The sequence below is a fragment of the Amycolatopsis iheyensis genome (assembly GCF_024703995.1).
Lineage (GTDB): Bacteria > Actinomycetota > Actinomycetes > Mycobacteriales > Pseudonocardiaceae > Amycolatopsis > Amycolatopsis iheyensis.
Genome location: NZ_JAMXQV010000012.1, coordinates 112,307 through 166,136, shown reverse-complemented (window position 1 = coordinate 166,136; position 53,830 = coordinate 112,307). Strand labels below are relative to the sequence as shown.

Annotated in this window: 58 protein-coding genes (2 of these 58 cut by a window edge); 26 read left to right on the top strand and 32 right to left on the bottom strand. The window is 72.5% G+C overall.

Annotated features, from left to right (window positions below):
* Positions 1-136, bottom strand: partial view of a class I SAM-dependent methyltransferase gene (locus M8542_RS23160; RefSeq protein ID WP_257922301.1) — the start only. 515 nt of this gene lie to the left of the window's left edge; only the first 136 of its 651 coding nucleotides appear in the window; it begins with the start codon at positions 134-136; its stop codon lies off the left edge, out of view.
* 127 nt (positions 137-263) lie between these two features.
* Here M8542_RS23160 and M8542_RS49995 point away from each other — a divergent pair, with 127 nt between their 5' ends.
* Entirely contained in the window at positions 264-4,277 is a 4,014-nt protein-coding gene (locus M8542_RS49995; protein ID WP_276586882.1) for an alpha-(1->3)-arabinofuranosyltransferase, read from the top strand.
* 19 nt (positions 4,278-4,296) lie between these two features.
* Here the strand turns inward: M8542_RS49995 and M8542_RS23150 are convergent, their stop codons facing one another.
* Complete coding sequence (locus M8542_RS23150; protein WP_257922300.1) at positions 4,297-5,505, bottom strand: lipopolysaccharide biosynthesis protein; 1,209 nt, start codon at positions 5,503-5,505, stop codon at positions 4,297-4,299.
* A gap of 70 nt (positions 5,506-5,575) precedes the next feature.
* On the opposite strand from M8542_RS23150, the gene M8542_RS23145 reads away from it, so the two are divergent.
* From M8542_RS23145 to M8542_RS23135, 3 genes are read left to right on the top strand one after another with little or no spacing between them, the layout of a single operon-like run.
* Positions 5,576-7,258, top strand: a complete 1,683-nt coding sequence (locus M8542_RS23145) for an MmpA family trehalose lipid delivery protein (RefSeq protein ID WP_257922299.1) — start codon at positions 5,576-5,578, stop codon at positions 7,256-7,258.
* 3 nt (positions 7,259-7,261) lie between these two features.
* Positions 7,262-7,444 (top strand): hypothetical protein, encoded by a 183-nt coding sequence (locus M8542_RS23140; protein WP_257922298.1) that lies wholly within the window; start codon positions 7,262-7,264, stop codon positions 7,442-7,444.
* 3 nt (positions 7,445-7,447) lie between these two features.
* Positions 7,448-8,503, top strand: a complete 1,056-nt coding sequence (locus M8542_RS23135) for a hypothetical protein (protein WP_257922297.1) — start codon at positions 7,448-7,450, stop codon at positions 8,501-8,503.
* Here the strand turns inward: M8542_RS23135 and M8542_RS23130 are convergent.
* Positions 8,498-9,649 carry a glycosyltransferase family 4 protein gene (locus M8542_RS23130; protein ID WP_257922296.1) on the bottom strand — a complete coding sequence of 384 codons (1,152 nt, stop codon included), beginning with the start codon at positions 9,647-9,649 and terminating at the stop codon, positions 8,498-8,500. The genes M8542_RS23135 and M8542_RS23130 overlap by 6 nt on opposite strands.
* A gap of 136 nt (positions 9,650-9,785) precedes the next feature.
* Here M8542_RS23130 and M8542_RS23125 point away from each other — a divergent pair, with 136 nt between their 5' ends.
* Entirely contained in the window at positions 9,786-10,481 is a 696-nt protein-coding gene (locus M8542_RS23125; RefSeq protein ID WP_257922295.1) for a class I SAM-dependent methyltransferase, read from the top strand.
* On the opposite strand, the gene pgfA is transcribed toward M8542_RS23125, so the two are convergent.
* Entirely contained in the window at positions 10,482-11,555 is a 1,074-nt protein-coding gene (pgfA, locus tag M8542_RS23120; protein ID WP_257922294.1) for a cell envelope lipid trafficking protein PgfA, read from the bottom strand.
* Between the two features lie 266 nt (positions 11,556-11,821).
* Here pgfA and M8542_RS23115 point away from each other — a divergent pair, with 266 nt between their 5' ends.
* Positions 11,822-12,322 (top strand): hypothetical protein, encoded by a 501-nt coding sequence (locus M8542_RS23115; RefSeq protein ID WP_257922293.1) that lies wholly within the window; start codon positions 11,822-11,824, stop codon positions 12,320-12,322.
* Here the strand turns inward: M8542_RS23115 and M8542_RS23110 are convergent.
* From M8542_RS23110 to M8542_RS23095, 4 genes are all read right to left on the bottom strand, one after another.
* Positions 12,319-12,525, bottom strand: a complete 207-nt coding sequence (locus M8542_RS23110) for a helix-turn-helix domain-containing protein (protein ID WP_247056639.1) — start codon at positions 12,523-12,525, stop codon at positions 12,319-12,321. The two genes, M8542_RS23115 and M8542_RS23110, sit on opposite strands and share 4 nt — an antisense overlap.
* Complete coding sequence (locus M8542_RS23105) at positions 12,525-13,004, bottom strand: DUF2975 domain-containing protein (RefSeq protein WP_257922292.1); 480 nt, start codon at positions 13,002-13,004, stop codon at positions 12,525-12,527. Before M8542_RS23105 ends, M8542_RS23110 begins: the two co-directional genes overlap by 1 nt.
* 50 nt (positions 13,005-13,054) lie before the next feature.
* Entirely contained in the window at positions 13,055-14,233 is a 1,179-nt protein-coding gene (locus tag M8542_RS23100; protein ID WP_257922291.1) for a PucR family transcriptional regulator, read from the bottom strand.
* Positions 14,234-14,337: 104 nt separating this feature from the next.
* On the bottom strand, positions 14,338-14,967 hold the full coding sequence (locus tag M8542_RS23095) for a class I SAM-dependent methyltransferase (protein WP_257922290.1): 630 nt from the start codon (positions 14,965-14,967) through the stop codon (positions 14,338-14,340).
* A 166-nt stretch (positions 14,968-15,133) separates the two neighbouring features.
* Between M8542_RS23095 and M8542_RS23090 the strand changes: the two genes are divergently transcribed.
* Positions 15,134-17,041: a glycosyl hydrolase family 28-related protein gene (locus M8542_RS23090; RefSeq protein WP_257922289.1), complete on the top strand. Its 1,908-nt coding sequence runs from the start codon at positions 15,134-15,136 to the stop codon at positions 17,039-17,041.
* A 25-nt stretch (positions 17,042-17,066) separates the two neighbouring features.
* Complete coding sequence (locus M8542_RS23085) at positions 17,067-17,534, top strand: nitroreductase family deazaflavin-dependent oxidoreductase (protein WP_257922444.1); 468 nt, start codon at positions 17,067-17,069, stop codon at positions 17,532-17,534.
* Here the strand turns inward: M8542_RS23085 and M8542_RS23080 are convergent.
* Positions 17,524-18,057 (bottom strand): GNAT family N-acetyltransferase, encoded by a 534-nt coding sequence (locus tag M8542_RS23080; RefSeq protein WP_257922288.1) that lies wholly within the window; start codon positions 18,055-18,057, stop codon positions 17,524-17,526. The genes M8542_RS23085 and M8542_RS23080 overlap by 11 nt on opposite strands.
* 51 nt (positions 18,058-18,108) lie before the next feature.
* Positions 18,109-19,200 carry an FAD-dependent oxidoreductase gene (locus M8542_RS23075; RefSeq protein ID WP_257922287.1) on the bottom strand — a complete coding sequence of 364 codons (1,092 nt, stop codon included), beginning with the start codon at positions 19,198-19,200 and terminating at the stop codon, positions 18,109-18,111.
* Positions 19,201-19,268: 68 nt separating this feature from the next.
* Here M8542_RS23075 and M8542_RS23070 point away from each other — a divergent pair, with 68 nt between their 5' ends.
* Positions 19,269-19,988 carry a TetR/AcrR family transcriptional regulator gene (locus M8542_RS23070; protein ID WP_257922286.1) on the top strand — a complete coding sequence of 240 codons (720 nt, stop codon included), beginning with the start codon at positions 19,269-19,271 and terminating at the stop codon, positions 19,986-19,988.
* The gene (locus M8542_RS23065) at positions 19,948-21,291 is read left to right on the top strand and encodes a pyridoxal phosphate-dependent decarboxylase family protein (protein ID WP_257922285.1); all 1,344 of its coding nucleotides are present in this window, start codon (positions 19,948-19,950) and stop codon (positions 21,289-21,291) included. Before M8542_RS23070 ends, M8542_RS23065 begins: the two co-directional genes overlap by 41 nt.
* Here the strand turns inward: M8542_RS23065 and M8542_RS23060 are convergent.
* The gene (locus M8542_RS23060) at positions 21,285-21,677 is read right to left on the bottom strand and encodes a hypothetical protein (RefSeq protein ID WP_257922284.1); all 393 of its coding nucleotides are present in this window, start codon (positions 21,675-21,677) and stop codon (positions 21,285-21,287) included. The two genes, M8542_RS23065 and M8542_RS23060, sit on opposite strands and share 7 nt — an antisense overlap.
* 156 nt (positions 21,678-21,833) lie before the next feature.
* On the opposite strand from M8542_RS23060, the gene M8542_RS23055 reads away from it, so the two are divergent.
* Positions 21,834-23,045, top strand: coding sequence for a glycoside hydrolase family 18 protein (locus M8542_RS23055; protein ID WP_276586880.1), 1,212 nt, complete (start codon positions 21,834-21,836; stop codon positions 23,043-23,045).
* A 45-nt stretch (positions 23,046-23,090) separates the two neighbouring features.
* Here M8542_RS23055 and M8542_RS23050 read toward each other — a convergent pair whose 3' ends face one another.
* Entirely contained in the window at positions 23,091-24,227 is a 1,137-nt protein-coding gene (locus M8542_RS23050) for an MFS transporter (RefSeq protein ID WP_257922282.1), read from the bottom strand.
* 54 nt (positions 24,228-24,281) lie between these two features.
* On the opposite strand from M8542_RS23050, the gene M8542_RS23045 reads away from it, so the two are divergent.
* Positions 24,282-24,647 carry a MerR family transcriptional regulator gene (locus M8542_RS23045; protein WP_257922281.1) on the top strand — a complete coding sequence of 122 codons (366 nt, stop codon included), beginning with the start codon at positions 24,282-24,284 and terminating at the stop codon, positions 24,645-24,647.
* Positions 24,648-24,950: 303 nt separating this feature from the next.
* Here the strand turns inward: M8542_RS23045 and M8542_RS23035 are convergent, their stop codons facing one another.
* The gene (locus M8542_RS23035) at positions 24,951-25,091 is read right to left on the bottom strand and encodes a hypothetical protein (RefSeq protein WP_257922280.1); all 141 of its coding nucleotides are present in this window, start codon (positions 25,089-25,091) and stop codon (positions 24,951-24,953) included.
* Between the two features lie 173 nt (positions 25,092-25,264).
* Between M8542_RS23035 and M8542_RS23030 the strand changes: the two genes are divergently transcribed.
* Positions 25,265-25,438 carry a hypothetical protein gene (locus tag M8542_RS23030; protein WP_257922279.1) on the top strand — a complete coding sequence of 58 codons (174 nt, stop codon included), beginning with the start codon at positions 25,265-25,267 and terminating at the stop codon, positions 25,436-25,438.
* A 3-nt stretch (positions 25,439-25,441) separates the two neighbouring features.
* Here the strand turns inward: M8542_RS23030 and M8542_RS23025 are convergent, their stop codons facing one another.
* Both M8542_RS23025 and M8542_RS23020 read right to left on the bottom strand, forming a co-directional pair.
* Positions 25,442-26,401, bottom strand: coding sequence for a LuxR C-terminal-related transcriptional regulator (locus M8542_RS23025; protein WP_257922278.1), 960 nt, complete (start codon positions 26,399-26,401; stop codon positions 25,442-25,444).
* 146 nt (positions 26,402-26,547) lie between these two features.
* Positions 26,548-26,970, bottom strand: coding sequence for a DUF5709 domain-containing protein (locus tag M8542_RS23020; RefSeq protein WP_257922277.1), 423 nt, complete (start codon positions 26,968-26,970; stop codon positions 26,548-26,550).
* 96 nt (positions 26,971-27,066) lie between these two features.
* Between M8542_RS23020 and M8542_RS23015 the strand changes: the two genes are divergently transcribed.
* Positions 27,067-27,897 carry a cyclase family protein gene (locus M8542_RS23015; RefSeq protein WP_308210275.1) on the top strand — a complete coding sequence of 277 codons (831 nt, stop codon included), beginning with the start codon at positions 27,067-27,069 and terminating at the stop codon, positions 27,895-27,897.
* Positions 27,898-27,990: 93 nt separating this feature from the next.
* Here M8542_RS23015 and M8542_RS23010 read toward each other — a convergent pair whose 3' ends face one another.
* The 4 genes from M8542_RS23010 to M8542_RS22995 form a co-directional block, all read right to left on the bottom strand.
* Positions 27,991-30,291, bottom strand: a complete 2,301-nt coding sequence (locus M8542_RS23010) for a putative bifunctional diguanylate cyclase/phosphodiesterase (RefSeq protein WP_257922275.1) — start codon at positions 30,289-30,291, stop codon at positions 27,991-27,993.
* Positions 30,292-30,375: 84 nt separating this feature from the next.
* Positions 30,376-31,191, bottom strand: a complete 816-nt coding sequence (locus M8542_RS23005) for an ABC transporter permease (RefSeq protein ID WP_257922274.1) — start codon at positions 31,189-31,191, stop codon at positions 30,376-30,378.
* Entirely contained in the window at positions 31,181-32,068 is an 888-nt protein-coding gene (locus M8542_RS23000) for an ABC transporter ATP-binding protein (protein ID WP_257922273.1), read from the bottom strand. Before M8542_RS23000 ends, M8542_RS23005 begins: the two co-directional genes overlap by 11 nt.
* A complete protein-coding gene (locus M8542_RS22995) occupies positions 31,977-32,519 on the bottom strand; it encodes a hypothetical protein (RefSeq protein WP_257922272.1) in 543 nt (180 codons plus the stop codon). Before M8542_RS22995 ends, M8542_RS23000 begins: the two co-directional genes overlap by 92 nt.
* Before the next feature lie 112 nt (positions 32,520-32,631).
* Here M8542_RS22995 and M8542_RS22990 point away from each other — a divergent pair, with 112 nt between their 5' ends.
* A complete protein-coding gene (locus M8542_RS22990; RefSeq protein WP_257922271.1) occupies positions 32,632-33,666 on the top strand; it encodes an amidohydrolase family protein in 1,035 nt (344 codons plus the stop codon).
* Here the strand turns inward: M8542_RS22990 and M8542_RS22985 are convergent.
* Entirely contained in the window at positions 33,654-34,136 is a 483-nt protein-coding gene (locus M8542_RS22985; RefSeq protein WP_257922270.1) for a carboxymuconolactone decarboxylase family protein, read from the bottom strand. The two genes, M8542_RS22990 and M8542_RS22985, sit on opposite strands and share 13 nt — an antisense overlap.
* A 116-nt stretch (positions 34,137-34,252) precedes the next feature.
* Here M8542_RS22985 and sigJ point away from each other — a divergent pair, with 116 nt between their 5' ends.
* Positions 34,253-35,089, top strand: a complete 837-nt coding sequence (gene sigJ / locus M8542_RS22980; RefSeq protein WP_257922443.1) for an RNA polymerase sigma factor SigJ — start codon at positions 34,253-34,255, stop codon at positions 35,087-35,089.
* On the opposite strand, the gene M8542_RS22975 is transcribed toward sigJ, so the two are convergent.
* On the bottom strand, positions 35,037-35,894 hold the full coding sequence (locus M8542_RS22975) for an AMP-binding protein (RefSeq protein ID WP_257922269.1): 858 nt from the start codon (positions 35,892-35,894) through the stop codon (positions 35,037-35,039). The genes sigJ and M8542_RS22975 overlap by 53 nt on opposite strands.
* Complete coding sequence (locus M8542_RS22970; RefSeq protein ID WP_257922268.1) at positions 35,891-36,622, bottom strand: SDR family NAD(P)-dependent oxidoreductase; 732 nt, start codon at positions 36,620-36,622, stop codon at positions 35,891-35,893. Before M8542_RS22970 ends, M8542_RS22975 begins: the two co-directional genes overlap by 4 nt.
* 82 nt (positions 36,623-36,704) lie before the next feature.
* On the opposite strand from M8542_RS22970, the gene M8542_RS22965 reads away from it, so the two are divergent.
* Positions 36,705-37,337, top strand: coding sequence for a TetR/AcrR family transcriptional regulator (locus M8542_RS22965; protein ID WP_257922267.1), 633 nt, complete (start codon positions 36,705-36,707; stop codon positions 37,335-37,337).
* On the opposite strand, the gene M8542_RS22960 is transcribed toward M8542_RS22965, so the two are convergent.
* Entirely contained in the window at positions 37,334-37,549 is a 216-nt protein-coding gene (locus tag M8542_RS22960) for a hypothetical protein (protein ID WP_257922266.1), read from the bottom strand. The two genes, M8542_RS22965 and M8542_RS22960, sit on opposite strands and share 4 nt — an antisense overlap.
* 48 nt (positions 37,550-37,597) lie before the next feature.
* Positions 37,598-37,756, bottom strand: a complete 159-nt coding sequence (locus tag M8542_RS22955; protein WP_257922265.1) for a hypothetical protein — start codon at positions 37,754-37,756, stop codon at positions 37,598-37,600.
* A gap of 438 nt (positions 37,757-38,194) precedes the next feature.
* On the opposite strand from M8542_RS22955, the gene M8542_RS22950 reads away from it, so the two are divergent.
* Complete coding sequence (locus tag M8542_RS22950; protein WP_257922264.1) at positions 38,195-38,992, top strand: hypothetical protein; 798 nt, start codon at positions 38,195-38,197, stop codon at positions 38,990-38,992.
* Between the two features lie 3 nt (positions 38,993-38,995).
* On the opposite strand, the gene M8542_RS22945 is transcribed toward M8542_RS22950, so the two are convergent.
* On the bottom strand, positions 38,996-41,545 hold the full coding sequence (locus M8542_RS22945) for a hypothetical protein (RefSeq protein WP_257922263.1): 2,550 nt from the start codon (positions 41,543-41,545) through the stop codon (positions 38,996-38,998).
* A 362-nt stretch (positions 41,546-41,907) separates the two neighbouring features.
* On the opposite strand from M8542_RS22945, the gene shbA reads away from it, so the two are divergent.
* The gene (shbA, locus tag M8542_RS22940) at positions 41,908-42,543 is read left to right on the top strand and encodes an RNA polymerase sigma factor ShbA (RefSeq protein WP_257922442.1); all 636 of its coding nucleotides are present in this window, start codon (positions 41,908-41,910) and stop codon (positions 42,541-42,543) included.
* A 10-nt stretch (positions 42,544-42,553) separates the two neighbouring features.
* Positions 42,554-43,423 (top strand): 1-aminocyclopropane-1-carboxylate deaminase/D-cysteine desulfhydrase, encoded by an 870-nt coding sequence (locus M8542_RS22935; protein ID WP_257922262.1) that lies wholly within the window; start codon positions 42,554-42,556, stop codon positions 43,421-43,423.
* Between the two features lie 4 nt (positions 43,424-43,427).
* Here M8542_RS22935 and M8542_RS22930 read toward each other — a convergent pair whose 3' ends face one another.
* Together M8542_RS22930 and M8542_RS22925 are read right to left on the bottom strand one after the other, a co-directional pair.
* Positions 43,428-43,730 carry a cupin domain-containing protein gene (locus M8542_RS22930; protein ID WP_257922261.1) on the bottom strand — a complete coding sequence of 101 codons (303 nt, stop codon included), beginning with the start codon at positions 43,728-43,730 and terminating at the stop codon, positions 43,428-43,430.
* A gap of 19 nt (positions 43,731-43,749) precedes the next feature.
* Entirely contained in the window at positions 43,750-44,247 is a 498-nt protein-coding gene (locus M8542_RS22925) for a sigma-70 family RNA polymerase sigma factor (protein ID WP_257922260.1), read from the bottom strand.
* A 131-nt stretch (positions 44,248-44,378) separates the two neighbouring features.
* Here M8542_RS22925 and M8542_RS22920 point away from each other — a divergent pair, with 131 nt between their 5' ends.
* Complete coding sequence (locus M8542_RS22920; RefSeq protein WP_257922259.1) at positions 44,379-44,741, top strand: VOC family protein; 363 nt, start codon at positions 44,379-44,381, stop codon at positions 44,739-44,741.
* A 75-nt stretch (positions 44,742-44,816) separates the two neighbouring features.
* A complete protein-coding gene (locus tag M8542_RS22915) occupies positions 44,817-45,356 on the top strand; it encodes a TetR/AcrR family transcriptional regulator (RefSeq protein ID WP_257922441.1) in 540 nt (179 codons plus the stop codon).
* 43 nt (positions 45,357-45,399) lie between these two features.
* On the opposite strand, the gene M8542_RS22910 is transcribed toward M8542_RS22915, so the two are convergent.
* Positions 45,400-45,765, bottom strand: a complete 366-nt coding sequence (locus tag M8542_RS22910; RefSeq protein ID WP_257922258.1) for an RNA-binding S4 domain-containing protein — start codon at positions 45,763-45,765, stop codon at positions 45,400-45,402.
* Between the two features lie 224 nt (positions 45,766-45,989).
* Here M8542_RS22910 and M8542_RS22905 point away from each other — a divergent pair, with 224 nt between their 5' ends.
* Positions 45,990-47,513 carry a GMC oxidoreductase gene (locus tag M8542_RS22905; RefSeq protein ID WP_504970532.1) on the top strand — a complete coding sequence of 508 codons (1,524 nt, stop codon included), beginning with the start codon at positions 45,990-45,992 and terminating at the stop codon, positions 47,511-47,513.
* A gap of 52 nt (positions 47,514-47,565) precedes the next feature.
* Here the strand turns inward: M8542_RS22905 and M8542_RS22900 are convergent, their stop codons facing one another.
* Positions 47,566-48,051, bottom strand: a complete 486-nt coding sequence (locus tag M8542_RS22900) for a carboxymuconolactone decarboxylase family protein (RefSeq protein WP_257922256.1) — start codon at positions 48,049-48,051, stop codon at positions 47,566-47,568.
* Positions 48,048-49,124 (bottom strand): NAD(P)H-dependent amine dehydrogenase family protein, encoded by a 1,077-nt coding sequence (locus tag M8542_RS22895; protein WP_257922255.1) that lies wholly within the window; start codon positions 49,122-49,124, stop codon positions 48,048-48,050. Before M8542_RS22895 ends, M8542_RS22900 begins: the two co-directional genes overlap by 4 nt.
* Before the next feature lie 115 nt (positions 49,125-49,239).
* Here M8542_RS22895 and ilvD point away from each other — a divergent pair, with 115 nt between their 5' ends.
* A complete protein-coding gene (gene ilvD, locus M8542_RS22890; protein WP_257922254.1) occupies positions 49,240-50,931 on the top strand; it encodes a dihydroxy-acid dehydratase in 1,692 nt (563 codons plus the stop codon).
* Here the strand turns inward: ilvD and M8542_RS22885 are convergent.
* Both M8542_RS22885 and M8542_RS22880 read right to left on the bottom strand, forming a co-directional pair.
* The gene (locus M8542_RS22885) at positions 50,921-52,258 is read right to left on the bottom strand and encodes a class I adenylate-forming enzyme family protein (protein ID WP_257922253.1); all 1,338 of its coding nucleotides are present in this window, start codon (positions 52,256-52,258) and stop codon (positions 50,921-50,923) included. The genes ilvD and M8542_RS22885 overlap by 11 nt on opposite strands.
* A gap of 13 nt (positions 52,259-52,271) precedes the next feature.
* Positions 52,272-52,667: an SsgA family sporulation/cell division regulator gene (locus tag M8542_RS22880; protein ID WP_257922440.1), complete on the bottom strand. Its 396-nt coding sequence runs from the start codon at positions 52,665-52,667 to the stop codon at positions 52,272-52,274.
* A 465-nt stretch (positions 52,668-53,132) separates the two neighbouring features.
* Between M8542_RS22880 and sigK the strand changes: the two genes are divergently transcribed.
* Entirely contained in the window at positions 53,133-53,729 is a 597-nt protein-coding gene (gene sigK / locus M8542_RS22875) for an ECF RNA polymerase sigma factor SigK (RefSeq protein WP_257922252.1), read from the top strand.
* On the top strand, positions 53,726-53,830 hold the 5' portion of the coding sequence (locus tag M8542_RS22870; RefSeq protein ID WP_257922251.1) for an anti-sigma factor. The gene runs 591 nt beyond the window's last position; only the first 105 of its 696 coding nucleotides appear in the window; it begins with the start codon at positions 53,726-53,728; its stop codon lies off the right edge, out of view. Before sigK ends, M8542_RS22870 begins: the two co-directional genes overlap by 4 nt.

Here is a 53,830-nt window from a genome sequence, read left to right as displayed (position 1 = left end):
TGGCGCCGGCCGTGCGGGCCGCCGCGCCGAGGACGATCGTGGATCTGCCCTGGTGGCTGCCGATTTCCAGGATCACGTCGCCCTTTTCCAGGCGGCACGCGGCGTTCCACAGCGCTTCGCCCTGCGCGCGGGTCATCCAGCCCTTGACCGGCTCGGCCAGGGCCCAGGCATCTTCGAACGAGATGGCGCACCTGCCAGGAGTTCGGGGAAACCGACAGAATCGTCGGCACATGGTAGCCAGGTTTCCGCCTAGTATCTACCGGATGGTAACCACCACCCGCGAACGGTCCCGGGACGACGCCCCGCCCTCGGGCGGCGCCCGGAAGTTCTCGGTGGGTGCGTTCTTCCGCCGTCCCGGCACCTGGATCGTGCTGGCGCTGACCACGTTGTCGTTCCTGCAGATGCCGGGGAAGACGACGTTCGACACCAAGCTCGACCTCGCCGTCGACCCGCTCGCCTTCCTCGGCCGCGCCCTGCACCTGTGGAACCCCCAAGCCACGGCGGGGGAACTGCAGAACCAGGCCTACGGCTACCTGTTCCCGATGGGCCCGTTCTTCGCGCTGTGCCAGGCCGTGGGCGTGCCGGCCTGGATCGCGCAGCGGCTGTGGGGCGCCATCCTGCTCTCGGCCGCGTTCGCCGGCGCGCTGCTGCTCGCGCGGGCGATGAAGATCGGCACCGAACGAACGCGGCTGATCGGCGCGCTCGGGTACGCGCTCGCGCCGCGCATGCTGACCGAAATCGGCGGTCTGTCCGCGGAAATGCTGCCCGCGGTGCTGCTGCCGTGGGTGCTGGTGCCGCTGGTGAAGGCCGGGACGATCGGCTCGCCGCGGCGCGCCGCCGGGTTGTCCGCGGTGGCCGTGCTCTGCATGGGTGGCGTCAACGGCGCGATGGTCGTGATGGCGCTCGTCCTGCCGGGACTGTGGCTGCTGACGCGCAAGTGGACGCGGGAGCACGTCCGGCTCGTCGTCTGGTGGGTCGTGTTCGTCCTCGGCGCGACGCTGTGGTGGATCCTGCCGCTGCTGCTGCTCGGCGAATACAGCCTGCCGTTCCTGGACTACATCGAGTCCGCGACGAACACGACCGCGCCGATGTCGTTGTTCGAGGTGCTGCGCGGGACGAACCAGTGGGTGGCCTACGTCGTGCAGGGCACGCCGTGGTGGCCCGGTGGCTGGTCGCTGATCGACAACCCGGTGCTGATGCTCGCGACCGGGCTCGTCGCCGGCGTCGGCCTGCTCGGGCTGACCCGGCGCGGCCTGCCGGAGCGGCGGTTCCTGGTGCTCGGCGTGGTCACCGGCCTGACGCTGCTGACCATCGGGTACGTCGGCTCCCTGGACAGCCCGCTGGCCGAGCAGGTGCGGCACCTGCTCGACGGGCCGCTGGCCCCGCTGCGCAACGTCCACAAGTTCGAGCCGGTGCTGCGGCTGCCGCTGATGCTGGCGTTCGTGCGCGGCATCGCGAGCCCGGTGCGGGTGAAGTCCGCGCGCCGGTTCCTGCGGCCCGCGCTGGGCCTGCTGCTGGTGCTGGTGATGGCCGCGCCCGCGTGGCTGCTGAACCTGCGGTCCGGGCCGGGCTGGGACGAGGTGCCCGGCTACTGGTACGACGCGATGGGCTACGTCGCCAAGGCCGACCCGAACGCGCGGACGCTGCTGCTGCCCGCCACCGGGTTCGGCGAGTACGAGTGGGGCCGGACGGTCGACGAGCCCGCGCAGGCCATCGCGAAGAGCCCGTGGGCGGTGCGCAACCAGGTGCCGCTCGGGTCCGAAGGCAACACGCGGCTGATGGACTCCGTCGACGCGGCGCTCGCCGACGGCCGCGGAGACCCCGGCCTGGCCGCGTTGCTCGCCCGGTCCGGATATCGCTTCCTTCTGCTGCGCAACGACATCGAGCGCGAACGGACGTCGGCGCCGTCCATCGCGACGTTGCGCGCCGGGCTCGCGGGGTCACCCGGGATCGGCAAGGTGAAGGAGTTCGGGCCGCTCGAGGTCTACGAGGTCGGGAAGCCGGTGCCGCTGGCCACCGCGACGTCCACAACGGACGTTCCGACGGTGAGCGGCGGCCCGGAGAACCTGCTCCCGCTGATCGACTCCGGCCAGCTCGACCCGTCGACGCCGACGGTGCTCACCGGCGACGGCGGCTCACCCGGCGGCCCGCGGCTGGTGACCGATGGGCTGCGCCGCGCCGAACGCAACGTCGGTGGCGTGCGCGACAACCTCAGCCAGACCCTCACCGCCGGCGAGGCGTACCGCCAGCAGCGCGCCGCGGGTGACGTGCTGCCGTTCCCGGGGCAGGAGCACCAGACCGTCGCCGCCTACCGGGGCATCCGGTCGGTGACGGCGTCGACGGCCGCGTCCTTCGCCGACGCGTTCGGCGGGTCCGACCCCGGGCACCAGCCGTTCGCGGCGATCGACGGCGACCCGCGGACGTCGTGGCGCTCGTCGTCGTTCACCGGGCCGATCGGCCAGTGGCTCGAGGTGGAGCTGGACACCCCGCGGCTGGTGAACTCGGTGGACCTGACGATGGTGGACGACATCCGGGTCGGCTGGCCGGCGACGCGCGTGCGGATCACCACCGACAACGGCTCGGTCGACCAGCAGGTGATCCGCGGCGCCGGGGCGCACAGCTACCCGGTCGCCGCCGGCGTGACGCGCAAGGTGCGGATCACGTTGCTGTCGCTGGTGGTCGGGCGGCAGGACGGGAACGTCGGCATCGCGGAGCTGAAGATCCCGGACACCGAACCGCAGCGCGCCTTGGAGGTCCCGGCGGACCTGCCGGCCGGTCCGGCGCCCGGGTTCGCGTTCACCCGCGGTACGCAGCCGCGGTACGCGTGCCTGCCGGACGGCGGCGCGGTGCGCTGTGACGCGTCCTTTGCCCGGGACGGCGAAGAACCCGACGGCATCCGGCGGCTGTTCAGCACGTCCGCCGAAGACACCTTCCTGGTCGGCGGTTCGGTGCTGCCCGCGGGCGGCGGCCGGAACCCCGTGCAGCTGCCGGGGGTTTCGGTGGCCTCGACGTCGCAGCTCGGCGGCGACCCGGCGGCCGGCGGGTTCGCGGCCGTGGACGGCGACGCGGGCACGACGTGGCGGCCCGACGTCACCGACCTGCGCCCGACGCTCACCCTGGGCTGGCCGGGTTCCCGGCGGATTTCCGGGCTGCACATCGGGGTTTCGCCGTCGAGCGGGGCGCGCGTGCCGAAGCAGGTGGAGCTGGTCGGCGGCGGCGTGACGCGCACGGTGCAGCTCGACGCGGGCGGGTCGGCCTCGTTCGAGCCGCTGGACACCGCGCAGCTGCAGATCGTCCTCCCGGGCGACGACGACGATCCCGCGGCCCGCGCGGTGGTGGGCATCGGGAGCCTCGAGCTGTCGGGCACCGACGGGTTGCTGCCGGGCCCGGACCCGGCGTTCACGGTGCCGTGCGGGGCGGGCCCGAACGTCCACCTCGACGGCCTCGACTACCGGACGTCGGTGCAGGGCACGCTGGCCGACATCACCGAGCACCGGCCGCTGCCGCTGCGGATGTGCCGCGACTCCGAAGGCGGGATCGCGTTGCCGGCCGGCGGACACGAGCTGCGGACCGACCGGTCGGAGTCGTTCGTGGTCCAGGACCTGTGGCTGCGCCCGGCCGGCGCGGCGACGGCACCCGTGGTGCACCGCGCGGTGCAGGTGGGGCGGTGGGACGCGGCGGCGCGGTCGGTCACGGTGGCGCCGGGGCCGGAGGCGGTGCTGGCCGTGCCGGAGAACGCGAACGCGGGCTGGGTGGCCACTTTGGACGGCCGCGAGCTGGCCCGCACCCGGGTGGACGGCTGGCAGCAGGCGTGGATCGTCCCGGCCGGCGCGGGCGGGCAGGTTTCCCTCGCGTTCACGCCGGACTCGTCGTACCGGACTTCGCTGCTGATCGGCGCGCTCGCGGTCCTGCTGATGCTCGCGGGTGTGTGCTGGCCGGCGCGACGGCGGTCGTTCGTGGTGGCGCCCGGCGGGTCCCTGGTGCCGGTGGTCCTGATCGGACTGCTGGTGGCGCTGGGCGGGATGCTGCCGGTGGTGCTGCTGATCGCGTGCCTGCTGGTCCGGCAGTTCTCGGAACGCGCGCCGCGTTACCTGGCGTTCGGCGGCATGGCGGTGGCGGCGGCGGTGTCGGTGACCGGGCGCCTGCTCGGCCACGGCCAGGAGTGGGCGTACGGCCCGGTGACCCAGGCAGCGTTGCTGCTGGCGGCGGCCGCGATGGTGGCCACGTGCGTGGACTGGTTCACCCGGCCCACCGAAACTGTCGGTCCCCACCGGTAGCGTGGAAGTCGGGGGCTGCTCAGCCGGCCCCGGCTCGCCGCGAGCGCAGCTCCAAAGCCGCGCCGGCCAGGGCCAGCCCGCCCGCGCACCCGGCCGCGGCCGTGACCACCTGGGTGGCCGAGCTGTGCAGCCACGTCGTGATCAGCAGTGCCTCCACCGCCACCGCCGTCCACATCAGGAACGTCACCCGGCGATCCCCGTCGGCCAGCCGCGCGTACAACAAGATCTGGACCAGCGCCAGCATCGAACCCGCCAGTGCGAACGGCCACACCGGCATCGTGGCGCCGGCGTACCGCGCCCCGCCGATCAACGCCAGCAACGACGGTCCCAGCACCAGCGAAGCCAGCAGCACGAAGGCGTCGAGGAACGCGCACACCGCCAACGCCACCGGCAGCGCCCGGCGCCGGCCCGAAGACGCGGCGAACCGGGGGAGCACCAGCACCCCCACCGCCTGCGGCAGCCAGTACGCGATCTTCGTGACGATCGCGCCCAGCGCGTACTCCCCGGCGGAAGCGGCCGGCAACGTGTGCCGGGCCAGCACCAGATCCAGGTTCACCAGCAGCACCAGCGCCAGCATCGCTTGCGCCGTATGGAGTACTTCGCCGCCGTGGCGGTCGGCCCACCGCGGGCGCGGGCGGCCGCAGATCTGCCAGCCCGTCACGACCACCGCCAGCGAACCGAGCGCCGTCCCGGCCAGTGCCCCGGTGGGCGAGCCCGTGACGATCAATCCCACCAGGGAGCCGCCGACCTTGCCCAGGCCCTCCAGCGCGATCAGCCCGGCCAGCACCGCGAACCGGTGACTGCCCTGCAACAGCCCGTGGAACAAGCCGAGCAGCGTCAACGGCCCGAGTGCGGCCGTCACCAGCAGCGCCGGCGCCAGCGAACCCAGGTGCAGCAGGAGCACCAGCAACGGGCTGAGCGTCAACGCGACCGTCGCGACGATCGCGCTCGTCATCAGCCCCAAGGCGAACAGCGAACCCCGGGACGTCGACGGCGAGCGGGCTACCCGCAGCGCCACGACCGTCTGCAGGCCCATCGCCGGCACGACGCCGATCACCAGCACCGCCAGCAGCGAGCTGAGCTCCCCGAACGCACCCGGCGCGAGGATCCGCGCGGCCGCCAGGCTCAGCACGTAACTGCCTGCGTTGTTGCCCGCGAGCGCGAGCGAGACGAGGATCGCCGCGACCCGGTTGCCGGTCCGGGCCGGCACTTCGGTGGCTACGCTCAACGGCGGGCTCCCATTACCGGCGGGTAATTTCCCCGGACCCTAACCGCGCGGGCACCGGAAAGGAAGGGCCGTGGACGCACCGAGCAGGCGCTTCGCCCTCCCTGTGCTGGCCGCCGGCCTGGCCTTCGCCGTCTGCGCGCCGCTGCTCGGCCGCGGCTTCGTCCTGAGCTACGACATGGTGTTCGCGCCCCGGCAGTACTTCGTGCCCGACGCCCTCGGGGTCGGCGCCGCGCTGCCGCGGTCGGTGCCGGCCGACGCCGCCGTCGCGCTCGCGACCACCGTGCTCCCCGGCGACATCGTCCAGAAGATCGTCCTGCTGCTGGCCTTCTTCTTCGCCGCCTGGGGTGCCGGGCGGCTCGTCCCGACCGACCGCACGAGCACCCGCCTGGTCGCCGCGACCGCGTACGCCTGGACGCCGTACGTCGCCGAACGGCTGTTCATCGGGCACTGGCCGCTGTTGCTGACGTACGCGTGTCTGCCGTGGATCTTCCGCGCCGGGCTGTCCGCGCGGAAGCACGAAACCCGTGCCCTGCCGAAGCTGGTGATCGCGTGCGCCCCGGCCGTGCTGACGCCGCCGAGCGGGCTGCTCGCGGCCGGCATCCTGGTCGTGGCCGCCGGCTCGCGCCGGCTGTGGCAGACGGTTCCCCTCGCCCTCCTGCTCAACCTGCCGTGGCTGGTCCCGACGTTCCTCAACACCGGCGGGACGTACTCCGACCCGGCCGGCGTCACGGCGTTCAGCGCCCGCGCCGAAAGCTGGGGCCCGGCGCTGCTCAGCGTGCTCGGGCTGGGGGGCATCTGGAACTCCGAGACGGTGCCCGGCAGCCGGGCCGTGCCGTTGATCCCGGTGCTGACGCTCGTCGTCGTCGCGATCGCCGCCGCCGGGTTCCGCCCGCTCGCCGCCCGGTGGGGGAAGGCGCCGGCGTGGTCGCTGGTCGCGCTCGGCGGCACCGGCGTCCTCCTGGCTTCACTGGCGACACTGCCGGCCGGCGACGCGCTGCTCACCACGTTGACGCGGCACGTGCCCGGCGCCGGGCTCCTGCGGGACGCGCAGAAATGGGTGGCGTGGTGGGCGTTGCCGCTCGCGCTGGGGTTCGCGCTGGCCGTCGAAGCCGCCGCGGCGAAACTGCGCACGGACCGCGGCCGCCTCGCGCTGGTGACGGCCGCGGTGGTCTTCCCGGTGCTGACCATGCCGGACCTCGCCTGGGGTGGCTGGGGCCGGCTCGGCACCGCGGAGTACCCGGCCGACTGGCGGGCAGTGTCCGAAGTGCTCGGTGACCGGCCGGGCGACGTGCTGACGCTGCCGCTCTCGGCGTTCCGCGGCTTCGCCTGGAACGACGACCGCACGCAGCTCGACCCGGCGCCGCGAGTCCTGCCGAGACCGGTGCTGATGGACGACACGCTGCAAGTGGGAACCGAGCGGGTCGCCGGGGAAGACCCGCGCGTCGGCGACGTCCGCGCCGCAACCTCCGCGCGCGAGCTGACCGCGGCGGGCATCGGCTGGATCCTCGTGGAACACGGCACACCGGGCGACGTCGATTCGCGGTTGCTCGCCGACGCGACGCGGGTCTGGTCCGGTGACTGGCTGACGCTGTACCGGACTCCGGGTGTGCCGGCGGTGAAAGCGATCTCGTGGACGCCCGCGTTGGTGGCGAACGGAGTAGCGCTCACGTTGCTGTGCGTCGCACTGTTGTGCCGCATGTTACCGATGCGTACATTGGGCCGCGGCAGGAGTTCCCCGCCGCGGAAGGAGTGACACGTGGGCACGGTCATCGGCGTGGTCGCCGCCGTCATCCTCGGAGGCGGTCTGGCGACCGGAGCGGGCTTCGCCCTCACCAAGGGCGCGGACCCGGACAGCTCCGCCCAGGTGCAGGAAAAGCTCAACGCGCAGGTGAAGTACAACCCCGCCGACCACCCGAACAAGATCTACGGGAACCGCTGAGCGGTGCCCCGGCTCGCCTCCGACCGCGCGCACCGCGTCGTCGGGCTCTACGGCGACCCCACCGTTTCCTGGAGCATCCTCCTCGAAGCGGAGCTCGGCACGGCCGCGCCCGACCCCGAAAAGCTCCGGACCCGGCTGGCCGCCGCGATCGGCCAGTACCCGCACCTCGGTGTGCTGCCCGGGATCGAGCCGACCACCGGCGCGGAACTGCCCGCCGTGCGCGACCGGTTCGCGGCGCAGCCCTACGAACGGGCCGCGCCGCTGATCCGGATCGCCTGCTGCACCGACGAACCGACGCTGCTCGTCGCGGCCCACCACGGCGCCCTCGACGGGCTCGGGTTGCTGGCCCTGCTCGGCATCCTCCTCGACGTCCCGGTTTCCTCGGCGGCGACGGGGATCGGCGAACGCGCGCCCGGCAAGTCCTTCTTCGTTTCGGCCCTCCAGCGGCTCGCCGAGGCGCTTTTCACGCCGCCCGCGCGGATCGCCCCCGACCGGGCCGCCGCGGCCGCGGGAGACGTCTTCGTGGCCCGGCACGAACCCCGGCTGCGGCTGGGGGCCGCGGGGTTCGTCGCGGCGGCGGCCCGGACCACCGAACACTGGAACCGCGCCCACCGCGCCCGCGCGGGGCGGGTCGTGGCCGCGCTGGGTGCGTCCTGGCGCTCGGGCGCGGCGCCGGAACCGGTGCCGGACAGCGCTTTCTTCCGGTTGCGGCTGACGCCGGACCCGTCGGCGGCGGACGTCGCCGAGGTGCTGCGCGCGCAACCACCCGAGCCGGACTTCCCGGCGCGCAGCAGCCGCTTGGCCCGGCTGGGCACACGGCTGCTGGCGAGCCGCCTGGGTTCGACGTTCCTGGTGTCCAACCTGGGCGTGGTGTCCACCGGGGACACCGTGCGCACCCTGGCGTTCTACCCGGCGGCGAGCGGCCGTTCGGGGGTGGCTTTCGGCGCGGCGACGACCGGCGTCACGACCACGGTGACCGTGCGGGCGCGCCGCAAGGATTTCGACGCCCTCGCGGCCGCGCGGCTGCTGGGCGAGTTCCGCGACCAGCTGCGGTCATGACGCCAGCGCCGCGCCACGCACTTGGCTGATGACCCGGGGCCGGGGCGCGGGCCGCGTGGAGACGTCCCGGACCAGTGCTTCGAACTGCCCCACGCTCGCGTCCCAGCTGAACCCGCCCGCGCGCTCGGCGCCGGCCAGGCCCATCTCCGCGCGTCGCAGGCCATCGGCGAGCAGGCCGTCGACCTTGCCGGTGAAGTCCTCGAAGTCGTCGGCCAGCAGGCCGGTCCGGCCTTCCACAATGGATTCCGCGACCCCGCCGGCCGCGCGGTAGGCCACCGACGGCACGCCGTGGGCCGCGGCCTCCATGATGACGATGCCCCAGCCCTCCTTCACCGACGGGCACAGGTGCAGCCACGACCGCGCGAGGATCTCGTGCTTGGCCTGCTCGTCGACCCAGCCGTGCAGGACGACGCGGTCGGATACGCCGCGCGCGGCCGCGTGCTCGCGCAGGACTTCGTCCCACGGCCCCTGGCCCACCACCTCGAGCTTGAGCGCCGGCCAGCGCCGCGCCAGCCGGGCGACGACGTCGATGGCGTGCTCGATCCGCTTGTGCGGCACCAGCCTGCTCACCGCGACCAGCGTCGGTGCGGTGTCCCGTTCGGACACGCACACCGGGGCCGCGTCGAGGCCGTTCGGCACCACCGTCACCCGGGCCGGGGAAACCCCCAGCCCGGCCAGCTCGGCCTTGGTGACCTCGGAAACCGTGACGTAGGCGCACTTCCGGAACAGCCACGGCGCCAGCCGCGACTCGATCCACCAGCCGACGCGGCCGAGTGTCTCGCCGAGCGCGCTGATCCACTGTTCCTTGTGGACGTGGTGCACGAGCACCAGCACGGGACAACCGGCGACCAGCCGTGCGAAGAACGGCATCCCGTTCTGCACGTCCACCACGAGATCGGCGCGGACCCGGCGGATCGCGCGCAGGGCGTGGGCGTACACGCCGAACTTGTTGCCGCGCCGCCGGTAGCGGACGCCGTCACGCCATTCGCCCGCGTTCGCGCCCGGGTAGGCGGCGCACTGGATTTCGACCCGGTACCCGGCTCTCGCGAGCCCCTCGGCCATCCGCTCGACGTACCGCTCCGACCCGCCACCCTCGGGGTGGCCGGTGTCGCGCCAGTTGACCAGGAGCACACGAGGACGTTCCATCGGGTTATCCAAACTGTAGCGACGATGCTAGGTTACCGGTGCGTACACAGTAGAGGAACGTATTCGGGAAAGCGACGGTTCAATGGTAGGTAATTCTGTTGCCGGTGCGCCCCACCGCGCGACGCTCGGCCGTTCCGTGACGCTGTTCCGCACGTTCCTCACCGAGCAGACCGACCCGGACGGTTTCTATTCGACGCTCGCCGCCGACTCGGTCCGGCAACTGGCGGCACACACTCCGCTGTCCGGCCGCACGGTGCTCGACGTCGGCGGCGGCCCGGGCTACTTCTCCGACGCCTTCCGCGCGGCCGGCGCGGTCTACCTGGGCCTCGACCCGGACGTCGGCGAGCTGTCCGCGCGCGGCGAGCCGGGGGAGAACATGATCCGCGCCAGCGGCACGGAACTGCCGGTACGCAGCGGATCCGTCGACGTCTGCTACTCGTCGAACGTGCTCGAGCACGTCGCCGAGCCGTGGGTGATGCTCGACGAGATGTGCCGGGTGACCAAGCCCGGCGGCACGGTCTTCGCGTCGTTCACCCCGTGGTTCTCGCCGTGGGGCGGGCACGAGACCGCGCCGTGGCATTTCCTCGGCGGTCACTACGCCCGGCGGCGGTATTCGCGGAAACTCGGGAAGCAGCCGAAGAACAAATTCGGGGAAAGCCTCTTCCCGGTTTCGGTGGGCGCCGCGCTTCGCTGGGCGAAGACGACGCCACTGGCCGATGTCGTGGCCGGGTATCCGCGTTACCACCCGAGCTGGGCGATGTGGATCGTGCGGATTCCCGGCCTCCGCGAAATAGCGTCCTGGAACCTGGTGCTGGTGCTGCGCCGGAAGTGACTACCGGTCGGCGCCGACCGGCACCCGCTGCCGCCGCCGCGGCGGTGCCGGCGGCGCGGCCGGCCGACGTCGGACCAGCAGCACGATCGAACCGATGATCAGCACGCCACCGCCGATGCCGAGCCACAGCGGGCCGGTGCTCGACAGGAACTCCAGCTTGCCCTTGTTCTCGGTCACCTGGTCGACCATCTGCGAGATGGTCTTGCCGTTGTAGGCGAGCGTCCCGTCGAACACGACGGTCGACGAGCCGCTGGTGCCGACGCGCAGCTCCTGGTGCTGTTGTTGCTGCTGCTTCACCTCGATCCCGGTGACCGGCTCCACCCAGAAGGTGTTGACGCCGCGGTAGTAGAGGTCGGCGTCGACGGTCGCCTTGTCCGAGCCGACGAGCGAGCCGGGGACCTTCTTCGAGTCGAGCTTGGTGTCCGGGATGTCCTGGACGAACTTGTAGGTCTCGATCCCGTTCACCGTGTCGGTGCCGGTGTAGCGGGCGGTGACGGCCGCACCGGTGTTGTCGTCGTAGACCGGGTAGTCCTTCTGCTCGGTGCCGAAGGGGAACTTGAAGTTCTGGCCGGGCTGCGCCTTGTAGTCGTTGGTCTCGGGCGGCTTCTGACCGTCCTTTTCGGCCTTGTCCTTCAGCTCGGTGACGTAGCTGCTGGAGGCGTCGCACGGCGGCGAGGCCTCGCCGTGGGGCTGGTAGCCCTCGCCGGTGCGCCGGTCGAAGCAGACCTGCCGCTTGCTCGCGCTCAGCACGGTGTTGTCGGCGTCGTCGGTGACCTGCACCGCCAGCAGCCAGACCGCGTAGTCGGTGTCCTGGCGCATCTCCGGCGCGGCGAAGTTCGCCTGCACGCGCCCGACCGCGGTCAGCTTCGCGTTCTCGCGGATCTTCGAAACCGGACCGGTTCCGTCGTCGGTCACGGCGAGGACCTTGCTCGCGGTGCCTTCGAGCACCGACGTCGAGTCCTGGTCCAGCGGCACCTTGGCGAGTTTCGGGTAGACCCAGGTCGGGAGCAGCACCGCCCCGGCGACCGCGAACACGCCCAGTGCGAGCAAGATCAGGCCGAAAGCACGTCGCAACGGTCCTCCTGGGTAGTCGTCGTCGACTCACGCAGACACACAAATTACCCGGCGGTAATCAGGTGCTGCGGATAGTGGCCCGCGCCACGCCGCGCGTCAAAGTGTGACCGGTGGTCACACGCACTCCGGGCGACCGGAAGGCGGCATGTGCGCGGCCGTTCGGACCAAGCGACCAAACATGTTTGTTCCCGGGCACAACGGACGCGGGCCCACCATCGGACGATCCTCATCCCGCCGCGCCGGATTCGCGAAGGAGCACTTCCCTTTTGCCCCAGGACCCTTCGAAGGTCGCCATCGCGGCGACCGCGCGCTGGCGGGCCCGGATCGTGGCGGCGGCCGCGAGCGCGGGGATCACCCTGACCGACCCGCTGGCCGGCGTGCCCGGCATCCGGGTGCTGGCCCTCGCCCCGGGCGACCTCGCGCTGATCGTGCCGAGACTCGGCGGCGAACCCTCCCGGGCGGCGATCGGCGCGCACTCGGACTCGATCGCCGACCGCGAGCTGCGCGACGCCGTCGCCGACGTCGCGGCCCTGCTTTCCCTGCACGGCAACGTGGTGCTCGACCTCGACGCGGGCGGCCGGAGCCCGCGCCCGGACGTGGTCGTCTCGGCGGCCCGTGACCGTCCCGAGTGGACGGAGCCGGCGGTGACGCTCCCGGTGGGCACGGACCGGCGCGGGGGTCCGCTCACCGTGGCGCTCACCGCCGGTCCGGGCTTCGAGAGCACGTTGCTGGAGCTGGCGAGGTTGGTCGAAGCCGACGCGGCCTAGTCGTCGACCCACTCCAGCAGGTCGCCGGGCTGGCACTCCAGGACCCGGCACATCGCCTCCAGCGTGCTGAACCGCACCGCCTTCGCTCGGCCGTTCTTCAGCACCGCGACGTTGGCCGGCGTCAGGCCGACCTTCTCGGCGAACTCGCCGACGCTCAGCTTGCGCTTGGCCAGTTCGACGTCGATGCGCACGACGATCGCCATCAGATGACCGCTTCCAGGTCGGTGCGCAGCGCGGTGGCCTGGCGCAGCAGGGCGCGCATGACCACCATCAGCAGGCCGAGCACGGTGATCCCGACCGTCACCAGGAACAGCAGCATCGGCATCCCCGGGTCGTCGGCGTTGAAGCCGACGAAGATCAGCATGCCGACGAACACCAGCCACGCGGCGCCGATCGCCCAGACGATCGCGTCGACCCACTTCAGGGACGCGCTGGTGAAGATCCGGTCCTTCTTGACCAGGGTCAGCAGCTGCCAGGTCGCGACGACCACCACCTGCACGCACAGCACGAGGAACACCGCGATCGCGGTCAGCGGCCAGCGCAGCGGAGCGTCGTGCGGGTTCTGCTGCGTGTGGTAGGCGATGCCGCCCGGCAGCGAGAGCGTCTGGAACACGAGGAGCACGCCGAACAGCACGACGAGGAACACCCGGAGCGCCGCGACGGCGCGTCTTTCGGAGAGCATGCGACGACTATCGCGGTAAATCTATCGAAAGTCAATCGGTAGCTGTCGATCTACGATGGCTCCGGATCGAGCCGCACCGACTCCAGGGCGACGTACAGCTCGCCGATGTCCACCGGGTCGGTCAGGTCGCGCTTGGTGAGGTCCTGCACCCGGCGCAGCCGGTAGCGGACCGTGTTGGGGTGCACGAACAACCGGTCCGCGGCCTCCTTCGCCGAGCCGTGCCCGGCGAACCACGCGAGCAGCGTGTCGAGCAGGACCTTGCGTTCCGCGCCCGGCAGCGTGAGCACGCCGGTGAGCGCCGAACGCACGACGTCGCGGGCCATGCCCGGCGCGGCGGCGACCAGTGTCGTCACCGGCGAGTCGCCGAACACCACCACACCCGCCGTCCCCGCCGGCAGTGAGCGCCGCGCGATCCGGGCGCGGTGCAGGGCGTCCGGGACGTCCGGGAACCCGCTGAACGGCCGGCTCATCCCGGCCGCCACCGGCAGCGAGCTCAGCACTTCGCGCAGCCGCCGGACGTCCTCGCCCCGGTCGACCGCGACCAGGCCCGCCTCGCCGCCGGGCCGCCAGGCCGAGCGCCACCGACGCGCGTGCAGCAGCGCCTCGACACTGTCTTCGCCGCCAGCCTCGACGCGTTCGGTGACGACGGCGACGAACATGCCCGCGGTCGGCAGGCCCAGCTCCCGGGCCGCCGCCTCCATCTCGGCCTGGCTCACCAGCCGGCCGCGCAGCAGGTCGTCGAGCAGCCGCGCGTTCGCGTGCGACGGCTCGGCCGCGACTTCGTCGTAGGCCGTGGTCAGCGCGTCGGAGTAGAGGTCGATCGCCTTCCAGACGTAGGAGTTGATCTCGATCGTCCGGGTCGGGTTGAGGAACTCCGGGCCGGCGAGCTCCAGTAGCGCCTCGTAGACGAACGTGCCGCCGATCCGGAACGCGCGCAGCACCGCGGGCAGCGGGATGCCCTGGCGCGCCTGGACGAGCCCGGTCTTGCGGGCGGCGTCGAGGGCGAGACCGCGGCCTTCGACCAGCGCGGTCAGCGCGCGTTCGAGGTTGGCCCGGCAGACCTGCCGCAGCTCGCCGGGCGCGACGTGGTCCACTTGGCGGTAGAAGTCGTCTTCTTCGCTGAGCAGCCGGGCGAGGCGATCGGCGAACTCGGGCAGCCTGGCCAGCATCTCGCGCACCAGCTCACGGTGTTCGCGAGGTACCGGCGTGGCCAGAGCTTCGATGCCCATCCCTCACTTTAGCTCGGGTCTCCGGCCGGGAACACGCATGAAGTTGAGCAAAATTCATGTCCGCCGGGGCGATGTCCCGGTGACCGGTTGACGCGACGATCGACTCACGAAGGCTTGCGTGCGGTCAGGTACACGTGCGGTTCGGGAGTGGCGCCGGGGTGGTCCGGCACGAACTCCGCGAGCTCTTCGCGGACGATCTCCAGGCCCGCCGCGCGCAGCAGCCCGGCGACGGCCTCGGCGGTGAAGCTGCTCGCGCGCACCGGGTGGCCCATGAACACGATGTCGACGCCGTCGACGTCGGCGGGCACGGTCGCGAAGACGAGCCGGCCGCCGGGCTTCAGCCACTGCGCGAACCGGCCGATCATCGTTTCCTGGTCGGCGCGGGGGAGCTGCAGCATCGAGAAGAACACGGTGATCGCGTCCCACGAGCCGGCGTCGAAGGTCAGCTCGCGCATGTCGCCGAGCTCGAAGCGCGCCGCGGGGACCTGGGCCCGGGCGATCTCCACCATCTTCGGCGCGACGTCGTAGCCGGTGACGTCGTGCCCCGCTCCGGCGAGCAGCTCCGCGGTCGGACGCCCGGTGCCCGCGCCGAGGTCGAGCACCCCGGCCCGCGGGGGCAGGGCCGCGAGCAGGTCGGTGATCGCGTCGCGCTGGGCGGTCGCGGTGCGGAAGGCGTGTTCGTAGTCCGTGCCGAGCGCGTCGAAGACTTCGGCGGCGGTTTCGGGGCCTGTCATGGATCCACCCTGCCAGACGTTCGGTTGCGCAACTTGTGTACTGATATCCGCAAGTTCCGAGTAAGTTCCAGCAAAAGCTTGTGCGACCCGCGAGCGGCGACCTACTCTTCCGCCGCACTCCACTCGAGAATCGAGGTCCGCGATGGCGCGACGCACCTTCGCAACCGTGCTCGTCGCGGTTGCCGCCCTCCTGCCGGTGGCCGTGCCCGCGTCGGCGGCCGAGCGGCCGGTCGTGACGCGGGCCGCGCTCGACCCGGCCCTCGTCGCCGGGCGCGGGGCCGACGTCGGCTTCCTCGAGCAGGAGGCGGAGAACGCCCGCACCGACGGCGTCGTGATCGGCCCCGATCGCGAGGCCTACACGCTGCCGTCGGAGGCGTCCGGCCGGCGCGCGGTCAAGCTGACGCCGGGGCAGCACGTCGAGTTCACGCTGCCGGCCGCGGCGAACGCGATCACCGTCCGCTACAGCATTCCCGACGCGCCGCGCGGCGGCGGGATCACCGCGCCCCTCGACGTCACCGTGAACGGCGCGCACCGGCAGCGGATGACGCTGACCTCGCAGTACTCCTGGCTGTACAACCAGTACCCGTTCACCAACGACCCGGACGCCGGCCTGCTGCACCCGGACTGGTGGATCACCGAGTGCTCCTGCGTGCCCGCGGCGACCACCCCGGCGCCGGAGATCGCCAAACCGTTCCGCCCCAGTCACTTCTACGACGAACAGCGGCTCCTGCTCGGCAAGACCTACCGCGCGGGGGACCGGGTCCGGCTCACCGTCCCGGCCGGCAGCAGTGCCGAGTGGACGGTCGTCGACCTGCTCGACTCCGAACTGGTCGCGCCGCCGCGGGCCGACTTCTTCGCGGCGAACGCGCTGCTCTTCGGCGCCGACCCGACCGGACGGCGGGACTCGGCCGACGCCCTCGACCGCGCCATCGCCTTCGCCCGCCGCGCGCACCTCAAGGTTTACCTGCCGCCCGGGACGTACCAGGTCAATCGGCACGTCATCGTCGACGACGTGACGATCGAAGGCGCCGGCAGCTGGTACTCGGTCCTCAAGGGCCACGGCGTCGGCGTCTACGGCAAGGACGCCGCGGCCGGGGGCAGTCACAACGTCCACCTCTCCGGGTTCGCCGTCGAAGGTGACGTCCGGGAACGGATCGACACCGACCAGGTCAACGCGATCGGCGGCGCGCTCAGCGACTCCACTGTGGACTCGCTGTACCTGCACCACACCAAGGTCGGCCTGTGGTTCGACGGCCCGATGCGGGGCACCCGGATCACGCGCAACGTCATCGCCGACCAGATCGCCGACGGCCTGAACTTCCACACGGGAGTGACGGACTCGCTGGTGCACGGCAACTTCGTCCGCAACACCGGCGACGACGGCCTGGCGATGTGGTCGGAGAAGGCCCAGGACACGCGCAACACGTTCAGCCACAACACGATCCAGACGCCGGTGCTGGCCAACGGGATCGCGGTGTACGGCGGCGCCGACAACACGGTGTCGGGCAACCTGGTCGCCGACCCGATCCGGGAAGGCAGCGCGATCCAGGTCGGCTCGCGGTTCGGCGCCGAGCCGTTCGCCGGGAAGCTGCGGATCACGGACAACACGACCGTGCGGGCCGGCACGTTCGAGCTGAACTGGAAGATCGGGCTCGGCGCGCTCTGGTTCTACGCGCTCGAAAAGGACATCGCCGCGGACATCGAGGTGACCGGCGACCACTTCCTCGACAACACCTACAACGCGATCATGCTCGTCAGTGACTTCCCGGTGAAGGACGAGTACTCGATCAGCGGCCTGGAGTTCGCCGATCTGCGCGTCGACGGCGCCGGGACGTCCGTCCTCAGTGCCCGGTCGGCCGGCTCGGCGTCGTTCCGGAACGTCGAGGCGCGCAACGTCGGCGCGGTCGGCGTCAACAACTGCGGCTCGTTCAACTTCCCGCCGGCCGGGTCGGAGTTCGCGCTGACCGACCTCGGCGGCAACGGCTCCTGGCTCGCGCCGTGGCTGCTGCCGAACACGATCACCTGCGACGACCGGCCGCCCGTCGTGCCGCCCCCGGCGCCGTCGCGGTGGTGACCGCTAGGGTTTCGCCGTGGCTGGTTTGCGCGGTGTCTTCGCGGGTTTCGGCAAGAGCAGGGCGTTCGCGGTGCTCGGACGGGCGCTCGTGCCCGCCGACCGGGTGCTGCTGCGGATCAGCGGCGGCCGGGTCGGTGTCGGCACGGCCGTCGGGCTGAGGACGCTGCTGCTGACGACGATCGGCCGCCGCAGCGGCGAGCCCCGGCAGGTGCCGCTGCTCTACGTCGAGCGCGGCGGCGCGTACGTCGTGATCGGCTCGAACTGGGGTGGCGAGGCGCACCCGGCGTGGTCGGCGAACCTGCTGGCCCAGCCGAAGGCGACGGCCACCATCCGCGGCCGGACCGTCGAGGTCGCCGGGCGGCTACTGACCGGTGAAGAGCGTCAGGAGATGTGGGACGCCGTCGCGGAGTACTGGCCCGCCTACGACCGCTACGCCGTGCGGGCCGAGCACCGCGAGATCCGGGTCTTCCTGCTGGAGCCGGTCAGTCGATGAGGTCGGTGTGCCGGATCCGGTACACCTGGAGACGCAGGTTGTAGTACTTCTCCGTCTCGCCGACCCACTGCATGCCGAGCCGCTTGGCGACGGCGATCGCGCGGTTGTTGTTCGGCCGCGCGACGGCGAACAGCTCGTCGGTGTCCTGGGTGAAGGCCCACCCGATGAGCGCGGTGGCGGCCTCCGACGCGTAGCCCCGGCCCCAGACGCCGGGGGCGAGCTGCCAGCTGAGCTCGAGGTCCTCTTCGAACGGCGGCAGCAGCCGGATGCCGAGGCCGCCGAGCACCGCGCCGTCCTCCTTGCGCTCGATCGCCCACCGGCCGCGCGGGGGCACCAGGTTCGGCTGGGTCTCCTGCCAGGCCTGCAGGACCGAGCGCATCGCGCCGACGTCACCGACGCGGTCCATGGCCGGGGTCAGCCAGTGCGTGACGTCTTCCGCGCCGTAGATGGCGAACGCGGCTTCGGCGTCGGCAGCCGTCCAGTCCCGGATCACGAGCCGGTCGGTGCTCAGCGGGGTCTCCATAGTCCGAAGCTACGCCTGGGGGCACCCGATTGTTCCCGGTTCACGACCGGATCACACCGGCTGCCCGGTGACGAACGCGTCGACCAGGCCGTGCGGTGTGTCGTCGCCGAAGAGGTGCTCGTGGAGCTGGTTGCCCTCGGCGGCGGCGCGAGCGCCGCGGGCGAACATGGCCTCCTCGTAGCCGGCGATGGCGGCCTCGCCGCCGGCCGCGAGTGCCTGGCCGAGCTCGGCGCCGTCGAGCATCGCGAGGTTGGCGCCTTCGCCGTTCGGGGCGGCGAGGTGGGCGGCGTCGCCGAGCAGCGTCACCCCCGGCACGGGGTCCCAGCGGTGCCCGACCGGCAGCGAGTGCAGGAGGCGGACGACCGGCTCGGTGTCGCTGTCGGTGATCAACGCGGTGAGCTCCGGCGCCCAGCCGACGAACTCCCCGGCCACGCGGGCGGGATCGACGTCGTCGAACCACGCCCGCGGCTCGGTGAGCGCGACGTAGGTGTGCAGGGTGTCGCCCTTCTCGCGGTGGGCCTGGATGCCCTTCCCCGGCGCGAGCGCCAGCATCGACCCGCCGCCGACCGCCTCGGCGGCTTCGGGGTGCCGCGTGTCGGCGTCGTGCAGGTAGGTCTCGACGTACGTGCGGCCGATGTACGCGGGAGTGGCGGCGCTCAGCAGCGGCCGGACCCGTGACCAGGCCCCGTCCGCGCCGACGAGCATGGTCGTGGTGACGCTCGTGCCGTCGGCGAAGCTCACCTCGTGGCGGCCGTCGCCCAGGGCGCGGACACCGGTGACCTTGTGCCCCCAGCGGACGGTGCCGGGCGGCAGCGCGTCGAGCAGGACCTGACGCAGCTCCCCGCGTTGCACCTCGGGCCGTCCGCCGGTGCCGTCGTCGGCTTCTTCGTAGAGGACCGCGCCGCCGGCGTCGAGGATCCGCATCGCCTGGCGGCCTTCGAGGACGAGGGCGCGGAACTCGGTGGTCAGCCCGGCCGCTTCGAGCGCGGGCTGGCCGGTGTCGTCGTGGATGTCGAGCATGCCGCCCTGGGCGCGGGCGTCCGGCGAGGCTTCGGCCTCGTAGACGGTGGCCGGGACGCCGTGGACGTGCAGGACGCGGGCGAGGGTGAGGCCACCGAGCCCGGCTCCGATGATCGTGATCATGGTCGCTCCTCCTTCTGGAATCTTGTTCCAAGCTTGGAACGGCGTTCCAGACATGTCAAGATGAACGCATGGCGACGCGGCGCACACAGGCGCTCTCCCGGGACCGGATCGTGGCGGCGGCGATCGAGCTGCTCGACGCGGCCGGCGAGGGCGGGCTGACGTTCCGGGCGCTGAGCGAGCGCCTGGCCACCGGGCCGGGCGCGATCTACTGGCACGTCGCGAACAAGGAGGAGCTCCTCGCGGCGGCGACGGACGGCGTCGTGGCGTCGGCCGTGGGTGCGGGGATCCGCGAGGTCGCACTCGGGCTGTTCACCGCGACCGAGGAGCACCCGTGGCTGGCGACGCAGCTGGCGCTGCAGCTGTCCCGGCGGCCGTGGGGCTCGGTGGCGCCGCGGATCTTCGAGGCGATCGGGCGCGAGGTCGAGGCGCTCGGCGTGCCGGCGGGGAGCCGGTTCACGGCCACGTCGGCGCTGGTGCACTACATCCTGGGCGCGGCCGGGCAGAACGCGGTCAACACGAGGGCGCCGGTGGCGGTGGGGGACCGGGAGGAGTTCCTCGACGGGGTGGCGACGGCGTGGGAGGCGCTCGACCCGGCGGAGTACCCCTTCACGCGAGCGGTCGCGGCGGAGGTCCGGGGACACGACGACCGGGAGCAGTTCCTCGGCGGGATCGAGCTGGTGCTGGCCGGGATCACGGCGGTGCACGGGTTGGCCCCGCGACACCCCGGCACCGGCCTAGAGTCGGGCCGTGGACGAAATCCTGGGCCGCGCCGCGGAGCTGGCGGCTGAATACCGGGCAAGTCTGAACGACCGGCCCGTCGCTCGGACCGTGGACCGGGCCGCCCTCCGCGCCGCCTTCGGTGACCTGCCCGAAAAGCCCACCCCGCCGGCGCAAGTGCTCGAGGAGCTGGCCCGGGCCGCCGAACCCGGGCTGGTCGCCACCGCCGGGCCGCGGTTCTTCGGCTTCGTCGTCGGCGGCTCGCTTCCGGCGGCGACGGCCGCCGACATCCTCGCCACCGGCTGGGACCAGAACGCCTTCAACGCCGTCCTCTCCCCGGCCGCGGCCGCCGCCGAAGAAGCCGCCGGGGGCTGGCTCAAGGAGCTGCTCGGGCTGCCCGCCACCGCGTCCGCCGGCTTCGTCACCGGTGGACAGGCCGCCAACACCGTCGGGCTCGCCGCCGCCCGGCACCACGTGCTCGCCGAAGCCGGGTGGGACGTCGAACGCGACGGCCTGCACGGCGCCCCGCGCGTGCGCGTCGTCGCGAGCGAAGAACGCCACGCCACCATCGACCGCGCACTGCGCTTGCTGGGCTTCGGCACCCGCGCCGTCGAACCGGTGCGGGCGAAAGTGGACGGCGCGATCGACGTCGAGCACCTGCGGGCCGTCGTCGAGGCCGAAGCCGGACCGACGATCGTCTGCCTCCAGGCCGGGAACGTGAACACCGGCGCCTGCGACGACGTCGGGAAAGCCCGCGCGGCCGCGAAGCACGCCTGGCTCCACGTCGACGGCGCCTTCGGGCTCTGGGCCGCCGCCAACCCGCGGACCGCGCACCTCCTGGACGGCGTCGAGCTCGCCGACTCCTGGGCCTGCGACGGCCACAAGTGGCTCAACGTCCCCTACGACTCGGGGTTCGTCTTCTGCTCCCGGCCGGAGGTCCACGCCCAGACCATCGCCTACCGCGCCGCCTACCTGACCGGCGCCGGCGAGGTGTCCGGCATGGGCGACCTCACCCTCGAGTCGTCACGCCGCGCCCGCGGCTTCGCGGTCTGGGCGGCCCTGCGCGAGCTGGGCCGGGACGGCGTCGCCGAGCTCGTCGACCGCTGCTGCCGGCTGGCCCGCCGCTTCGCGCGCACCCTCGAAGCAGGCGGTGCCGAGATCGCCAACGATGTCATGCTCAACCAGGTCCTGGTGTCCTTCGGCGACGACACCGACGCGGTCGTGGACCGGGTTCAGCGCGACGGGACCTGCTGGCTCGGCGGAACCACCTGGCGCGGCCGCCGATTTCTGCGGATTTCGGTGTCCGGCTGGACGACGACCGAGGCCGACGTCGACCGCTCGGCCGCCGCGATCCTCGAAGCGGCCGCTCAGTAGCCTTCGCGCACCGAAAGCGCGTCCGTGCGCCAGGAGATCTGTTTCGCCCCGCCGGTCGGCCAGCTCGACGACAGCCGCCGCCGGAGGCTGCCGAGCGCGCCGAGGCGCACGAGGTCGACCCGGGAACCCTGCGCTGCCAACGATGTCACCTCGGCGGGGGTGAGTGGCACGAAATCGAAGTACTGCGCGTCCTCGCCGCCGGTCCAGTCGACGAACTCGGTGAAGATGGCGGCGAACGCCTGCGTGCATTCCGGACATTCGCGCAGCGAGATGCCGAAGTGCGACTGTTCGACCAGGCGGTGGGTCTCCCGCAGGCGGGTCGTGCAGAAGGCCAGCGCGGTCAGGGCGTCTTCGCCGGAGCAGCGGGCGCAGCCGAACTCGGTCATCGGCCGATCATTCCACGCCGGTGAATCCGCGCCCGGCTCGGGGTCCATTGTGAAACCCTTTGACCGCAACGTTTCACTCTGGTCCGCAGTGGTCTGGACCTGTTAGCCTCGGCTGTCCGACCGGCCGGTCCGCCGAAAGGGAATGCTGTGCTCCGCATGAGAAAAAGCATCGCCGCCGTCGCGCTCGCCCTGGTGGGCGCCGCCGTCGTCGCGCCGCCCGCCGCCGAAGCCGGCCAGTCCCGGGGCGGTCACTCCCAGGACAAGGTGATGGCCTACTTCGCCGACTGGGACGTCTACGCCCGCAACTACCACGTCAAGGACATCGAGACCTCGGGTTCGGCCGCGAAGCTGACCCACATCAACTACGCCTTCGGCAACGTCACCGGCGGTGGCTGCGCGGTGGGCGACCCGTGGGCCGACCACGACATGCCCTACGACGCCACCATGAGCGTCAACGGCCAGGCGGACAGCGGGCCGCTGCACGGCAGCTTCAACCAGATCCTCCAGCTCAAGAAGCTGCACCCGAAGCTGAAGGTGCTCTGGTCCTTCGGCGGCTGGACCTGGTCGGCGGGCTTCGGCGAGGCGGCGAAGAACCCGGCCGCGTTCGCCGAGTCCTGCTACAACCTGGTCAACGACCCGCGCTGGGCGGGCGTCTTCGACGGCATAGACATCGACTGGGAGTACCCGAACGCCTGCGGCGACACCTGCGACACCAGCGGGCCGAAAGCGTTCACCGCCCTGGTCAAGGCGCTGCGCGACAAGTTCGGGCACCGGCAGCTGGTCACCGCCGCGATCACCGCCGACGGTTCGAAGAACGGCAAGATCGACGCCACCGACTACGGCAGCGCGAGCCGGTACCTCGACTGGTACAACGTGATGACCTACGACTACTTCGTCGCCGGCGGCCAGCCGACCGGACCCACCGCGCCGCACTCGCCGCTGCGCTCCTACCCGGGCATCCCGCACGCCGGGTACTACGCGGACGCCGCGATCCAGAAGCTGCGCGACCAGGGCGTGCCGTCGTCGAAGATGTTGCTGGGCCTCGGCTTCTACGGCCGCGGCTGGGACGGCGTCACGCAGAAGCAGCCGGGCGGCACGGCCACCGGGCCGGTGACCGGCACGACGACCGGCGAGGACGGCGTCGAGAACTACAAGGTCCTCAAGACCACGTGTCCCGCCAACGGCAAGATCGCCGGTACGGCGTACGCGAAGTGCGGTTCGCAGTGGTGGAGCTACGACACGCCGGAGACGGCGTCGGCCAAGGCGGGCTACGCGAAGTCGCAGGGGCTGGGCGGGGTGTTCGCCTGGGAGCTGTCCGGCGACACCACCGACGCGGAACTGCTGCGGGCCATCGCGGGCCGCTGCTAGAAGCTGGAGGGCCCGGGCGCACCTCCGCCCGGGCCCTTCGTCCACTCAGGACGTCGCGGGGAAACCGTGCCGTCGCGCGCCGAGCACCACGGCGAACACCGGCAGCAGGAGCACCAGCAACGTCCACGGGAACACGGCCGGCCCGGCGGCGTCGAGCAGCACGCCGCCGGCCACGCCGCCCGCGGCCATCGCGGCGTTCCACAGCGTGACGAGCATGGCCTGCGCGTGGTCCGCCGCCTCGCCGCCCGCGTGGCCGGCGGCCGTCTGCAGCAGCGTCGGGACGCCGCCCCAGCCGAGTCCCCAGAGCGCCACGGCCGCGTACACCAGCGCCGGGCTGCCCGCGGACACCGCCAGCAGCGCCGCCGCGAGCGCGACCAGGATCGTGCTGAGCACCGTCAACGCGCGCAGCGCCCGGTCGATCACCGCGCCGACCACCCAGATCCCGGCCATCGACGCGACGCCGAACACCAGCAGGACGACGTCGACCGCGCCGCCGAGGCCGGCGTGGCCGAGGAACGCGGCGACGTAGGTGTAGAGCACGGTGTGCCCCAGCACGAACACGAGCGTCACGGCCAGCACCGGCAGCACACCCGGGACGGAGAGCGTGCGCGAGACGGCGAGCCGCCCGCCCGCCCGGCCCGGCTGGTCCGGGACCCGCGCGGCGATCCAGGCCAGCAGCACGGCCGCGAGCACCGACATGGCGCCGAACGCCCAGCGCCAGCCGAACAGGCCGCCCAGGAACGTCCCGGCGGGGATGCCCAGCGACAGCGCGAGCGGGATGCCGGCCATCACGATCGCGATGGCCTTGCCCGGCCCGTCCGGGACGAGCCGGCGCGCGTAGCCGGCGAGCAGCGCCCAGACGACGCCCGCGGCCACGCCGGCGAGGAACCGGGCCATCATCGTCAGCGCGTAGTCCGCCGACAGCGCCGTCACGGTGTTGGCGACGGCGAACCCGGCGACACCGGTCAGCAGCAAGCGCTTGCGCCGCCAGGTCGCGGTGGCCGCCGACAGCGGGACGGCGGTCAGCGCGGTGCCGAGCGCGTAGACCGTGACGGCCTGGCCGGCGGCGGGTTCGCCGACGCCGAGGCCGGCGCTCAGGCCGGGCAGCACGCCGGCGGGCAGGGCTTCGGTGAGCACGGTGACGAACGCGGCGGTGGTGAGGGCGAGGAGTGCGGTGCGCATGCCGTTATGCTCGAACCTTCACATACGTGTGAAGGTCTAGGTGAGGTGGCGCACATGCGGATCGGCGTGCTCGCGGAGCGCACCGGCACGGCCCGGCGGCTGCTCCGGTACTACGAGGAGCAGGGGCTGATCATCGCCGCCCGCGGGCCGAACGGCTACCGCGACTACGCCGACGCGATGGTCGACCGGGTGCTCCAGGTCCGCGGGCTGCTCGACGCCGGGCTGCCCACCCGGATCATCAAACAGATCCTGCCCTGCCTCGACAAGCCCCGCGCCATCCACTTCCCGGACGCGACACCGGAGATGATCGCGACGCTGGAGGGGGAGCGCGACCGGATGACCCGGCGCGCGGAATGCCTGCTGCGCAACCGGGACGCGATCGCCGAGTACCTCGACGCGGTCCGCGCCTACGACGGTTAGTGGCGGGTCCGGGGAGGCCGGCCAGCCGGGTGACCGCCGGTTTGCCGCCGTTCTCGGGCGCCTCGGTCGAGGCGGGACAAGCGGTTGATCCGGCAGCGGACCAGCACCGCGTGCGCGGTCGAAACCGGCGGACCGGGCCGGCCGCCGGCCCGGACCGGGCCCAGCCGCTTGCGCCGGCGTAGCCGCACGATCTGCCGCGGTGCCGGGGCGGGGGTGCGGTTCGGGCCGCGACAGGCCGGCGCCACCCACCTCGCCCCGGACAGCGCGGCTAGTGGTGATCCGGCGTGACGTCGGATTCGCCGGTCACGAGCGGTCCGCGGCTTCGTCGGGTTCCGTGGCGCGGATCCAGTGCAGGGTGTCGGCTTCCGGCCACCAGCCGGCGGGGTCCGGGCGGGGGCGGACGCCGTCCTCGGCCCACCAGCGTGGGGGTGTCTCGTCGCCCATGGTTCCGACGCTAAGAGCGGCGTCGGCGGCGCACACCGGTCCAGTGCGGCCAACGTCCGGTTCCGGCCGGGTGGACAGTGGCCGGAAGCGGACACTGGCCGAACCCGCCCCTGCCGGTGCACACCCCGGCGGCCTTACGTTCGTCCCGAAGATCACTTCCCGGAGGGACGACCATGATCAAGCGAGCGCTGACCGGCCTGGCCGCGGCGATCATCTCGACGGCGGCGTGCGGCGCACTGGCGGCCCCGGCCGCGACCGCCGCCACGGACGGGGGACCCGGCAAACCGAAAACGGTCTGCGTCTGGATCTGGAGCGGCGGCCCGCCCCAGTGCAAGAAGCTGGAGTAGGCGTCAGCCCAGCCAGCCCAGCCGGGTGGCGGCGAACACCGCGGCCACCCGGTTGTCCGCCTGCAGGGCCTCCAGCAGCCCCTGGACGTGCCGGCGGACGGTGCGCTCGCTGACGTCCAGGTGGCGGGCGATCGCGCCGTCGGTCATGCCCGTGGCCAGCAGGTCGAGGACCTTCGCCTGGGTCGGCGTCAGACCGTGGCGGGGCTGGGTGCCCTCCCCGCCGTGCACCGCCACGGCCTGGCCCCAGACCAGCTCGAACAGCATCCGCAGCGCGGCCACGACCGGCGGGCTCCGGACGAACAGCGCGCCTTCCATGCCGCTCGGGTCCAGCGGCACCAACGCGGAATGGCGGTCCGCGATCACCATCTTCATCGGCAGCTCCGGCGCCACCCGCATGGTCCAGCCGGCCGCGACGCTCGCCTCGACGACCTCCTTCGCGCCGTCGAACTCCAGCGCCGCGCGCTCGTAGACGTTGCGCAACGAGACCCCGCGTTCGGTCACCGCCTCGGGCAGCTTCATCACCGTGCTCGCGTCCGGCTTGCGCTTGAAGTGGCGCGTGGTGAAGGTGAGGAACTCCTCGCGCGCGGACAGGCACAGCTCGAGCGACAGCGAGCCGATCCGCCGCGGGTCGGTCAGCACCTCGACCGCCGAGTCGCCGCCCGAGCCGTTCGCCGCCCGGTAGACCGCCTGCAGCACGTCCAGCTGCTGGCGCGCCGCCACGATCTGGCGTTGCTGCTCCAGCAGCCGCTGCTGCGCGCCGAGGATCGCGTGGTCGACCGCGCGGACCGGCTCCATCGGGGCGATCACCGGGTCGTCCCGGTAGTCGCGGCGCACGAACCCGCGGTCGAGCAGCTCCCGCATCTCCGGGCTCTCGGTCCGCGGGTCGTCCAGCGGCAGCGGCCCGGTCCGCACCATGGCGTCGTACAGCGCGCCCGCGCCGGGTGAGAGCAGCCCCTCCAGCATCCGTGTCCCTTCCCGGCAGCGCGGGCGGGCCCGGCCGGATCCGGCCACTGACCGCTCTGCCGCCTACCCCACGCGCCGGAAGGGGGAAAGGATTAGGCCACTCGCGAAATCGGGGCCGGACCCGTCGTGGGGGCGGGTCCGGCCCTTCACCAGCGTCGCGACGGGTCGATCACGTGGACGGCGGCTTCCTCCGCCGAAGCCGCGCCGCCGTCGATGCCCGCGTCCGACGCGTAGAGCTCTTCGTCGGTGTCCGCGCCGAAGCCCTCGTCGGTGGCGACCAGCCGGCCCGCGCGCACGTCGCCGACCTCGTCGTCGATCAGCTCGCCGTCGGTGTCCTCGCTGTCGCCGAGGCCGTCGTCGGCTTCGTCGTCGGCCAGGTCCGGCACCTCGCGGGCGAGCCGGCGCTCCCAGCTCTCGCCTTCGGCGGTCTCGCGGGCGGTCGTGCCCCACTCTTCGGTGCCGCGCGGGCGTTCCGGCGGTGAATAACCCTCCGCGAGCTCGTCGCGGTCGTCCAAAGTGTCCTCGGGGTCGAGGATGCCGTCGTCGGCGCGGTCGATGTCGTCGTCCATACCGTCATCCTCGCGCAACTCCTTGGCCGCGCGGGGCTCGGGTGATATCACCGTGCAGGCCACCGCACGGGCGGTGGTCCGGTGAAAGGGGATCCCATGCCGATGAGACGCAGGGTGCTGGCCGCGGGGCTGGCCGGAGTGTTCGGCGCCGCGCTGTCCGGGCGCACCGCGCAGGCCGCCACGGCGACGGCGCCGCCGGTGCGGCTCGACCAGCTGAAGCTGGTCAGCCTCTCGCACGTCAACGACCCGGCCACGACGAACGTGTTCCCCGGCGACCCGGCCTTCGAGCTGGAAACCATCGCCACGATCCCGAACGACGGCTACTACCTGCAGTTCGTCCGCGAAGGCGAGCACACGGGCACGCACTGGGGCGCGCCCGGGCACTTCAACACCGGCCAGCCACTCGCCGACGACATGGACCCGGAAGACCTGTTCCGGCCCGCCGTGAAGATCGACGTTCGCGCGCAGTCCAGAAGAAACCCGGACTACGGCGTCACGATCGACGACCTCAAGGCCTGGGAACGGCGCAACGGCCGCATCCCCGACGACGCCGTCGTGGTGCTCTGGACCGGCTGGGACGCCAAGTGGGGCACCCCGGCCTACCCGAACACCGACGCCGACGGCGTGCTGCACCAGCCCGGGTTCTCGATCCCGGCGGTGAAGTGGCTGATCGACACCGGGCGGATCGGCCGCCGCGGCGGCACGGGCACCGACACGTTCAGCCCGGACGTCGGCACGGACGAGACGTACACGGTGTCGAAGCTGGTGTACCAGCGCCACCGGATCAGCCTGGAGATCCTGGCGAACCTGAAGGCCCTCCCGACGACGGGGGCGTGGGTGCTGGCGGGCGGCCCGATCAACCGCAGGGGCGCGGGCTCGACGGCGACGATCTTCGGCGTGCTCCCACCGGGCGTGCACGCGGACTGACCGCCCCAAGCGCCCCAATGTGGCCTTGGTTGCGTCTGACGCACCCAAGGCGGCCTTCGGTGCGTCAGACGCACCGAAGGCCACATTGGGGCGTTAGCTTGCCGGGATGGCCGAGAGGCGCAGTGCCGACAACGCGGCCGGGCGGCCGTACAGGTAGCCCTGCGCCGTCGTGCAGCCCGCCGCCGTGACCAGCGACGCCTGCTCGGCCGTCTCGATTCCCTCGGCCACCACGGCCAAGCCCAGCTCCGCGCACAGCCCGACCAAGGACCGGCACAACGCGGCGTCGCGCTCCGGCTGCACTCCCGTCGTCAGCGCGCGGTCCAGCTTGATCGAGTCCACCGGCAGCGCGTGCAGCACCGTCAACGAGCTGTACCCCGCGCCGAAGTCGTCCAGTGCCACCCGGACGCCCAGCTCCTGCAGCCGCCGGATCGCCGCCGCGCCGGCCGCGAGGTCCGGGACCGGCACCGTCTCGGTGATCTCCACGACGAGCCGGGACGCCGGCAGCCGGTAGCGCGCCAGCGCCGAAGCCACGCTCTGCTCCAGCGCCGCCGCGCCGAGGCGGCTCGCGCAGACGTTCACGTGCACCGTCAGGTCCAGCCCGGCCGCGGTGATCTCGCGGCAGGCCAGGTCCAGCACCAGCGCGTCCAGCTCGGCGCCGAGGCCCGCGCCCTCGGCCGAGCGGACGAACGTCTCCGGCGACACGACCGTGCCGTCGCGCGTGCTCCAGCGGGCCAGCGCCTCGACCGCCACCGGGACCTCGTCGGCCAGCCGGACGATCGGCTGGAACACCAGCCCGAAGCCCTCCGGGATGCCGCCCGACGCCCGGCGCAACGCCGACGGGAAGTCCGGCGGGCCGTCCTGCGACGGCCGGTAGACGACCGTCGTGTCCTTGCCCAGCCGTTTGCCCGCGTACATCGACGTGTCCGCGCGGCCCAGCAGCACGTCCGACGTCACCAGCGGCTCGGCCGGGTCCGGCACCACCAGGCCCATGCTCGCGCGGACCGAGACGAGCGTGCCGTGCACTGCGAACGGCCGCCGCAGCGCGCCCTGGATCCGGTCGGCGACCGCCTGCGGCGCGTCCGGCTCGCCGTCCAGCAGGATCGCGAACTCGTCGCCGCCCAGGCGCGCCACCGTGTCGGTCGAGCGCACGCAGCTCAGCAGCCGCTGGGCGACGGCGTGCAGCAGGACGTCGCCGCCCGCGTGCCCGAACCGGTCGTTGACCTCCTTGAAGTCGTCGAGGTCGACGAAGATCAGCACGAGCGGCCGGTCGACGGCCTCGACCGCGCGGTCGAGCCGGTCGGCGAACAACGCGCGGTTGGCCAGCCCGGTCAGCGGGTCGTGGTAGGCCTGGTGGGTCAGCGCCTGCTGTCCTTCGTAGACCCGGCGCAGCAGCAACCGGTTGTCCAGCAACGAAAGCAGCTGCCGGGCGAGCACGAGGAACACCACCAGCACGCCGACGACCACCTCGACGCCGTCCGGGCCGGCGCCGGCCAGCAGCTGCCCGGTGATCAGCAGCGCGACGGCGGTGACCGGGACGTAGGGCAGCGCCAGCTGCCACCAGTCGACCCCGGCCGCCGGGCCCGCGTCTTCGCGGCTCCGCGGCCCCGGCGTGACCAGCAGGGCGAACGCGATGAACAGCGGCCCGAGCACGAACCCGCCGTCCGACCACGGCTTCATGCTCTCCGCGCCGATGCTGACCAGGTAGGCGAACACGCTGTCGGACGCGGCCAGCGCGACGATCCCGACCGCGGCCAGCAGCAGGTTCGCCCGGTAGGGCCGGTCCACCCGGTCGAACACGACCAGCAGCACCGCGACGACCACGATCACCAGGTCCGACAGCGGGTAGGAGATGGCGACCGACCAGGTCAGCTTGTCCGGCGCGGTGGCCCGGACCAGCTGCCCGAGCGCGGCGGTCCAGGTGAGGATGAACAGCGAGCCGGTGACGATCAGGCCGTCGAGCACCACCGCGACGCCGAAGTGCGCCGTCCACTGGGCGGGCTGGAAGCGTTCGCGGTCGGGGCGGATCCGCGCCCGGGCCAGCACGAACAACGCGGCGAGCGCGAACACCGGGAAGCTCAGGTAGCCGACGTCGGCCAGCGACGGCGAGGGCAGCCCGCGCCCGTCGATCAGCTGGTACCACGACCAGACGCACTGGCCGAGCGACCAGCCGGCCATCCCGACCGCGACCAGCACCCGCCACCAGCGCTGGTGGCCGCGGACCCGGCGCGCCACCAGGAAGCCGCAGACGACGGCCGTGACCCCGGCGCCGAGCTGCATGGCGTCGTCGACCCACAGCGCGAGCGTGTCGCCCCAGAACGCGAAACCGTTCACCACGACCAGGGCCACCGTGACGAAGACGAGCAGCGCCGCCACTGGGTACCGCCGCACTGTCATGGCACCTCACGTGGGTCACCCGCCGGTCGGACCGGCAAACACTACACCGGACGGACGCGGGCGCCGGTGCGCCGCACCCGCGCGTCAGGCGATGTCGCGACGGTGCAGCAGCCACCCGCCGAGGACGGCGAAGGCGAGCAGGTACGCGGCCAGCACGGCCGTGGCCTGCCCGGATCCGACGATCGGGTCGACGCCCGGCGCGCTCGCCCCGAACGCGGCCGCGAGCGCGCCCGCGTTCGGCCCGGGCAGCGCCTTCTGCAGCTGGGCGACCCAGTCGAGCAGGGGCGCGGCGATCGAAGCGAGCAGGTTCTGCACGGCCAGCAGCCAGACCAGGCCGAGCCCGATCGGCAGCGCGACCGAGCGCAGCCCGATCGCGAGCAGCACGCCGAGCGCACCCCACATGGTGGTGACGAGCCAGCCCGCGCCGAGTCCGAGCAGGACGTCCGAAGGGGACGGCCAGACCAGGGCCCGGTCCTGCAGCGAGGCGACGAGCACGCTCGCGCCCGCGGTCGCGGCGAACAGCGCGAGCACCGTGGCCAGCGCGCCGATGGCGACGGTGACCAGCTTCGCGGTGAAGACGGCGACGCGCGACGGGTGCTGCACCAGCACCGTCTTCCACGTGCCGTAGCCGTACTCGCTGCCCGCCACGAGCACGCCGAAGATCAGCACGAGCGCGCCGACGAAGATCGGCAACCCGCCGAGCGCGCTGCCGACGAACGCGCCGGGCAGCATCGCGTCCAGGCCGCGGCCGGCGCCCGGGGGACCGGACGCGCCGCTCAAGCCCGCGTAGGGAACGGCGTAGCCGAACGTCAGGGACAGCACGACGGCGACGGCCAGCAGCAGCCAGCTCGCCGGGCGGCGGGCCTGCTTGGTCAGCTCGGCCCGGATGTCACGCGGCATGGTGGGCACCTCCGGTCAGGGCGAGGAAGGTCTGTTCGAGGTCGGGTTCGTGCCAGCGCAGCTCGGTGACGGTGATCCCGGCGCCGACCAGTCCGGCGTTGACGCGGCCGGCCTCGCCGGGGTCGACGTCGAGTTCGAGCGCGACGCCGTCGACGCGGACCTCGCGATACAGCCGGCACAGGTGGTCTCGGGCCGCTTCGAGCGGCTCGGCGACGACGCGCAGCGCGCCGCCCGCCCGCAGGTCCGCCACCGTCGTCTCGCTGACGAGCCGCCCGCGGTCGAGCACGCCGACGCGGTCGCAGATCTGTTCGACCTCGGCGAGCAGGTGGCTCGAAAGCAGGACCGTGCAGCCGTCCGCGGCGAGCTTGCGCAGCGTGACCCGCATGTCGGCCATGCCGGCCGGGTCGAGGCCGTTGGTCGGCTCGTCGAGCACCACCAGCTCGGGCTCCTTCAGCAGCGCCGCGGCGAGACCGAGCCGCTGCTTCATGCCGAGCGAGTACGTCGCGTAGCGGTCCTTCGCGCGGTCGGTGAGGCTGACGACGTCGAGCACTTCTTCGACGCGGCCACGGCGCACCCCCGCGTGGTCGGCGAGGACCTTCAGGTTGACCCGCCCCGAGAGGTACGGGTAGAACGCGGGACCTTCGATCAGCGCGCCGACGCGACCGAGCCCGCCGGGCTCCGCGCCGAACAGCCGGACGGTGCCCGACGTCGGCCGGATCAGGCCGAGCAGCATCCGCAGGGTCGTGGTCTTGCCGGCGCCGTTGGGGCCGAGGAAGCCGTACACCTCACCGGCGCGCACCGACAGGTGCAGGTCCTCGACCGCGGCGATCGGTCCGTAGCGTTTGGTCAGTGCGGTGGTCTCGACGGGCAGGGTCATGGGATTCCTTCCGGACGCGGCCCCACGGCTTGAAGACCGAGAGGACGCTGGCGAACAGCAAGAGGCTGGGCGCGACGACGACGGGGTAGAGCAGGCCTTCGGGGTTCGTGGCGGCTTCGTTGATCCCCGGCCGAAGCGCGAAGAGGATCAGCACCGCCATCAGGACGTTGATCGCGAGCTTCACGGCCACCCACCAGTAGCGGAGGAGGCCGTACTTCGAGCCGAGGCCGAGCACGGCGCCGGTGCCGAGGGCGAGGACGGCGGCGATCAGCATCGGCCACACGGCGAACAGGCCCAGCGCCGCCAGCGCGGTGGCGCGGACGGCGGCGTCGCCGGTGATCAGCGCGGTGCAGACGAGGATGCCGAGCACGGCGTCGATGCCGATCCACGCGCCGGCCGAGACGATGTGGCCCACCAGCCACCACTTGCGCACCCGGGGCTTGAGCGTCATGGCGCCTCCTTTTCGACGCTCCCCATCGTCGTGCTCCGGAGGCCCGCGGTCGTCCGACGGCGGACGGCTCTCGCGCCTACGCCGGAGCGCGTACGCGGGTACGTTCGGTGTGGTGATCATTCGCGTCCGGGGATACGCGCTGCCGAGCGGCGAGTACGTCGACCTGTACGCCGACGGCGATCGCTGGACGACCGACCCGGTCGCGGGCGCGACACTGGTGGGCGAAGGCTGGCTGGTGCCGGGGCTGGTCGACGTCCACACGCACCCGGGGGTCGAGGCGCCCGGCGCGGCGCCGGATCCCGCGATGCTGCGCGCGCACCTGCGTCAGCACCTCGAAGCCGGGGTGACGTTGATCCGCTCGCCGGGCCTGCCGGCCGAGCCGCCGCCGTGGTTCGGCGAGGAAGGGCCGCGAGTGAGCTACGCCGGTCCGTGGCTGGCGCAGCACGGCCAGTTCATCGACGGCTGGGGCGTGCGCGGCGAACCCGGCGAACTGCCCGCGCTGGCGGCGAAGCAGGCGGCCGCGGCCGCCTGGGTGAAGGTGATCGCGGACTGGAAGGTCGGCGATCCCGCGCTCTCGGCGGACGTGTTGACCGGCATCGTGCGCGAGGCCCACGCGGCCGGTGCGCGGGTGGCCGTGCACAGCCAGCACGCCGAGGGCGGCGCGGCGGCGGTCGCGGCAGGCGTCGACTCGCTGGAGCACGGGATGGGCCTCGACCCGGACCTGCTGCCGCGCATGGCATCGCAGGGCACCGCGCTGACGCCGACGCTGGCCACGATCACGGAAAGCCTGCGGCGAAGGGAAAACGAGCCGGACAGCCAGGCAAGGACGTGGTACCTGAGCGGCGCACGCGTCCACGGCGCGCTGGCGGTGGCCGCGGTGGAGGCCGGTGTGCGGCTGCTGGCGGGCACGGACTCCTTGCCCCACGGCGGAATCGTCGCCGAGATCCGCGCGCTGGTGGCCGCGGGCGTGCGGCCCCACGACGCGCTGGCGGCGGCGTCGTGGAGCGCACGCGAGTACCTCGGGCTGCCCGGGCTGGAGCCGGGCGCCCCGGCCGACGCCGTCGTGTACGACCGGGACCCCCGCGCGGACCTGGCGGCGCTGGCCACCCCGGTGGCCGTCGTGCTGCGTGGCCGCTACTTGGTGTAGTTCTTCCCCAGCGGCATGCCCGGGATCGGCTTCGCGATCAGCGCGACGGGCACGAAGTAGCACATCTGGCTGAGCGCGAGACCGAGCGTCCACAACGCTTTTTCGTCGTAGTGCGCCGAGGCCCGGGTGAACAGGTCGTCGGAAACCCGTTCCCCGGACGGGTTCGCGGTGAAGACGGCCTCGGCGAGCTCCAGCGCGACGCGTTCGGCGTCGCTGAAGTACGGCGACGTCGGCCAGGACGCCACCGACGTGACCTGCTCCTCGGTCGCCCCCGACTTGCGGAGCAGGTCGGCCTGCCGGACGACGTGGTAGGTGCTGCCGACCAGCTGCCCGATGCGCAGCTGCACCAGGTGGATGGTGGTCCGCGGGAGCGAGCCGTTCATGGTGACCCTGGTCAGGGCGCCGGAGATCTCGCGCAGTTCGGGGAAGAGCGCGGCCGGATCGGGCAGCCGCGATTCGAGTGTCGTCATCGGTGTTCCTTTCCTCGGTTCGCCGGTCCGACGACACGGCACGCCGGAACGTGAGGCGCCCGCCGTCACAGTTCGGCCCGCTGGTTCGTCGAGAGCGTGTGAGCGAAAGCGACGTGATGAGCGAACGGCCGCAGCTGATCGGCATCGGCTACCGGTTGCTGGGGTCCCTGAGCGACGCCGAGGACGTCGTCCAGGAGGCTTACGGCCGGTGGTACGCGCTGTCCGCGCCGCAGCGGGCCGCGATCCGGTCGCCGGGCGCCTGGCTGACGACGGTGACCGGCCGGATCTGCCTCGACCTGCTCGGCTCGGCGCGGGTCCGCCGGGAGCGGTACGTCGGGGAGTGGCTCCCGGAGCCGGTGCCCGGCGACGTCGACCCGGCCGACCGCGTCACGCTCGACGAGTCGGTGACGATGGCTTTCCTGGTCGTGCTGGAGGCGATGACCCCGGCCGAGCGGGTCGCGTTCGTGCTGCACGACGTGTTCGGCTACCCGTTCGCCGAGGTGGCCGGGGTGCTCGGCCGCAGCCCGGCCGCGTGCCGGCAGCTGGCGACGTCCGCCCGTCGCCGGGTGCGCGCCGCCCGGACGCCCGAGCCGCCGCGGGCCCGCAGCGCCGAGGTCGTGCGCGCGTTCAAGGTGGCCTGGGAAGCCCGGGACATCGAGGGGCTCGTGCGCCTGCTGGACCCGCAGGCGACCGCGACCGCCGACGGCGGCGGGGTGGTGAACGCGATGCGGCACCCGATCACCGGTGGCGAGCGCGTCGCGCGGTACACGATCGGGATCACCGGCCGGATCCCGGCGCTGACCCTGCGGGAACGGCTGGTCAACGGCCGCCCGGGGCTGGTCGCCGAGCGCGACGGCGTGGTCGTTTCGGTCCTGGCGTTCGAGGTCGACGGCGACCGGATCAAGCGGATCTGGGCGGTGCGCAATCCCGAGAAGCTGCGTCCGTGGAACTGAGGGGGCGGTGCAGCACCGGCCCGACCCGCTCGTGCGCTTCTCGCAGCCGCGCGGCAGGCAGCGGCGCGTCGCCGTACAACAGGCAGCGCAGCGAGGTCAGGTCGGCGGTGTCGAGGGTGATGTTGTCCAGCAGGCGGCACAGCAGCGCCGTCGGCAGGAACGCGTGGGTGATCCGGTGCCGCTCCACCAGGTGCAGGAAGTCGGTCACGTCCGGCGCCGGCATCAGGACGATCTCGCCGCCGAGGGCCAGCACCGGGCGGCTCAGCAGACCGGCCCGGCCGGTCAGCGACGTCGGGGCGAGGAAGCGCGGCCGCTCCTCGGCCGGGTGCCCCAGGAGGGTCAGCGCGGTGCCGGTGTCGAGGTCGCCGCGCGGCGCGGCGTCCCACGGCGACGCGGGCACCCCCTCGAGCCAGTCTTCGAACGGTGTGGCACCGGGCGAGGCGCCACCGAGGCAGATCACCGTCTTCACCCCGGCCAGGTGCGGCCGCAGCCGCTCGACCAAGGGCGCGAAGGAGACGTGGAAGAGCAGGCACGTGCAGCCGGCGGCGTCGAAGATCCCGGCGGGGTCGAGCGGGACCCAGGTCGCGCCCACCCGGGCGATGCCGAAGACGCACGAGAACGCGGTCGGGTCGTTGCCGGAGAGGACCGCGACCCGGTCGCCGGGGCGCACCCCGGACCGGTCGAGCCCCCGGGCGATCCGCCAGGACAGCTCCTGGACGAACGCGTAGCTCAGCGTGACCCCGGCCATCGTCAGGCACGGCGCGGACGGGGCGAGCGAGGCACCCGTGTCGAGATACTCCCTCACCGGGCGGCGTCGTCGTCGACCGGCAGGCCGGCGCCGGTGACGAACCGGGCGGCGTCGGAGGCCAGGAACACCACGGCGTCGGCGATGTCGGTGCCCGCGCCGATCTCGTCGGCGGCCTGACCGGGGTAGACGCAGTTGACGCGCACGCCGTAGCCGAACTGCCTGGCCTCCAGCGCGGCCACCCGGGTGAGCCGGTCGACCGCGGACCGGGTCGCGGCGTGACCGGCGAGGCCGACGGCCGCGGCGACCGACGCGATGTTGACCACCGCGCCGCCGTGTCCGGCCGCGCCACCCGGGCGCATCGCGCGGAAGGCGTGCTTGATGCCCAGCGCCGTGCCGAGGACGTTGACCTCGAGCATCCGCCGCAGCCGCGCCGGGTCGAGGTCGGCGAGCAGGCCGGAGAGCTCGAGGCCGGCGGTGTTGACCACGGTGTCCAGTCCGCCGAGCTCGCCGACGGTGGCGGTGACGGCGTCGGCCCAGCTCGTGTCGTCGGTGACGTCGAGCGGGACGAACGCGGCCTTGGCGCCGGTCTGCTTCAGCGCGTCGGCGGTGTCCCGGCCCAGGTCCTCCCGGGTGTCGGCGACCACCACCGCGGCGCCCGCCCCGGCCAGCGCCGCGGCCAGCCCGGCGCCGAGGCCCCGCGCGCCCCCGGTGACCAGCGCGGCGCGTCCGGACAGGTCGTGCCGGCCCATGGACACCTCCTCCTCGCGACGGCTGGGCCACAGCATCGGCCACCCTCTGGACAGCCGTCAAGCGATCCCTGGACAGTTGTCCAGTAAAGCTTGGTCGACTGCCCGATAGACTGGACGGGTGACAGAGGCGAAGGAGCGGACCCGGGACCGGATCTCGCGCCGCCAGGTCGACAAGTTCGAGCAGCGGCGGGCGCAGCTGGCCGAGTCCGCGCTGCAGACGCTGGCCGAGCTCGGCTACGCGCGCACCAGCCTGCGGGAAATCGCGCAGAACTCGGAGTTCTCGCACGGCGTGCTGCACTACTACTTCGCCGACAAGGTCGACCTGCTGACCCACTGCGTACGCCAGTTCGAAGAGATCTGCGTGACCCGGTACGACGAGCTCGTCGCCCGCGCGGGGACCGCGGAAGAACTGCGGCGCGACTTCGCGGCGGCGATGGCCGCGACGCTGCGGGCGGACGCCAAGATGCACCGCCTCTGGTACGACCTGCGCAACCAGAGCTTGTTCGACGAGTCCTTCCGGGCCGACGTGCTCGAGATCGACCGGCGCCGCGAGGAGATGATCCACCACGTCGTCGCGCGCTACGCCGAGCTCGCCGACGCGGTGGAGCAGGTGCCGCAGGCGGTCTCGTACGCCCTGCTCGACGGCCTGTTCCAGCAATCCCTGCTCCGGCACCTGGCCGGTGCGGAAACCGCCGCCGCCGAGCTCGAACGGGCGGTCCCGGCCGTGTTGGGGCGCCTCGTCGCCGGCTAAGGGCCGAGGCGTTCGTGCGGGGTCCGCGGGGGCGGCACGAGGAACGCGATCGCCGTCGCCACCACGCCGACGAACAGCGAAAGGTGCGCCGTGGCCGGCACGGCGCCCAGCAGGAACAGCCGCAGCGACCCCGAGATCAGCAGGCGCCACATCTTCGGGCTCATGATCAACAAGTACCCGGGCGCGGCCGGGGTGACGCGGGCGCGGGTCATGATCACCCGGCGGGGTGGCGGCCCCCGGACCCGCCACCCCGGTCCGGTTCAGCGCACATCGGTCGTGTGCGCCGCGACCACCGGGGTGTCCGGCCGGCCGGGTGCGCTCTCCCCGTGCTGACCCAGCGAGACGCCGGCCACGAGGGCCACCGCGACCAGCCAGAAAGCCAGCCGCAGGAGCAGCGAAAACGAACAGATGACCTTCATTTCGACTCCTTCGACATGAGCGCCCCGGCGGCGGCGCGCGGCCCGGCCGGGAACACCCGTGGTCTTGTGGGTTTTTCGCCGCGGAATCGGCGCGGTACGCCAAGAATGCGGTCTCCCGGAACACACCGGCAAGACGTTTCCCGTTTCCCGTGGTGCGGGGAAAGGAAACCGCGGGATAACGATCCGTTTGCCGCCCCATGATCGACTGGACAGCGATGCGGGGGCTGCCGAATAGTGATCCCCGTGCGTGGGACGGAGTGGGGTGCAACGGTGGACCCGAGTGTGGCGGACGTGGTCGGCGAGCTCAAGGTCCTGCGCAAAGGGCGGGGCATTTTCAGCACGCCACTGGCCGATCGGGTCGGGCCCGCATTGCGCGCCACGTGCGGCATTTCCGAGGATGACGACACCGTCGGGATACGGCGTAAGCTTTCGGATCGATTGCGTCCGCTGATCGAGTCGCTGCCGGACGACTTGAAGATCGCGTTGCTCGCCGCGTTCGCCCTCGACGAGCGGGCGCGCAAGCCCTTCTACCAGGAACGGGTGCACTGGGCGGCGATCACTCTGGACCGGGACGACCGGACGGTCCGGCGCCGGATCGACGAGGGAATCGAGCAGGTCGCCGCACTGGCCGTCGCGGCCGCCGGGTTCCAGCCGCGACCGCGCTATCCGAGCCGTAGTTGGCACACCGAAGAACTGCGCGTCACGCTGGCGCTGGACCAGCCGGTGGCCGAAGCGTTCGAATTCCGCCGCGTGGTCGCCGACGCCGACGAAATCGCGGAGCTGGACCTGGCGCTCACCCTCACCGCGCCCGGCGATTCCGGGGAATCGGTGCGGGAGACCGATCTCGACGTCGACGTGTTCCACGGCGGGGTGCTGGCCGGGCGCGCGATGGAGTCGAGTGACCGGATCGGGATGGCGTTGCGGTTGGCCGAGCCGTTGCGACGCGGTGAGCGGCACGACATCGGGTTGCGATTCCGGGCGGCCATGCGCCACCCGCACTACGTGTGCGTGCCGCGGCACCCGTGCGACCTGTTCGACCTGCACGTCCGGTTCGGGGACCGGGTGCCGGACCGGATCCTGCGGCTGGAGAAGGTGTTCCAGGACGAGACGCGCCAGCAGCCGCCGCGGGGCGCGGTGCTGGAGATCGACGACGCCGGCGAGGTGCACGTCCAGTTCCGGCACCTCGCGCCGGGGTTCGCCTACGGGATCCGGTGGCAGCCGGCCGGCGCCGGCTGAAGCTCAGGCGCCCGGCCACACCAGCCGTTCGACGGCGAAGAGCGCGGAAGTGAAGGACGCGGGCAGCCGCACGACCTGCTTGGCGGCCCGCGCCTTGGCGGTCAGTTCGCCGCTGACGCCGAGCGCGCCGGCGGTGTCGCGGGCGGCGTCGTCGACGAGCGCCCTCGCCTCCTCCAGCGGCCCGCGGCCGCTCAAGGCGAGCGCCAGCCCGAGGTCGAGGCGGCTTTCGAGGGTTTCCGGGTGGGTGCGGCCGAGCAGCCGGATCTGGGGTCCGAGGACGGCTTCGACGAGTTCGGCCTGGCGGTCGAACTCCCGCAGCAGCGCGTGCGCGAGGCCTCTGCCGTGCCGGATCCGGTAGCCGAGCGGGTGGTCGTCCCCGAGCACGCGCAGCACGACCTGCTCGGTCGCGGCGAGCGCGGCGAGGGCGTGCCGCGGCCGGCCGAGCGCGAGCAGCGCGCGATCGGCGAACGTGGCCGCGGTGAGGGTCAGCGCGTGTTCGGCGCCGTACCGCAGCCGGTAGCCCTGCTCGAGCGCCCGCAGCTCGGCGGCGCGGTCTTCGCGGTCGGCCGGGAGCCCGGCGAGGTCGAGGGTGAGCACGGCCTCGGCTCGCACGAACTCCGCGTCTTCGCAGCGGGGATGCCGTTCGCGGCCGGCGGCGTGCTGGTTCGCGACGACCGCGGCGGCGACGTCGCTCGCCCGCTGCGGGTGCCCGGCTCGCAGGAGGCTTCGCGCGTGCTCGAGGGCCAGCTCGTCCTTCAGCGTGCCCGGTTCCAGCTCGTCCAGGAGCGGCTCCAGAAGCGCTGGTTGCGGCCGCCCCCGCAGCCGCTGGGCGACGGCGGTGGCGAGGGCGGCCCGGTAGCGCGCCTCGCCGGTTTCGGGCGGGTGCTCGGCGTGCCGGAAGACGTCGGCCTCGGCGTAGTCGCCACGGCAGTCGAGGGCCTGGGCGGCGGTCAGGCTCGCGGTGTGGCGCTCGGCGTCGGTGGTGGCGAGGACGAGCGCTTCCCGGGCGTGCTCGGCGGCTTCGGCGTGGAGACCGCAGTCGATCTCGACCCGGGCCGCGGCGGCGAAGTCGGCCGAGGTGGCTTCGCCGGACGCGAGGATGGTCGCGTGGATCTCCCCGGCGGCGGCGGGATCGCCGTGCCGCTCGTGGGCGGCGGCGACCGGACGCAGGAGCCGGAGCCGGTGGGCGGGAGCGTGGTCGGCGAGGGAACGGGCGTGCCGGACCAGGCCACTTCCGGGTGCTTCCCGGGCCAGCCCGGCGAGCACCGCGTCCGGCGCTTCCCCCAGCAGCGCGCCGGACTCACCTTGCGCCACCTCGACCGCGAGCCCCTGGAGCCGCAGCAGCTCACCCGACCGCTGCGCGAACCCGTGCCCCGCCAGCTCCGCGACCGCCGCCTCGAACTCCGCCGGATCGGGGGAGCCGAGCGCCGCCCGCGCCACGTCCTGGGGCAGCGGCGCCGGCGCGAGCACCGCGCCCAGCCGGAGCAGGTCGCGGGCCGTCGGGGCCAGGCCGCGCAGCACGTCCCGGATGGCCTCGGGCGCCAGGTCGGGCCGCTCGGCCAGCACCGCGTCGGTCAGCGGGCCGGCCGCGTCCCGCACCGCGAACGCCGTGGCGCGCACCGTCATCGGGTGGCCGTCGCAGCGCAGGGCGAACCGCCGCACCGCGTCGCCTCCCGGGGGCAGCAGGCCCGCGGACTCCTCCGGGGTCAGGCCGGGCAGGTGCACCGACGGCGCGGCCCAGGACTGGGCGAACCGGCTCGTCACCAGCGTGCGCGCCGAGCCCGGCGCGACCCGGTCCAGGACCGTCGAGGGCAGGCCGGCCGGGACGTCGTCGACCAGCAGCAGCACCTGCTCGCCCGCCGCCGTGATCCGGTCGGCGAGCAAGAGGCTCAGGCGGCGAAGGTCCAGCCCGGTCACGTCGGTCGCCCAGTGCTCCGCCACAGCCCGAGCGAGGTCGAGGTGGAAGGCGGGCAGGAAGTCGCCGGGGTCGAGGTGGCCGAACGGTCCCGTCCGCAGCACGCCGCCGCCGAAACTGTCGCGGTAGAGGCAGGCGTACCGCTCGGCCAGCGCGGTCTTGCCGACCCCCGGCAGGCCGTGCAGCAGCAGCCGGCCGCCGTCGAGTCCGTTGTGGACGGTCCAGAACGCGGTGTGCCGGCCGGTGAACCAGTGCGGCGGGCGGGGCGCCGGGCCCAGCGGGCCCCGCGTCCCGGCGACCTTCCGGCGGACCCGCCGGACGAGGTCCGGCAGTGCCGCCGAGCCGCGGCAGAGCGGCTTCACCGGGCTCTGCCCGCCGATCGTCAGCACGCGGTCGGCGGGATCGCCGTGGCGCAGGGCGGCGGTGAACGCGGCGGTGAGCCGCGCCGCGAACGCCGTCGGCGGGTCACGCGGGCACTGTGCGAGCAGCACCCGCGAACCGGCGAGCGCGGCCGCGGTCCCGGTGTCGAAATCGTCGAAAGCCCGATCCCGGAACACTCGCATTCCGCCGGTCCGCAGGGCCTTTTCGAGTGCGTCGTCGGCGGAACACAGGAACACGTCGAACCGGTCGTCGGTCATCGGGCCGGTTCCGCGGTGGCGTTCAATGAGTGATCATGAGGTCGGCCCCCGGTGGTCGGATTCGCATCACCCGCGGTGGATCGGCCGCCCCCGCGTTTTCGCTACGGATTTCCGCGGTACGGCGGTATCTGTCCAGGATTTGACCCGAACTCCGCGAGTGGGCACCGGGCAACCCGACTGGGCCGTTCCTGGTTAACGGACAATAGCTGGACAAGAACCACCACCGTGCAACGTTGCTGGTCAGCGCCTCGATTACTCCGGATGTCGGATCGTGGATCGTCCCGGGACCAGTGCGTCCATTGTGGAGACGGGTGCCCGGTCGCGATCCGATGACCGAAGCGAGGAGGGAACCCGTGAACACGATGACGCTGGCACCGGAGGTGCCGGTCGAGGGCTACACCGTGCTGGAGGATTCGCCGCGGCCCGACGGCAAGCTGACCAAGGAGCGGCTCGACCCGGTCGTGGCGGCGGCCCGCACCGGCGACGCGGACGCCGTCCAGGCGCTGCTGCGCCTGATCAAGCCGACGGTCGTGCGCTACTGCCGCGCGCGGATCGGCGGCCGCGACCTCTCGTACCTTTCGGCCGACGACGTCGCGCAGGAAGTCTGCCTGGCCGTGCTCAAGGTGCTGCCGAACTACCAGGACCGCGGCGGCTCGTTCCTGTACCTCGTGCGCGCGATCGCGGCGAACAAGGTCGCTGACGCCTTCCGTTCGGTGGCCCGGGACCGGTCGAAGCCGGTCTCGGAGCTGCCGGACCGGCCGCTGGGCGGCAACGAGCCGGAGCTCCACGTGCTGGAGCTGGACCTCGGCGCCCGGCTCGGCCGGCTGATGGCGTCGCTGCCGCGGCTGCACCAGGAGATCCTGTCGCTGCGGATCGTCGTCGGCCTGTCGGCGACCGAGACGGCGGAGGCGCTGGGCATCTCGGCCGGCAACGTCCGCATCACGCAGTACCGCGCGCTGACGAAGCTGCGGGGGATGATCCCCGACGGCGGCCTCTAAGCTGCCGCTCATGGGCGACGGCGGCGGCACCGGTCTGCCGTCGCCGCTGGTGGAGCTGCGCGACGAGCGGCTCGACCGCCACGGCGTCCACCTGCGGCTGAAGCGTGACGACCTGGTCGACCCGGAGATCCCGGGTGGCAAGTGGCGCAAGCTCCGGCACAACCTGCGGGCCGCCCGCGAGCAGGGCTTCACCCGGCTCCTGACCTTCGGCGGCGCGTTCTCGAACCACCTACGCGCCACCGCCGCGGCCGGCCACCGCCTGGGGTTCGAGACGGTCGGCGTCGTCCGCGGCGAAGAGCACCGGCCGCTGAACGAGTCCCTCGCCTTCGCCGCCGCCCGCGGCATGACGCTGACCTACCTGGACCGCGCGGCCTACCGCCGCCCGACGGAACCGGACGTCCTCACTCCGCTGCTGCGCCGGTTCGGCCCCTGCTACGTGCTGCCCGAGGGCGGCAGCAACGGCCTCGCCGTGCGGGGCGCAGCCGAGCTGCCCGGCGAGCTCCCGCCGGACGTCGACGTCGTCGTCTGCGCCACCGGCACCGGCGGGACGCTCGCCGGCATCGCCGCCGGGCTGACCGGCCGTCAGCGCGCGCTCGGCTTCGCCGCGCTGAAGGGCGGCGGGTTCCTGACCGGCGAAGTCCGCCGGCTGCAACGAGACGCCGGCGTGGTCACCGACAACTGGTCGCTCGACCTCGACTTCCACTTCGGCGGGTACGCCAAGCGCACCCCCGCGCTCGACGCCTTCGTCGCGGACTTCGCGGCCCGGCACGGCATCACGCTCGACTGGGTCTACGAAGCGAAGATGCTGTACGGGCTCTTCGCCCGCGTCGAGGCCGGGGCGTTCGCGCCGGGCACCCGGGTCGTCGCGGTGCTCGGCTAGCGCGTCACTCCAGCCATTCGGTGCTGAAGTGGTCGCTTTCGTGGATGTGCACGGCCTCGTAGACACCCGGCCCGAGCACGGCGAACTTGTGCGGTGTCCCGGCCGCGACGACCAGGACGTCGCCGGCGCCGCCGTCGCGCTGTTCGTCGCCGATGGTGAACCGGGCCCGCCCGCGGATGATGACGAACGTCTCGGTGTAGGGGTGCCGGTGCAGCCGCGGCCCGGAGCCGACGACGTCGCTGCTTTCGCGGATGACGGAGATCCCGGACCCGACATCGCGTCCTTCGAAGTTCTCGCTGTCGCTCACCCGGCCAGCGTAGCGCCGCTCAGCCCGCGACGGCCTTTCTCAGCTGGCCGAGCGCCCGGTGCTGGGCGACCCGCACCGCGCCCGCCGTCGACCCGACCACTTCGGCGGTCTCGTCGGCGCTGAGGCCGACGACGACGCGCAGCAGCACGATCTCCCGCTGCTTCTCCGAGAGCACCTGCAGCAGCCGGCCCACGCGTTCGCCGAGTTCGCGCTGCAGCGCGTGGTGTTCGGGGTCCATCGCCGGGTCGGCCTCGTCGGGCAGCTCGGCGACCGGCTCGTCCTGCACCTTCGCGGCGGCCTTGTGCGCGAGGACGACGTACTGCCGGGCGATGCCGCACACGAACGCCGGGAACGACCGCTCCGGCGGCCGGCGCGGCAGAGCCCGCAGCACCGCGATGCAGACTTCCTGCGCGACGTCGTCGGCCAGCTCCGGGTCGAGCCGGGTGCGGCAGTACCGCACGACGAGCGGCCGTGCGGCGGCCAGCAACCGTTCCGGAGCTTCCACCGCGGTCGTCATGGACTTCCCCTCCGCCTCGTCCGGGAGGGGGACTACCCACTTCACCCCACGACCGACCCGAACTCGGCGAATTCCCCGCTATTTCCGGGAAAGCCGCGGGCCGGACGTCGATCCCGTGGCAGGCTGGGCGGATGACCTTCGGACTGCACCACGTCCAGCTGGCCATCGAGGCCGGCAGCGAAGACCGGTGCCGCGAGTTCTACGTCGGCGTCCTGGGCCTGACCGAGGTCCCGAAACCCCCGGCGCTCGCCGGGCGCGGCGGGTTGTGGCTGCGGTCCGGCGGGCTCGAGCTCCACCTCGGCGTCGAAGCGGACTTCCGGCCCGCGCGCAAGGCCCACCCCGGCATCGTCCTCGACAACCCCGCCGACCTCGACGCGCTGGCCGCCCGGCTCGCCGGCCACGGCGTCGAGTGGGACGACGGCTTTCCCGGTCACCGCCGCTTCTACACCCACGACTGCGTCGGCAACCGGCTGGAGTTCCTCAGCCCGGAGTGACCGCTCGGCGCGTGCGGTGGCCACGGTCAATCCCGGACAGCTGTCCGCTTGGCTTAGGCTGGCGTGGTGACGCCGATGCGAGCCGATGCCGAGCAGAACCGTGAGCGGATCCTCGAGGTCGCGCGCGTCGCGCTCAAGGCATCGAGTGCCGCGTCGCTGCAGTCGATCGCGAAGGCGGCCGGCGTCGGCCAGGGCACGCTCTACCGCCACTTCCCGACGCGCGAGGCGCTGCTGCTGGCCGTCTACCGCCACGACGTCGAGGAGCTGATCGACGCGGCGCCGAAGCTGCTCGCCGGGCACCCGCCCGCCGAAGCCCTACGGCGGTGGTTCGAGCAGCTCGCGGCGTACGGCCGGATCAAGCACGGGGTCGGCGAGGCCGTCGAAGCCGCGACGCGCGCCGACCTCTCGAGCGAGTACTACGCGCCGACGTGCGCCGCCATCACGTTGCTGCTCGACGCGGGAAAGCGGGCGGGCACACTGCGGCCGGACGTCGACGCCGAAGAAATCCTCCAGCTCGTCGGGTTTCTCTGGCGGACCGATTTCGGCGCGGACCGCGCGGCACGCACCGCGCATTTGCTGACGCTGGTCTTGGACGGCCTGAAACCGCAGTCGTGAGACGACCGACTCATTCAACGCGAAATGAGTCGGTCGTACCGAATCAGGGCTCCTGCTGCCGGAACGCGTCCAGCACCCGACGCTCCCTTTTGGTCGGCCGGCCCGCGCCGCGGTCGCGGCGGGCGACCGGGACGACGGCGTCCGGGGGCGGCTTCGGCGTCCGGTCCACGTAGCAGGTGACCGCGTCCGCCGCGCCCACGCGTTTCTGGATCACCCGTACCACGTCGAGGATCCTGGTCGTCGCGGCGACGCGCAGGCGGACTTCGTCGCCCGGCACCACGGTCGTCGCGGGCTTCGCGGGTTTGCCGTTGACGCGCACGTGACCACCCCGGCACGCCGCCGCGGCGTCCGGTCGGGTCTTCGTCAGCCGGACCGCCCACAGCCAGCGGTCCACTCGGGTCGACTCCACAGTCGTCCATCATGGCCCATTCAGCGGAATCCTCGCGCAACCCGGGGAGGTTACTCGCGGGTATATGTCGACTTGTCTGCACCACTGAGTTATAACCTGTTCTAATATACCTCAACGGTGAGGACCATCACATGCGTGACGAACCCGTGTGGAGAACAGCTTCTGGCGCAGTTTCCCGCCGTCTTTTCATCGCTGGAACTGGTTCTATCTTGGCGGCCGCGGCAGTGGGGAGCCGGGCGGCCGCCGCCACCATCGCCGACGCCGCCCGCGTGCCCGCGCTGGTGATCGGCTCGGGCTACGGCGGCCAGGTCACCGCGCTGCGGCTCGCCGAAGCCGGCGTCGACGTGCAGCTGGTCGAGATGGGCATGGCCTGGGACACGCCCGGCTCCGACGGCAAGATCTTCGCCAACACGACCAGTCCGGACCAGCGCTCGTTCTGGTTGCGCACCAGGACGAAGCAGCCGCTGTCCAACTTCCTCGGGTTCCCGATCGACAAGGACATCCCGAAGTACACCGGCATCCTCGACGCCGAGGAGTTCAGCGGCATCACCGTGTACCAGGGCCGCGGCGTCGGCGGCGGCTCGCTCGTCAACGGCGGCATGGCCGTGACGCCGAAGCGGGAGAACTTCGGCGCGATCCTCCCGACCGTCAACGCCGACGAGATGTACGGCACCTACTACCCGCGCGCCAACGCCGGCCTCGGCGTCGGCCTCATCGACCCGGCGTGGTTCGACTCCGCCGAGTGCTACCAGTACGCGCGGGTCGGCCGGAAACAGGCGCAGCGGTCCGGGTTCCCGTTCGTGTTCGTGCCGGACGTGTACGACTGGGACTACATGAAGCAGGAGCAGGCCAACACCGTGCCGCGCTCGGCGCTGGCCGGGGAAATCCTGTACGGCAACAACTACGGCAAGAAGTCCCTGCAGAAGACCTACCTGCCGAAGATCAAGGCCACCGGCCGCGTCACCATCTCGCCACTGCACCGGGTGACGAACGTGACGCCCGCGTCCGGCGGCGGCTACACGGTCGTCATGGAGCAGCTGAACACCGTGGGCGCGGTGACGGCGACGAAGTCCGTGACGGCGGACAAGGTGTTCTTCGCCGCGGGCAGTGTCGGCACGAGCAAGCTGCTGGTGAAGCTGAAGGCCACCGGCGCGCTGCCCAACCTCAACGGCGAGGTCGGCAAGGGCTGGGGTGACAACGGGAACGTGATGTGCGGGCGCGCCAACCACATCTGGGACCCGACCGGCAGCCTGCAGTCGTCGATTCCCTGCGGTGGCATCGACAACTGGAACGCCGGCGGCGCGTTCGCCGAAGTCGCGCCGCTGCCGACCGGCATCGAGACGTGGGCGTCGTTCTACCTGTCGATCACGAAGAACCCGAACCGGGCCCAGTTCACCTACAACCCGGCGACGCAGGGTGTGGACCTCAACTGGCAGACGGCGTGGAAGCAGCCGGGGATCGACATGGCGAAGTCCATCTTCGACAAGATCAACGCGAAGGAGGGGACGATCTACCGCACCGACCTCTTCGGCGTGTACAAGATCTGGGGCGACCACCTGACCTACCACCCGCTCGGCGGCGCGGTGCTCGGCAAGGCGACCGACAACTACGGCCGGCTGGCCGGGTACCAGGGCCTGTACGCGATCGACGGCTCCCTCATCCCGGGCAACACGAGCGTCAACCCGTTCGTGACGATCACGGCGCTGGCCGAGCGCAACATCGAGAAGATCATCGCCACCGACTTCTAGCCCGGCGCAAGTGGTCGTGAGTGTTTAGGGCGGTTAGAACCGCCCTGAACACTCACGACTGGTGGGACGGCAGCACGCAGACGGTGTCGAGACCCAGGACGTGGTTCAGCCGGCCGAACGCGAGCCAGGCGCCGAGGCTCATGCTCAGCTCCACGATCTCCTGCTGGCTGTAGTGCGCGGACATCCGCTTCCAGAACTCGTCGTCCAGGTTGTGGTGGTCCAGCGTGTACCGCTCGGCGTACTCGGCCGCGAGTCGCGTGCGCTCGTCGAAGAGTTCGGTGGTGCGCCACTCCAACACCGCGTCCGCGAACTCCGGCTCGACCTTCACGCCGTCGCGCTCGGTGCGCCAGTCGAGGCAGAAGATGCACCCGTTGATCTGGGCGATCCGCAGCCGCGCGGCCTCGAACTCCCGCAGCCCCAACGTCGTGTGCGCGTAGACGGCCAGCGAGAACTGCGACGCGGCGATCCCGATCCCGGGCACCATCTCGCCCCACACGTACCCGATCGGGTCCTTGCCCTCGGGGATGTCGATGTTCACGAGCGCCTCCTTCCGAGCTTGCCGGCTGCCGGGCGCAGCGGGACGTCGAGTGCGTCGTACAGGCCGGGTTCCGCGGCGGCCAGCCAGTCGATCGCGCCGACGAGCCGCCCGACGGCGGTGGCGTTGCCGCCCGCCGACCGGTTCTCGCCTTCGTCGTTCGCCTCGACGGTGACCTCGATGCGGGGCCGGCCTTCGATGACCACGCGGTGCGCGCCGTCGCCGCTCGGCGGGGTCGGCCAGTCCGGCGCGCACGACGGGTGGATGCGCGTGACGTGCTCGATGACGATCCGCGGCTCGCCGTCGACGATGCCCTGCACCTCGAACCGCACCGCGCCCTGCGTGCCCTGCTCGAACTCGCCCATGGTCCGCGTGGTGATCGTGGTTTCCAGCGGCCGCCGGTCCAGGGTCTCGCGCAGCTCGTCGAGCTCGACGTCGAGCGCCCGCGCGATCAGCCGGACCTGCCCGCCCCAGACCATCGACGGCACGCCGGTCATCAGCATCGGCGGGTCGTAGTCCATCGGCTGGCCCATCCCGACCAGGTACCGGACGGAATCGGGCTGCTCGTAGGTCGAGTAGTCGAAGATCTCCTGGCAGCGGATGACGTCGATGTCGGTGCCCAGCCCGCTGATCAGCAGCGGCAGGACGTCGTTGCCCCAGCCGGGGTCGACACCGGAGACGAACAGCGAGCCGCCGCCCTCGGAGATCGCCTTCAGCACCGGCTCGCGCAGCTCCGGCGGCGCGTTGCGCTGGTCGTACAGGGGATAGAGCGCGGGTGTCACGACGATCGCGCCCGCGCCGATCGCGCGCACGATGTCGGTGAGCGCGTCGTCGAACCGGACGTCACCCGAAGCGGCGTAGACGACGGCTCGCGGCTTCGCGGCCAGCACGGCGTCGATGTCGTCGGTCGCGGCGACCCCGAGTTCGCCGACCCCCGCCAGCGCGCCCGCGTCCTTGCCGACCTTGGCCGGGTCGTGGACGAGCACCGCGGTCAGCTTCAACGCCGGGTGGGCGTCGACGGCCCGGATTGCCGCCCGGCCGACGTTGCCCGTGCCCCACACCACTGTGGCGATCATTCAGCCGAGTTTTCGCCGGTTCGTCCGGTCCCCGAAAGCGAATCGTTCCGGCCAGCGGACCGCGCCGGGCCGAGTAGGCTGCAGTGCGTCCGAACGTCGTATCGGAGGGCCCGCGATGACGATCGATCCGAAACCCCGCAGCCGCACGGTGACCGACGGCATCGAGGCCGCGCCCGCCCGCGGCATGCTGCGTGCCGTCGGGATGGGGGACGGTGACTGGCGCAAGCCGATCATCGGCGTCGCCAGCTCGTGGAACGAGATCACGCCGTGCAACCTGTCGCTGGACAGGCTGGCGCAGGCGTCGAAGGAAGGCGTGCACGCGGCCGGCGGCTACCCGCTGCAGTTCGGCACGATCTCGGTGTCCGACGGCATCTCCATGGGCCACGACGGCATGCACTTCTCGCTCGTGTCGAGGGAGGTCATCGCGGACTCCGTCGAGACGGTCATGCAGGCCGAGCGGCTCGACGGCTCGGTGCTGCTGGCCGGCTGCGACAAGTCCCTGCCCGGCATGCTGATGGCGGCCGCGCGCCTCGACCTGGCGTCGGTGTTCCTCTACGCGGGCACGATCGCGCCCGGTTGGGTGAAGCTGACCGACGGCACCGAGAAGGACGTCACGCTGATCGACGCCTTCGAGGCGGTCGGCGCGTGCCGGGCCGGGCGGCTGAAGAACGCCGACCTGGACCGCATCGAGCGCGCCATCTGCCCTGGTGAAGGCGCCTGCGGCGGAATGTACACCGCGAACACGATGGCGTCGGCGGCCGAAGCCATGGGGATGAGCATGCCCGGGTCGGCCGCGCCGCCGTCCGCGGACCGCCGCCGCGACCACTACGCGCACCTGTCCGGCGAAGCCGTGGTGGGCCTGCTCGAAAAGGGCATCACCGCGCGCGACATCCTGACGCGCGAAGCGTTCGAGAACGCGATCACCGTGGTGATGGCGCTCGGCGGTTCGACCAACGCCGTGCTGCACCTGCTGGCCATCGCGCACGAGGCGAAGGTCGAGCTGACCCTGGACGACTTCAACCGCGTCGGCGACCGCGTCCCGCACCTGGGCGACCTGAAGCCGTTCGGCAAGTACGTCATGAACGACATCGACCGCCACGGCGGCATCCCGGTGCTGATGAAGGCGCTCCTGGACGAAGGCCTGCTCCACGGCGGCGCGCTGACCGTCACCGGCCGGACCGTCGCGGAGAACCTCGCCGAGCTGGACCCCGACCCGATCGACGGCGAGGTCCTGCGGCGCCTGGACAACCCGCTGCACCCGACCGGCGGCATCACCATCCTGCGCGGCTCGCTCGCCCCCGAAGGCGCGGTCGTGAAGTCGGCGGGCTTCGACACCGCGAACTTCGAAGGCCCGGCGCGCGTGTTCGAGCGTGAGCAGGAGGCGATGACGGCGCTGAACGACGGCCGGATCCAGGCCGGCGACGTCGTCGTCATCCGCTACGAAGGCCCCAAGGGCGGGCCGGGCATGCGTGAGATGCTCGCGATCACCGCGGCGATCAAGGGCGCCGGGCTCGGCCACGACGTCCTGCTGCTCACCGACGGCCGGTTCTCCGGCGGCACGACGGGGTTGTGCATCGGCCACGTCGCGCCCGAGGCGGTCGACGGCGGGCCGATCGCGTTCGTCCGCGACGGCGACCGGATCGCCGTCGACATCAAGGGCCGAAGCATGGACCTGCTGGTCGACGCGGCCGAGCTGGCGCGGCGCCGCGAAGGCTGGGAGCCGCTGCCGAACAAGTTCCCGGAGGGCGTGCTGGGGAAGTACGCGAAGCTGGTGCGGTCGTCGTCCTACGGCGCCGTCACGAGCTGAGCGCGCGCTTGTCGACCTTGCCGACTTCGGTGAGGGGGAGCGCGTCGACGAAGTCCACCTTCGCCGGGACGTAGTGCTCCTGGCCGAAGGTGGCTCGCGCGTGGGCCTGCAGCTCGTCTTCGGTGACCTCTTCGGCGACGACGACGGCGTGCAGCCGGTCGCCGCGGCCGAAGACCGCCGCGCTCCGGACGGCGGGGTGCGTCTCGAGGGCGTGTTCGACGGCCGTCGTGGGGACCTTCGTGCCGTGCTCGCCGACCACGACGACGTCGTCGGCGCGGTCGAGCAGGTAGAGGTAGCCCTCGTCGTCGAAGCGGCCGAGGTCGCCGGTGCGCAGCCAGCCGGCGCCGACGTCGGGCGCGCCGACGTAACCGTCCATCATGGACAGTCCGCGCACCTCGATCTCGCCGGCTTCGGTGATCCGGGCTTCCATGCCGGGCACGATCCGGCCGACCGAGCCCAGCCGTCCGGGGTGGCCGATCAGCTCGGCGGCGGAGATGCTCGCGATCATCGGGGCCTCGGTGAGGCCGTAGCCCTGGCCGACGACCGGGCCGAAGACGTCGAGGGCCTGGGCCAGCCGGTGCGGGGGCAGCGGCGCGGCGCCGAGGGAAAGCGAGCGGACGCTGCCGAGGTCGGTTTCCGGGCGCCGGGGGTGGTCGAGCAGCGCCGCCAGCCGGGGTGGCGTCAGCGAGAGCGTGTCGATGCGGTGGGCCTGGATCGCGTCGAGGACGGCGCCCGCGTCGAAACCGTCGTGGAGGACCACGGTGTCGCGCCGCAGGAGGGCGCCGAGCACGGTGGCGTTGCCGGTCATGTGCGTCATCGGCGCGACGAGCAGCGTGCGGCCGGGGCCGTCGGGGTGCGGCGCGAAGATGTGCGCCATGCCGTCGTAGATGCCGCTGTGCCGGATGAGCTTCGGGGCGCCGGTGGTGCCGCCGGTGGGGAAGCGGAGGTCGACCCGCGCGGGCAGGTCGAGTGGCTCGGGTTCGCCGTCGAGGTCGGCGAGGGTTCTCGGGTCGGCGCCGGGCCAGTCCTGCGGGCGGTCGGTGACGACGGTGGCGCCCCTCGCGGCGGCGAAGCGGTCCTGGGTCGGCGCGGAAGCCGGGATCATCACCACGGTCGCGCCCCGCAGCAGCGCGGCCAGCTGCACGAGGACGGTCTCGGGCCGGTTCCGCAGGTCGACGGCGACGGTTCCGCCGTCGCCGAGGCCTCCGTGCAGCCGTCGCAGCCGGTCGCGGGCCTGGTGGTAGGTCGTGACGCCGCCGGCGTGGAACAGCGGCCGGTCGCCGCCTTCGTCGAGCGCGGCGAGGACCTCGGTCAGGAAGAAGCTCACGCGGGGAACGTACTCAGTCCTGGTAGGACAGCTTGGCGAGCTCCTCGTCGAAGTCGAACCAGCCGCTCTCGCCGCCGGCCGGGATGACGTCGTAGGTCCGGTCGAGGAACGCCGCGATCTCCTTCGCGGGCGCTTCGAGCACCGCGGCGCCGTCGGGCGAGGTCAGCTCGACGACCACCAGCGCGGGGTCGGCGCCCGGGCCGATCCGGACGTCGCCGTCGCCGCAGCGGGCGAGCAGGCCGTCGGCGAGCAGGTCGCGCCCGAAGAGCCACCGGACGGCGCCCGGGCCGGCGTGCAGCACCACGGCGACCGCGTAGGGGTCACGGGTGTCGTATTCGAGCTCGGCCGGCACCGGCCGCGGCTCCGCGCCGAAGGTGCGCAATGCGAAGTCGACGCGGGCGCTGGTCATGCTGTGCGGGTCGGTGCCCTCGGGACTGGCGCCTTCGGGACTCGCACCGTGCAGATCGGCCATGGGGACCGCCCTTTGCTACTCGTCGGTTAACTTCGTCTTGTTCCAGGGATAACCCACGGTGAGTGCAACGCCTAGCGTTCCGAAAAACTTTCACACTCTGGGGTGATCAAGAAGTGGCCGGAGTCACCGTCGGCGTGGCCGATCGGGCACTTTCTCACGCACAGTGAGCAGTCGGGTGAAGTAGCTAAGTAAGTGAACTCGCTACACTTTTGAAGTCGATCAACCGGTGTGGGGCGAGCCACCCAGAACTCGACGCCAGGCTTTCGAAGCCACCCGGCGCCCGGATGGGTCCCACGCCGAGAGTTGCACCGTCCGGGTGGGAAGCGCCACCCCGCACCAGTCCGCGCCGCCCGGCGGCCGCGAACGCCTCGCACAACCAGGGTGAGGTGGAGGGTGCCGGGCATGGGTGAGCGTGGACGGCTACGGCTGCATCCGGACGACGCGCCGGCGCCACCGGCGAGCGCCGAGGACCTGCTCCGGCAGGTCGCCGCGGGCGACGAAACCGCGTTCGCGGCGCTGTACGACCTCGTTGCTCCTCCGGTGCTCGGGCTGGTGACGCGCGTGCTGCGCAACCACGCCCAGGCCGAGGAAGTGGCGCAGGAGGTGCTGGTGGAGGTGTGGCGCAAGGCGACGAGGTACGTCCCGGAGCGCGGCAGCGCGCTGTCGTGGGTGCTGACGATCGCGCACCGCCGGGCCGTCGACCGCGTGCGCTCGCACCAGGCCGGGCTCGACCGGGAGGAACGGGCCGGGCGGATGGACGTGCGGCGGCCGTTTGACGAGGTCACCGAGTCCACGCTCGCCACCCTCGACCAGCAGCGGGTGCGCCAGTGCCTCGCCCAGCTGACCGATCTCCAGCGCGAGTCGATCGTGCTGGCCTACTACAACGGCTACACCTACCCGGAAGTGGCCGAAGTCCTGAAAGTCGCGCCGGGCACGGTCAAGACCCGCATCCGGGACGGCCTGATCCGGCTGCGTGACTGCCTGGGGGTGGATCGATGACCGCCGAGCTGCACACGCTGACCGGGGCCTACGCACTGGACGCGGTGTCCGATGTGGAGCGTGCCGGGTTCGAACGGCACCTCGGGGAGTGCGCCGCGTGC

What these genes read in the sequence shown, in the direction of transcription:
- M8542_RS49995 (WP_276586882.1), top strand. Translation starts at nt 264, where the DNA reads ATGGTAACCACCACCCGCGAACGGTCCCGGGACGACGCCCCGCCCTCG.
- M8542_RS23130 (WP_257922296.1), bottom strand. Translation starts at nt 9,649, where the DNA reads ATGGAACGTCCTCGTGTGCTCCTGGTCAACTGGCGCGACACCGGCCAC.
- M8542_RS23110 (WP_247056639.1), bottom strand. Translation starts at nt 12,525, where the DNA reads ATGGCGATCGTCGTGCGCATCGACGTCGAACTGGCCAAGCGCAAGCTG.
- M8542_RS23105 (WP_257922292.1), bottom strand. Translation starts at nt 13,004, where the DNA reads ATGCTCTCCGAAAGACGCGCCGTCGCGGCGCTCCGGGTGTTCCTCGTC.
- M8542_RS23100 (WP_257922291.1), bottom strand. Translation starts at nt 14,233, where the DNA reads ATGGGCATCGAAGCTCTGGCCACGCCGGTACCTCGCGAACACCGTGAG.
- M8542_RS23095 (WP_257922290.1), bottom strand. Translation starts at nt 14,967, where the DNA reads ATGACAGGCCCCGAAACCGCCGCCGAAGTCTTCGACGCGCTCGGCACG.
- M8542_RS23080 (WP_257922288.1), bottom strand. Translation starts at nt 18,057, where the DNA reads ATGGAGACCCCGCTGAGCACCGACCGGCTCGTGATCCGGGACTGGACG.
- M8542_RS23075 (WP_257922287.1), bottom strand. Translation starts at nt 19,200, where the DNA reads ATGATCACGATCATCGGAGCCGGGCTCGGTGGCCTCACCCTCGCCCGC.
- M8542_RS23070 (WP_257922286.1), top strand. Translation starts at nt 19,269, where the DNA reads ATGGCGACGCGGCGCACACAGGCGCTCTCCCGGGACCGGATCGTGGCG.
- M8542_RS23060 (WP_257922284.1), bottom strand. Translation starts at nt 21,677, where the DNA reads ATGACCGAGTTCGGCTGCGCCCGCTGCTCCGGCGAAGACGCCCTGACC.
- M8542_RS23055 (WP_276586880.1), top strand. Translation starts at nt 21,834, where the DNA reads ATGAGAAAAAGCATCGCCGCCGTCGCGCTCGCCCTGGTGGGCGCCGCC.
- M8542_RS23050 (WP_257922282.1), bottom strand. Translation starts at nt 24,227, where the DNA reads ATGCGCACCGCACTCCTCGCCCTCACCACCGCCGCGTTCGTCACCGTG.
- M8542_RS23045 (WP_257922281.1), top strand. Translation starts at nt 24,282, where the DNA reads ATGCGGATCGGCGTGCTCGCGGAGCGCACCGGCACGGCCCGGCGGCTG.
- M8542_RS23035 (WP_257922280.1), bottom strand. Translation starts at nt 25,091, where the DNA reads ATGGGCGACGAGACACCCCCACGCTGGTGGGCCGAGGACGGCGTCCGC.
- M8542_RS23030 (WP_257922279.1), top strand. Translation starts at nt 25,265, where the DNA reads ATGATCAAGCGAGCGCTGACCGGCCTGGCCGCGGCGATCATCTCGACG.
- M8542_RS23025 (WP_257922278.1), bottom strand. Translation starts at nt 26,401, where the DNA reads ATGCTGGAGGGGCTGCTCTCACCCGGCGCGGGCGCGCTGTACGACGCC.
- M8542_RS23020 (WP_257922277.1), bottom strand. Translation starts at nt 26,970, where the DNA reads ATGGACGACGACATCGACCGCGCCGACGACGGCATCCTCGACCCCGAG.
- M8542_RS23015 (WP_308210275.1), top strand. Translation starts at nt 27,067, where the DNA reads ATGCCGATGAGACGCAGGGTGCTGGCCGCGGGGCTGGCCGGAGTGTTC.
- M8542_RS23010 (WP_257922275.1), bottom strand. Translation starts at nt 30,291, where the DNA reads ATGACAGTGCGGCGGTACCCAGTGGCGGCGCTGCTCGTCTTCGTCACG.
- M8542_RS23005 (WP_257922274.1), bottom strand. Translation starts at nt 31,191, where the DNA reads ATGCCGCGTGACATCCGGGCCGAGCTGACCAAGCAGGCCCGCCGCCCG.
- M8542_RS23000 (WP_257922273.1), bottom strand. Translation starts at nt 32,068, where the DNA reads ATGACCCTGCCCGTCGAGACCACCGCACTGACCAAACGCTACGGACCG.
- M8542_RS22995 (WP_257922272.1), bottom strand. Translation starts at nt 32,519, where the DNA reads ATGACGCTCAAGCCCCGGGTGCGCAAGTGGTGGCTGGTGGGCCACATC.
- M8542_RS22985 (WP_257922270.1), bottom strand. Translation starts at nt 34,136, where the DNA reads ATGACGACACTCGAATCGCGGCTGCCCGATCCGGCCGCGCTCTTCCCC.
- sigJ (WP_257922443.1), top strand. Translation starts at nt 34,253, where the DNA reads ATGAGCGAACGGCCGCAGCTGATCGGCATCGGCTACCGGTTGCTGGGG.
- M8542_RS22970 (WP_257922268.1), bottom strand. Translation starts at nt 36,622, where the DNA reads ATGCTGTGGCCCAGCCGTCGCGAGGAGGAGGTGTCCATGGGCCGGCAC.
- M8542_RS22960 (WP_257922266.1), bottom strand. Translation starts at nt 37,549, where the DNA reads ATGACCCGCGCCCGCGTCACCCCGGCCGCGCCCGGGTACTTGTTGATC.
- M8542_RS22955 (WP_257922265.1), bottom strand. Translation starts at nt 37,756, where the DNA reads ATGAAGGTCATCTGTTCGTTTTCGCTGCTCCTGCGGCTGGCTTTCTGG.
- M8542_RS22945 (WP_257922263.1), bottom strand. Translation starts at nt 41,545, where the DNA reads ATGACCGACGACCGGTTCGACGTGTTCCTGTGTTCCGCCGACGACGCA.
- shbA (WP_257922442.1), top strand. Translation starts at nt 41,908, where the DNA reads ATGACGCTGGCACCGGAGGTGCCGGTCGAGGGCTACACCGTGCTGGAG.
- M8542_RS22935 (WP_257922262.1), top strand. Translation starts at nt 42,554, where the DNA reads ATGGGCGACGGCGGCGGCACCGGTCTGCCGTCGCCGCTGGTGGAGCTG.
- M8542_RS22925 (WP_257922260.1), bottom strand. Translation starts at nt 44,247, where the DNA reads ATGACGACCGCGGTGGAAGCTCCGGAACGGTTGCTGGCCGCCGCACGG.
- M8542_RS22920 (WP_257922259.1), top strand. Translation starts at nt 44,379, where the DNA reads ATGACCTTCGGACTGCACCACGTCCAGCTGGCCATCGAGGCCGGCAGC.
- M8542_RS22915 (WP_257922441.1), top strand. Translation starts at nt 44,817, where the DNA reads ATGCGAGCCGATGCCGAGCAGAACCGTGAGCGGATCCTCGAGGTCGCG.
- M8542_RS22895 (WP_257922255.1), bottom strand. Translation starts at nt 49,124, where the DNA reads ATGATCGCCACAGTGGTGTGGGGCACGGGCAACGTCGGCCGGGCGGCA.
- ilvD (WP_257922254.1), top strand. Translation starts at nt 49,240, where the DNA reads ATGACGATCGATCCGAAACCCCGCAGCCGCACGGTGACCGACGGCATC.
- M8542_RS22880 (WP_257922440.1), bottom strand. Translation starts at nt 52,667, where the DNA reads ATGACCAGCGCCCGCGTCGACTTCGCATTGCGCACCTTCGGCGCGGAG.
- sigK (WP_257922252.1), top strand. Translation starts at nt 53,133, where the DNA reads ATGGGTGAGCGTGGACGGCTACGGCTGCATCCGGACGACGCGCCGGCG.